This is a genomic window from Streptococcus sp. Marseille-Q6488, assembly GCF_946902925.1.
In the GTDB taxonomy this organism is placed as follows: Bacteria; Bacillota; Bacilli; order Lactobacillales; family Streptococcaceae; genus Streptococcus.
Genome location: NZ_CAMPPZ010000020.1, coordinates 1 through 57,671, shown reverse-complemented (window position 1 = coordinate 57,671; position 57,671 = coordinate 1). Strand labels below are relative to the sequence as shown.

50 protein-coding genes, 1 tRNA gene and 2 pseudogenes (1 of these 53 running past the window's edge) are annotated in these 57,671 nt (G+C 40.7%); 46 read left to right on the top strand and 7 right to left on the bottom strand.

The annotated features are described in order from the left end of the window. The 18 genes and pseudogenes from OVN23_RS10435 to pflA all read left to right on the top strand — a co-directional run. Positions 1–1,195: pseudogene (locus OVN23_RS10435) on the top strand (cell wall surface anchor protein); its annotated part reaches 3,797 nt to the left of the window's first position; the annotation flags it as partial. Between the two features lie 409 nt (positions 1,196–1,604). Further along, positions 1,605–2,375 (top strand): TatD family hydrolase, encoded by a 771-nt coding sequence (locus OVN23_RS09330; protein ID WP_173253235.1) that lies wholly within the window; start codon positions 1,605–1,607, stop codon positions 2,373–2,375. A gap of 13 nt (positions 2,376–2,388) precedes the next feature. Beyond that, positions 2,389–3,741: a PIN-like domain-containing protein gene (locus tag OVN23_RS09325; RefSeq protein WP_173212228.1), complete on the top strand. Its 1,353-nt coding sequence runs from the start codon at positions 2,389–2,391 to the stop codon at positions 3,739–3,741. Beyond that, a complete protein-coding gene (gene rnmV / locus OVN23_RS09320) occupies positions 3,720–4,292 on the top strand; it encodes a ribonuclease M5 (protein ID WP_173212226.1) in 573 nt (190 codons plus the stop codon). The genes OVN23_RS09325 and rnmV overlap by 22 nt, the downstream gene beginning before the upstream one ends. Before the next feature lie 71 nt (positions 4,293–4,363). Further along, on the top strand, positions 4,364–5,275 hold the full coding sequence (locus OVN23_RS09315; protein ID WP_173253234.1) for a helix-turn-helix domain-containing protein: 912 nt from the start codon (positions 4,364–4,366) through the stop codon (positions 5,273–5,275). 340 nt (positions 5,276–5,615) lie between these two features. Then, positions 5,616–6,095 carry a hypothetical protein gene (locus OVN23_RS09310; RefSeq protein WP_173212222.1) on the top strand — a complete coding sequence of 160 codons (480 nt, stop codon included), beginning with the start codon at positions 5,616–5,618 and terminating at the stop codon, positions 6,093–6,095. A 712-nt stretch (positions 6,096–6,807) separates the two neighbouring features. After that, positions 6,808–8,838 (top strand): bacteriocin-associated integral membrane family protein, encoded by a 2,031-nt coding sequence (locus OVN23_RS09305; protein ID WP_173253233.1) that lies wholly within the window; start codon positions 6,808–6,810, stop codon positions 8,836–8,838. A 1-nt stretch (position 8,839) separates the two neighbouring features. Then, a complete protein-coding gene (locus OVN23_RS09300) occupies positions 8,840–9,481 on the top strand; it encodes an ABC transporter ATP-binding protein (protein ID WP_267241014.1) in 642 nt (213 codons plus the stop codon). Beyond that, positions 9,474–9,785 carry a hypothetical protein gene (locus OVN23_RS09295; RefSeq protein ID WP_000333265.1) on the top strand — a complete coding sequence of 104 codons (312 nt, stop codon included), beginning with the start codon at positions 9,474–9,476 and terminating at the stop codon, positions 9,783–9,785. Before OVN23_RS09300 ends, OVN23_RS09295 begins: the two co-directional genes overlap by 8 nt. Positions 9,786–10,017: 232 nt before the next feature. Beyond that, the gene (gene rsmA, locus OVN23_RS09290) at positions 10,018–10,890 is read left to right on the top strand and encodes a 16S rRNA (adenine(1518)-N(6)/adenine(1519)-N(6))-dimethyltransferase RsmA (protein WP_173253231.1); all 873 of its coding nucleotides are present in this window, start codon (positions 10,018–10,020) and stop codon (positions 10,888–10,890) included. 1 nt (position 10,891) lies between these two features. Beyond that, a complete protein-coding gene (gene rsgA / locus OVN23_RS09285) occupies positions 10,892–11,770 on the top strand; it encodes a ribosome small subunit-dependent GTPase A (RefSeq protein WP_173253230.1) in 879 nt (292 codons plus the stop codon). 10 nt (positions 11,771–11,780) lie between these two features. Beyond that, entirely contained in the window at positions 11,781–12,437 is a 657-nt protein-coding gene (gene rpe / locus OVN23_RS09280; protein ID WP_112445146.1) for a ribulose-phosphate 3-epimerase, read from the top strand. After that, positions 12,400–13,062, top strand: a complete 663-nt coding sequence (locus tag OVN23_RS09275; protein WP_267241013.1) for a thiamine diphosphokinase — start codon at positions 12,400–12,402, stop codon at positions 13,060–13,062. Before rpe ends, OVN23_RS09275 begins: the two co-directional genes overlap by 38 nt. 1 nt (position 13,063) lies before the next feature. Beyond that, positions 13,064–14,320 (top strand): DNA recombination protein RmuC, encoded by a 1,257-nt coding sequence (gene rmuC / locus OVN23_RS09270; protein WP_267241012.1) that lies wholly within the window; start codon positions 13,064–13,066, stop codon positions 14,318–14,320. Beyond that, complete coding sequence (locus tag OVN23_RS09265; protein ID WP_267241011.1) at positions 14,310–15,251, top strand: 3'-5' exoribonuclease YhaM family protein; 942 nt, start codon at positions 14,310–14,312, stop codon at positions 15,249–15,251. Before rmuC ends, OVN23_RS09265 begins: the two co-directional genes overlap by 11 nt. 266 nt (positions 15,252–15,517) lie before the next feature. After that, a complete protein-coding gene (purR, locus tag OVN23_RS09260; RefSeq protein ID WP_004238844.1) occupies positions 15,518–16,345 on the top strand; it encodes a pur operon repressor in 828 nt (275 codons plus the stop codon). Between the two features lie 66 nt (positions 16,346–16,411). Next, positions 16,412–17,662 (top strand): diaminopimelate decarboxylase, encoded by a 1,251-nt coding sequence (locus tag OVN23_RS09255; protein ID WP_267241010.1) that lies wholly within the window; start codon positions 16,412–16,414, stop codon positions 17,660–17,662. A 125-nt stretch (positions 17,663–17,787) separates the two neighbouring features. Continuing rightward, positions 17,788–18,582, top strand: coding sequence for a pyruvate formate-lyase-activating protein (gene pflA, locus OVN23_RS09250; protein ID WP_001288289.1), 795 nt, complete (start codon positions 17,788–17,790; stop codon positions 18,580–18,582). A gap of 74 nt (positions 18,583–18,656) precedes the next feature. Here the strand turns inward: pflA and yidC are convergent, their stop codons facing one another. Both yidC and OVN23_RS09240 read right to left on the bottom strand, forming a co-directional pair. Continuing rightward, positions 18,657–19,583, bottom strand: a complete 927-nt coding sequence (yidC, locus tag OVN23_RS09245; RefSeq protein WP_267241009.1) for a membrane protein insertase YidC — start codon at positions 19,581–19,583, stop codon at positions 18,657–18,659. Between the two features lie 77 nt (positions 19,584–19,660). Continuing rightward, complete coding sequence (locus OVN23_RS09240; protein WP_267241008.1) at positions 19,661–19,939, bottom strand: acylphosphatase; 279 nt, start codon at positions 19,937–19,939, stop codon at positions 19,661–19,663. A gap of 33 nt (positions 19,940–19,972) precedes the next feature. Between OVN23_RS09240 and OVN23_RS09235 the strand changes: the two genes are divergently transcribed. The 11 genes from OVN23_RS09235 to OVN23_RS09185 all read left to right on the top strand — a co-directional run bounded on the left by OVN23_RS09235 (position 19,973) and on the right by OVN23_RS09185 (position 28,783). Further along, the gene (locus tag OVN23_RS09235; protein ID WP_267241007.1) at positions 19,973–20,713 is read left to right on the top strand and encodes a TrmH family RNA methyltransferase; all 741 of its coding nucleotides are present in this window, start codon (positions 19,973–19,975) and stop codon (positions 20,711–20,713) included. 55 nt (positions 20,714–20,768) lie between these two features. Further along, the gene (locus OVN23_RS09230; RefSeq protein WP_001016913.1) at positions 20,769–21,452 is read left to right on the top strand and encodes a Bax inhibitor-1 family protein; all 684 of its coding nucleotides are present in this window, start codon (positions 20,769–20,771) and stop codon (positions 21,450–21,452) included. A gap of 110 nt (positions 21,453–21,562) precedes the next feature. Beyond that, complete coding sequence (gene asnA / locus OVN23_RS09225; protein ID WP_000748005.1) at positions 21,563–22,555, top strand: aspartate--ammonia ligase; 993 nt, start codon at positions 21,563–21,565, stop codon at positions 22,553–22,555. Between the two features lie 64 nt (positions 22,556–22,619). Then, positions 22,620–23,159, top strand: a complete 540-nt coding sequence (gene rsmD, locus OVN23_RS09220; RefSeq protein WP_000706954.1) for a 16S rRNA (guanine(966)-N(2))-methyltransferase RsmD — start codon at positions 22,620–22,622, stop codon at positions 23,157–23,159. Next, positions 23,149–23,637 (top strand): pantetheine-phosphate adenylyltransferase, encoded by a 489-nt coding sequence (gene coaD, locus OVN23_RS09215; protein ID WP_261060069.1) that lies wholly within the window; start codon positions 23,149–23,151, stop codon positions 23,635–23,637. Before rsmD ends, coaD begins: the two co-directional genes overlap by 11 nt. Continuing rightward, positions 23,621–24,658, top strand: coding sequence for a SepM family pheromone-processing serine protease (locus OVN23_RS09210; protein ID WP_267241006.1), 1,038 nt, complete (start codon positions 23,621–23,623; stop codon positions 24,656–24,658). Before coaD ends, OVN23_RS09210 begins: the two co-directional genes overlap by 17 nt. Positions 24,659–24,715: 57 nt before the next feature. Then, positions 24,716–24,946 (top strand): DUF1146 family protein, encoded by a 231-nt coding sequence (locus OVN23_RS09205; protein WP_080554170.1) that lies wholly within the window; start codon positions 24,716–24,718, stop codon positions 24,944–24,946. Positions 24,947–24,969: 23 nt separating this feature from the next. After that, a complete protein-coding gene (gene murA, locus OVN23_RS09200) occupies positions 24,970–26,253 on the top strand; it encodes a UDP-N-acetylglucosamine 1-carboxyvinyltransferase (protein WP_267241005.1) in 1,284 nt (427 codons plus the stop codon). Further along, entirely contained in the window at positions 26,246–26,434 is a 189-nt protein-coding gene (locus OVN23_RS09195; protein ID WP_025169706.1) for a DNA-directed RNA polymerase subunit beta, read from the top strand. The genes murA and OVN23_RS09195 overlap by 8 nt, the downstream gene beginning before the upstream one ends. Positions 26,435–26,472: 38 nt before the next feature. After that, the gene (locus OVN23_RS09190) at positions 26,473–27,297 is read left to right on the top strand and encodes a DNA/RNA non-specific endonuclease (protein WP_267241004.1); all 825 of its coding nucleotides are present in this window, start codon (positions 26,473–26,475) and stop codon (positions 27,295–27,297) included. A gap of 154 nt (positions 27,298–27,451) precedes the next feature. Continuing rightward, a complete protein-coding gene (locus OVN23_RS09185; RefSeq protein ID WP_267241003.1) occupies positions 27,452–28,783 on the top strand; it encodes a hemolysin family protein in 1,332 nt (443 codons plus the stop codon). Between the two features lie 188 nt (positions 28,784–28,971). Here OVN23_RS09185 and OVN23_RS09180 read toward each other — a convergent pair. Continuing rightward, positions 28,972–29,042 (bottom strand) — tRNA-Cys (locus OVN23_RS09180). A 414-nt stretch (positions 29,043–29,456) separates the two neighbouring features. Between OVN23_RS09180 and rpoB the strand changes: the two genes are divergently transcribed. The 3 genes from rpoB to ndk all read left to right on the top strand — a co-directional run bounded on the left by rpoB (position 29,457) and on the right by ndk (position 37,452). Beyond that, positions 29,457–33,068, top strand: coding sequence for a DNA-directed RNA polymerase subunit beta (gene rpoB / locus OVN23_RS09175; protein ID WP_267241002.1), 3,612 nt, complete (start codon positions 29,457–29,459; stop codon positions 33,066–33,068). A gap of 32 nt (positions 33,069–33,100) precedes the next feature. Beyond that, on the top strand, positions 33,101–36,778 hold the full coding sequence (gene rpoC, locus OVN23_RS09170) for a DNA-directed RNA polymerase subunit beta' (protein ID WP_000228745.1): 3,678 nt from the start codon (positions 33,101–33,103) through the stop codon (positions 36,776–36,778). Between the two features lie 260 nt (positions 36,779–37,038). Beyond that, positions 37,039–37,452, top strand: coding sequence for a nucleoside-diphosphate kinase (gene ndk / locus OVN23_RS09165; RefSeq protein WP_173253219.1), 414 nt, complete (start codon positions 37,039–37,041; stop codon positions 37,450–37,452). A gap of 718 nt (positions 37,453–38,170) precedes the next feature. On the opposite strand, the gene OVN23_RS09160 is transcribed toward ndk, so the two are convergent. The 4 genes from OVN23_RS09160 to OVN23_RS09145 all read right to left on the bottom strand — a co-directional run bounded on the left by OVN23_RS09160 (position 38,171) and on the right by OVN23_RS09145 (position 41,703). After that, on the bottom strand, positions 38,171–38,803 hold the full coding sequence (locus tag OVN23_RS09160; protein WP_000571433.1) for an ABC transporter ATP-binding protein: 633 nt from the start codon (positions 38,801–38,803) through the stop codon (positions 38,171–38,173). A 1-nt stretch (position 38,804) separates the two neighbouring features. After that, positions 38,805–40,820, bottom strand: a complete 2,016-nt coding sequence (locus OVN23_RS09155; protein ID WP_173212188.1) for a DUF1430 domain-containing protein — start codon at positions 40,818–40,820, stop codon at positions 38,805–38,807. A 95-nt stretch (positions 40,821–40,915) separates the two neighbouring features. Beyond that, the gene (locus tag OVN23_RS09150; RefSeq protein WP_045611574.1) at positions 40,916–41,218 is read right to left on the bottom strand and encodes a lactococcin 972 family bacteriocin; all 303 of its coding nucleotides are present in this window, start codon (positions 41,216–41,218) and stop codon (positions 40,916–40,918) included. Between the two features lie 314 nt (positions 41,219–41,532). Then, positions 41,533–41,703, bottom strand: a complete 171-nt coding sequence (locus OVN23_RS09145) for a PhrA family quorum-sensing system peptide (protein ID WP_267241016.1) — start codon at positions 41,701–41,703, stop codon at positions 41,533–41,535. A 186-nt stretch (positions 41,704–41,889) separates the two neighbouring features. Between OVN23_RS09145 and OVN23_RS09140 the strand changes: the two genes are divergently transcribed. From OVN23_RS09140 to OVN23_RS09075, 14 genes and pseudogenes are all read left to right on the top strand, one after another. Beyond that, a complete protein-coding gene (locus OVN23_RS09140) occupies positions 41,890–42,753 on the top strand; it encodes a helix-turn-helix domain-containing protein (RefSeq protein ID WP_164226804.1) in 864 nt (287 codons plus the stop codon). Between the two features lie 281 nt (positions 42,754–43,034). Then, a complete protein-coding gene (locus tag OVN23_RS09135) occupies positions 43,035–43,655 on the top strand; it encodes a hypothetical protein (RefSeq protein ID WP_049532500.1) in 621 nt (206 codons plus the stop codon). 84 nt (positions 43,656–43,739) lie between these two features. Beyond that, on the top strand, positions 43,740–44,183 hold the full coding sequence (gene tsaE / locus OVN23_RS09130) for a tRNA (adenosine(37)-N6)-threonylcarbamoyltransferase complex ATPase subunit type 1 TsaE (protein WP_267241001.1): 444 nt from the start codon (positions 43,740–43,742) through the stop codon (positions 44,181–44,183). Beyond that, entirely contained in the window at positions 44,173–44,691 is a 519-nt protein-coding gene (locus OVN23_RS09125) for a GNAT family N-acetyltransferase (RefSeq protein WP_173253217.1), read from the top strand. The genes tsaE and OVN23_RS09125 overlap by 11 nt, the downstream gene beginning before the upstream one ends. Before the next feature lie 7 nt (positions 44,692–44,698). Then, positions 44,699–45,715 carry a biofilm formation/cell division transcriptional regulator BrpA gene (brpA, locus tag OVN23_RS09120; RefSeq protein WP_267241000.1) on the top strand — a complete coding sequence of 339 codons (1,017 nt, stop codon included), beginning with the start codon at positions 44,699–44,701 and terminating at the stop codon, positions 45,713–45,715. 83 nt (positions 45,716–45,798) lie between these two features. Continuing rightward, positions 45,799–47,055, top strand: coding sequence for a competence/damage-inducible protein A (locus tag OVN23_RS09115; RefSeq protein WP_267240999.1), 1,257 nt, complete (start codon positions 45,799–45,801; stop codon positions 47,053–47,055). A 54-nt stretch (positions 47,056–47,109) separates the two neighbouring features. Beyond that, positions 47,110–48,276 (top strand): recombinase RecA, encoded by a 1,167-nt coding sequence (gene recA / locus OVN23_RS09110; RefSeq protein WP_267240998.1) that lies wholly within the window; start codon positions 47,110–47,112, stop codon positions 48,274–48,276. 114 nt (positions 48,277–48,390) lie between these two features. Next, positions 48,391–49,755, top strand: coding sequence for an MATE family efflux transporter (locus OVN23_RS09105; RefSeq protein ID WP_267240997.1), 1,365 nt, complete (start codon positions 48,391–48,393; stop codon positions 49,753–49,755). A gap of 373 nt (positions 49,756–50,128) precedes the next feature. After that, complete coding sequence (locus tag OVN23_RS09100) at positions 50,129–51,079, top strand: N-acetylmuramoyl-L-alanine amidase family protein (RefSeq protein WP_267240996.1); 951 nt, start codon at positions 50,129–50,131, stop codon at positions 51,077–51,079. Positions 51,080–51,449: 370 nt separating this feature from the next. Further along, on the top strand, positions 51,450–51,794 hold the full coding sequence (locus tag OVN23_RS09095; RefSeq protein WP_001056000.1) for a helix-turn-helix domain-containing protein: 345 nt from the start codon (positions 51,450–51,452) through the stop codon (positions 51,792–51,794). A 12-nt stretch (positions 51,795–51,806) separates the two neighbouring features. Beyond that, a complete protein-coding gene (locus OVN23_RS09090) occupies positions 51,807–52,553 on the top strand; it encodes an ImmA/IrrE family metallo-endopeptidase (protein ID WP_319946294.1) in 747 nt (248 codons plus the stop codon). Beyond that, positions 52,546–52,968: pseudogene (locus OVN23_RS09085) on the top strand (hypothetical protein); the annotation flags it as partial. The gene OVN23_RS09090 and the pseudogene OVN23_RS09085, both read left to right, overlap by 8 nt. A 765-nt stretch (positions 52,969–53,733) precedes the next feature. Further along, a complete protein-coding gene (locus tag OVN23_RS09080; protein WP_267240995.1) occupies positions 53,734–54,237 on the top strand; it encodes a PBECR4 domain-containing protein in 504 nt (167 codons plus the stop codon). A 784-nt stretch (positions 54,238–55,021) separates the two neighbouring features. Further along, positions 55,022–57,671: Rib/alpha-like domain-containing protein (locus OVN23_RS09075; protein ID WP_267240994.1), on the top strand; the 2,650-nt coding region annotated here is incomplete at its 3' end.

Sequence of the window (57,671 nt, the reverse complement as noted above, 5' to 3'; positions counted from 1 at the left end):
ATACTCAGATGGTTCAGTCAATACAATTCCAGGAACCAGTCTAGTAGTTCAAAAAGAGGAAACTTCAATACAAGAGCAACCAACAATCGCAGAGAAGACAAAAGTAATCATCCCAGCTAACCCTACAAAAGTAGCAGAAGCTACAAGATTAACAGATGCAGAAAAAGAAGCTGTTAAAAAAGCTGTAGTAGATGCAAATGGATTCGGAAGCGATGTTAAAGTTGAAGTAGCTGGAGATGGCACAGCGACAATCGTCTTTAAAGATGGTTCAGCTATTACAATTCCAGGAAATCAATTGGTAGCACAAGATCCAAAAGCACAAGATAGCACTAAACCGACTGCTGAAAAATCAACTGTTAAAGCGCCTGCTCAAAGAGTAGATGTAAAAGATATAACTCATTTAACAGATGAAGAAAAAGAAAAAGTTAAGGTTGCTATTTTACAAGCAAATGGTTCAGCATTAGACGGAGCGACAATCACTGTAGCTGGAGATGGTACAGCAACAATCACATTCCCAGATGGTTCAGTAGTGACGATTCTAGGAAAAGACACAGTTCAACAATCTGCGAAAGGTGAATCTGTAACTCAAGAAGCTACACCAGAGTATAAGCCAGAAACTACACCAGGTGGAGATAATGGAGGCAATACTGGAAGCTCAGATGCTAATGCGAATGCAGGCGGTGGTAGCCAGGCAGGCGGACAAGCTCACACAGGTTCACAAAACCCAGCTCAATCACAAGCTTCTAAGCAATTAGCTACTGAAAAAGAATCAGCTAAAAAGGCCATTGAAAAAGCTGCCAAGGACAAGCAGGATGAAATCAAAGGCGCACTGCTTTCTGATAAAGAAAAAGCAGAACTTTTAGCAAGAGTGGAAGCAGAAAAACAAGCAGCTCTCAAAGAGATTGAAAATGCGAAAACTGTGGAAGATGTGAAGGAAGCAGAAACGATTGGAGTGCAAGCCATTGCCATGGTTACAGTTCCTAAGAGACCAGTGGCTCCTAATGCTGCTCCTCAGGCAACAAGTGCACCGCAAGCAACTGCAGGAACAATGCAAGATGTTACCTACCAGTCACCTGCTGGCAAACAATTACCTAACACAGGTTCAGCATCAAGTGCAGCACTTGCTAGTCTTGGTCTAGTGGCGGCAACCAGTGGTTTTGCTTTGCTAGGAAGAAAGGCTAGACGTAGAAAATAGGACAGCTAGAAAATTCTATTCTCTACTTAAAGTTAGATTATAAGGGGGATTTGGAGAAGTCATCAATCCTAGTGATGGGTGAGAGAAGAGAGAACCCAAGATAATCACATACTTTATACTCAATGAAAATCAAAGAGCAAACTAGGGAACTAGCCGTAGGCTGTACTTGAGTACGGCAAGGCGACGTTGACACGGTTTGAATTTGATTTTCGAAGAGTATTAGATGAATAGGGATGTTCTATCAATCTAGCCAGTCTCTTTCGTCTCTAACTGTGGAATAGAAGATGGGCAATATCGGATAGAAAAGATAGCAGAATAGATCTCTATTGAAGAGAGGAGGGAAACAGAAAAATTGGGTGCCCCTCCTCTTTTTTGCTATAATAGTAGATAGAAAACGAGGTTAGAAGAGATGATTTTTGATACACATACACACTTGAATGTAGAAGAATTTGCAGGTCGTGAGGCAGAAGAAATTACCTTGGCTGCTGAGATGGGTGTGACACAGATGAATATTGTTGGTTTTGATGAACCGACGATTGAGCGTGCTTTGGAGTTGGTAGATGAGTATGACCAGCTCTATGCGACTATCGGTTGGCATCCTACAGAAGCAGGGACTTACACGGAGGAGATTGAAGCCTACTTGCTTGATAAGCTCAAGCATCCCAAGGTTGTTGCTTTAGGTGAAATTGGATTGGACTACCATTGGATGACAGCACCGAAAGAGGTGCAGGAGCAGGTTTTTCGCCGTCAGATTCAGTTATCTAAGGACTTGGATTTGCCTTTTGTAGTTCATACCCGTGATGCGCTGGAAGATACCTATGAGATTATCAAAAGTGAGGGCGTTGGTCCTCGTGGTGGGATTATGCACTCATTTTCAGGGACGCTTGAATGGGCAGAGAAGTTTGCCGAGCTTGGCATGACTATTTCCTTCTCAGGAGTGGTGACTTTTAAGAAGGCAACTGACATCCAAGAAGCAGCTAGAGAACTTCCTTTGGACAAGGTTTTGGTGGAAACGGATGCTCCCTACTTGGCTCCTGTTCCTAAACGGGGTCGTGAAAATAAAACAGCCTACACTCGCTATGTAGTGGACTTTATCGCGGATTTGCGTGGCATGACGACAGAAGAGCTGGCGGCGGCAACGACTGCAAATGCAGAACGAATTTTTGGAATTAAGTATTAAAGGAGAAAATATAATGGTTAATTTTATTAAAGAATATAATAAAGATTTTACAAATGAGATGATTAAAGAATCAATTTTTGTAATTGATAATAATTGCTTACTATTCCCTCTGAAAGATTATGTTTTGGGCGATAAAATAGTAGATTCGTTCAATATAATAAAAAATGATGTTTATATTCCATATGTAACACAAATTGAATATTTAGAAAATGAATCAAACACCATAAATAAGCGGAAGGAACAAGTAAAAAAAGCAAAAAAAATAATTTCGGACATTGAAGAGTCAAATCAACTATTAGATTTTAGAATAAAAAATACCATAAATAATAATCTTTTTAATGAAATTGAAAAATATAAAAAAGATGATGCTATGAGATCTATGTACGAACAAATTTCAAGTTTTAAAAATGAGTATGTAGATAAAATTAAAAATTATGAAGAAAAGTTGAAGTTGATAAATGATGAATTGGCAGAGGAGAAAAATAAGCTATTAAAAAAAGTTGATTGGAAATTATCAACTACGAGTGTCGATGAAATAAAGAGAGTAATTGAGAAATTCCTAGATGAGGTAAAGCTAGGATTAGACTACACTGATGATATCTTGAGTAGATATACTGAGGTAATAAATGAACGTTATAATTCAAACATTTCTCCAGGATATGAAGATATTGATGGAAAATCTAACCGAACAATTTTTTTAGGAGGTAAATCAGTACCTAGACATTATTCGGATGCAATTTTTTGGTTAGATACATTAGATTATATTATATGTAACCCAAATGTAACTAAAGATAAGAAATATTTGATTATTATTTCGAATGAAGGAAAACAAGACTGGGTTGTTGGAGGTAATAAAACAAAAATCAATCTTGACATGTATTCGGAATGCTATAGAAAAACAGGTTTGATTGTTAAAAAAATAGATATTTGGACACTCTTAAACGTAACGGGAGTAGCGGATGGCAGTTCAATTGAAATTTCCCGTAAAAATTATGAAACTGGAAAATATGATTTTAGATTATACGGACAGGATTATATTGGTATAGAACAACAATCTAAAATGATGGAAATTATATTTGAAAAAATTATTTCAAAAATTGATGGATCGACTTTAAACATTCCGTGTGTCGTATCGTTTGAAGATTCACTGGAAGGCGTTAACACAACATTTGATAAATATCTAATGGTTAGAGATAGCCTAGGGAATGAATTTTTAGTAGGGACGTCTTTGAATTTTTCTCAAAAACTTAGATATATTTTTGATTTATTGGATTCTAGAGTTGAGGGTAGTGCCCCGCAATTAAAATTTATGGACAGTAGTGTTCAAAGTGAGTGGGAAAAAATATGTCGTCGAAGAAAAAAATGAAAATTTCCCAAGTCATCGTGGTTGAAGGTCGTGATGATACGGCCAATCTCAAACGCTATTTCGATGTAGAGACCTATGAGACTCGAGGTTCTGCCATCAATGACCAGGACATAGAGCGGATTCAGCGCCTACACCAACGTCATGGAGTCATTGTCTTTACAGACCCAGATTTTAATGGGGAACGGATTCGTCGTATGATTATGACGGCCATTCCAACAGTTCAGCATGCCTTCCTCAAACGAGATGAAGCTGTTCCTAAGTCCAAAACCAAGGGGCGGTCTCTGGGAATTGAGCATGCCAGCTATGAGGATCTGAAAACAGCTCTAGCTCAGGTGACAGAACAATTTGAACATGAGAGCCAGTTTGACATCAGTCGTAGCGACTTGATTCGCCTTGGTTTTCTAGCGGGAGCAGACAGCCGTAAGCGACGAGAATATCTAGGAGAGGCTCTCCGAATTGGCTATTCTAACGGCAAGCAACTCCTCAAGCGCTTAGAGTTGTTTGGAGTCACCTTGGCAGAAGTGGAAGAAGCTATGAAATCTTATGAGTAGGAAAGATGTAGCCGTTACAATTTTTTAAGTTTCACAGTATTTTTCGAAGCAGGTAGAAGAGGAGGCGTCTGATGTTAATTGGTCAAAAAATCAAAGAGATTCGGATAGAGAAAGGAATTAGTCGTCCAGATTTTTGTGGAGATGAGCAAGAACTGACAGTTCGTCAACTGTCGCGAATTGAAAGTGGAGCTTCGCAACCGAGTTTGCCCAAGTTAGACTATATTGCTCGCCGGCTAGGAGTTCCAGCTTATAGTCTTATGCCGGATTTTTCTGCTCTTCCTCCTGCTTATTTGGAATTGAAATACCAGATTTTACGTGAACCAATCTATGGTAAAGAAGAGGAGTATGATAAGAAGGAAGCGTGTTTGGAAGAGATAGAGGATTTATTTTATGAGCAACTTCCTAATGAGGAAAAAATATGGTTTGAAGCTACTAGAGCAACGATAGATGTTATTCGAAGCGGACGACCAGAATATGGGGAAACCGTACTGGACGATTATTTTAAAACAATTTATGATAAGGAATTGTTTTTGATAAATGAATTAGAAGTTATCAACTTATATTTTGCTATAGTGCTTACAAAGATAAAACAAGGTCAAAATCAGATTGAAGAAATTAACAGAATTCATTCGTTTTTAGTTCGTTTGACAAATCATGTAGAATTAATTGCACCAGAATATCTGTTTGCTTTAAGTAGCACTTTGTTTTCGGGTCTAGCCTGTTTGGATAATTTGTCGTCTTATGATTCACTAGAAGCTTATATCTTTAGCCTTAATCATATAATGGAAAAAACACAAGATTTCCAGAAGAAACCAATTATATTAATGTTGGAGTGGAAATTATCTCTAATAATAAACAATGATTATGTTTCTGCCGAACAGTTCTATCAGAAATCGAAGCTATTTGCTGATATAATAGAAAATTCTTATTTAGTTACTATGTTGGAGAAACAATGGCAAGAAGATTTAAAAAAATATTTATAAACATAGTGAATCAGTGACAAAAATGTCCTTGTTCTTGCATCAAAACAGTTCTAAAGTTCGTCTTTAGAGCTGTTTTTTAGATATAAGCTAAAAATGGCACGAAATGGTTATATTTTAAGGACATTGATGTCCTTTGAGTTTATTTAAGAATAATTTATAATTAATTAAAATGTGAAAGGAGATTACAGTATGAACTTTTTTAGTTTATTTTATCTAGTTACTTGGTGGTTTAAATAAAATTTAGTTATGTCTACTTAGTTTCAAAATAGATTCTTTAGGGCAAAGTGTCAGTTTATTAGGATAGTTATGATAAAAATGTATATTTCGAGGAGAAAATAAAATGAAAAATAAGATTTTAACAAAAACAGCAATTGTTTTAAGTTGCTTTTTAACATTAAGTACTGTTGCTCTCCCATCTGCAACTGCTTTTGCTTCTACATATTCAGTTTCGGATAAAGCAACTCAAGTTTCAAAACGTTCTACGGTAACTAATAGTGAAGGAAAACATATCTACGTAGATAACGGACGTATATTAGAATTTGATAAAGATACTGTTTCGCAAGAGGATATCCAAGCTGCTAAAATGGACAGAGGAAAGTGGTCTTTTTCAGTTACAGCTATTCGAAAAGGTTATAGTAAACTCCCTTCGAATGTTAAAAGATGGATAAATCAATATATAGGATTGAATGCCATATTGAGTACACTAGAACACTTTACTGGTTGGATTGAAGATGGAATCTACCAGGCTTGTAAGCGTGCAGGTATGCCAGATTGGATGGCTTGGACAGTAGCTAAAGCTTTGACCTTGATAGCACTATAGTTTATGAAAAAATTAAAAAAATACCTTCCATTCTTTTTCTGTCTACTATACCTAATACACGGAATACTTGATTTATCAACTTTAAATATTTTAGGTGCAATCTTTAAAATTATAATTAGTACTTTGGGTATAATAGTTACATATCCGTTTTATAAAGAAGGAAACGAATAATTTAAAGAAATAATTCTGTACTCAGTCTTATTTAGTTGTTCTCATAGTAGTAGGAATAATCCGTGTTTACCATTTGCGAGTAATAAACAATAATCCTAAAAAAGTCTCTGACAACTAGTGATTGATTTTTCTCGGATTAGTTTCACACAATTGTTTATACGAATGATTGGAGATTATGTTAAATTTACTTTGTGGTATTTTGCAATCAGAGTACATCAAATAGGCACCTTTTTATGTGTCCTTCGTTTTATAATAGGGTAAGAATATTTATAAATATCGTGAAGCAATGACAAAAATGTCCTTGTTCTTACATCAAAACAGTTCTAAAGTTCGTCTTTAGAGCTGTTTTTTTAGATATAAGCTAAAAATAATATAAAATAGTTAGATTTTAAGGACATTGACGTCCTTGATACTTCTTGAAAAAACGGATATAATATATTTGAAGATGTTGCTAGTAGAAAGAATTTAATAAACTTCTTAACATGGCAGTGACTGTGGTCACCTTCTCACTAAGTGACCAAGTAACTTTTTGGAGGAAATGATGAAACGCTTATTTATTTTGATTTCAATGGTATTGGTATCGCTTTATATGGTGATAACTTCTGTTGACCATCGAGAAGAGATTTTATTTGGTAACTATCCTTCTGTTGATGTGACAGGAGTGGTGATAAATCAATCAGTAGCTAGTCACGAAAAGGTGACAGAGGCTTTGAGTCACTTGGCGGTAGAGCACAATAGTCTCATCGCTCGTCGGATTGTTGAGCCAAATGAAGCTGGAGAAACACGCTTTACCTATGCCACTTATGGTCAGGGAGAGCTTCCAGAAGGTCTGACCATTTCCTCCAAGGATAGTGCAGAAACGAGTGATTTATTAGGGTCTTACTTGATTGTATCAGGAAGTTTGGATGGAGTGAGTTTACAGACCACCTTGAAAGAGCTTGGTTATCAAGGCTTTGTTTCGAATGGAGAAGATCCATTTTCGATAGTCTTACTATTGACGGCCACCCCTATGGTGCTACTGAGTTTAGCTATTTTTCTGCTGACCTTTATGAGTTTGACCCTGATTTATCGGATCAAATCCCTTCGTCAAGCAGGGATTCGCTTAATCGCTGGTGAGAGCTTGTTTGGGGTGGCTCTCAGACCAGTGTTAGAAGATGTGAGACAGCTTATCTGCTCAGTGCTGGTATCCAGTCTTGTGGGATTGGGGCTTCTCTGGTATCAAGGTGCCTTGTTTATGGCAACGGTGCAACTTGTCATCATTGCTCTTCTACTTTATGGCTTGACCTTGGCAGGGATTTCTACCTTACTAAGTGTCGTGTATCTACTTGGTTTACAGGGAAATAGTCTGGTGGATCTCTTGAAAGGGAAACTCCCTCTCAAACGTATGATGACATTGATGATGATGGGGCAACTCTTGGCCGTGCTGGTGGTCGGTTCGAGTGCAACTACTCTCCTACCTCACTACCGTGAAATGCAGGAGATGGAGAAGGCAAGCGATAAATGGAGCCAGTCCTCAGACCGTTACCGTCTATCCTTTGGTTGGTCTAGTGCATTTGCCGATGAAGAAGGAATGCGTAAGGATAATCGTGAGTGGCAGACATTTACTGAAGAACGGTTAGCCAATACAGACTCTTTTTATATTATGAGCAATGTTGACAATTTCTCAGATGGAGCAGAAGTGGACCTAGATGGCAATCGTCTCAGTGACTACACACCGTCAGGGAATGTTATCTATGTCTCACCGCGCTATCTGATAGAAGAAAAGATTACCGTTTCTTCAGAGTTTATGGATAAGATGCAAAACTTGTCTGAGGGAGAGTTTGGGCTGATCTTGCCTGAGAGCTTGCGAGAGCAGTCTGCCTACTACCAAGGATTATTTACAGATTACCTGCAAAGATTTTCATCTGAAAGTGTAGAAGTGACGAGTCGGAAACACTACCTTCCACAGCTAAGGCTAGATTTTACAGAAACAGGACAGGAACGTTTCCTCTATAATGATGGGTACAAGACAACACGTCAGTACCTAAAAGATCCGATTATTGTAGTTCTAACGCCGCAAGCGACTGGAACAAGACCTGTTGCAGGGATGTTGTGGGGAACTACGGCTAATAGTGCCTTGAAACTAGATCGATATGGAGACAGCATCACCGCTCTAAAAGAGCAAGGTCTGTATCACAAGGTCTCTTACTTGGTAAAAAGCCAGCTATTTTTTGCCAAGGTACTAAATGACAAACGGGTGGAGTTTTACTCTCTCCTTATTGGGACGATTTTGACCCTGTCTACGGCTATCTTGTTATTTGATTCCATGAGTCTTCTCTATTTTGAGCAGTTCAGACGGGAGCTCATGATTAAACGTCTTTCTGGTATGACAATCTATGAGCTTCATGGCAAGTATTTACTGGCGCAAGGAGGAGTTCTCTTACTTGGGCTAATCCTATCTAGTGTTTTGACAGGAGATAGCTTGATTAGCGCTCTAGTTGTAGCTTTGTTTACGCTTAACGCTCTGTTGATTTTAGTAAGGCAGGACAAAAAAGAAGAAGCTGGTAGCATGGCAGTATTGAAAGGAAAATAAGATGATTGATATTCAAGGATTGGAAAAGAAGTTTAATGACCGCGCGATTTTCTCTGGTTTAAACCTCAAGCTGGAGAAGGGCAAGGTCTATGCCTTAATCGGGAAGAGTGGGAGCGGAAAGACGACGCTGCTGAATATCTTAGGAAAGCTAGAAAAGATAGATGGTGGAAGGGTTCTCTATCAGGGGAAAGATTTAAAAACCATTCCCACTCGTGAGTATTTTCGAGACCAGATGGGCTATCTCTTTCAAAATTTTGGCCTTTTAGAAAACCAATCAATCAAAGAGAATTTGGATTTGGGCTTTGTTGGTCAGAAAATCTCAAAAGTAGAACGTTTGGAAAGGCAAGTGGAGGCTTTAGAAAAGGTTAATCTAGGGTATTTGGATTTGGAACAAAAAATTTATACTTTATCTGGGGGAGAGGCACAACGAGTTGCCCTTGCGAAGACTATTTTGAAAAATCCACCCTTGATTTTGGCATATGAACCAACAGCAGCTCTTGATCCTGAAAATTCAGAGGAGGTTATGAATCTCTTGGTGGGCTTGAAAGATGAAAATCGAATGATCATCATTGCGACTCATAATCCCCTAGTCTGGAATAAGGACGATGAAATCATTGATATGAGGGAGCTTGCTCATGTGTGAAAAAATCCGTATTCGCAGGGTATCTGATTATCCTAGTGCCAGAGGTGGTTTAGAAGATATCCTCATCATGGAAAATATGACCAATCATCTCCTTTTAGTTCAAATCCGAGTGAATGGCTATTTGCTTGATTTTGCTAGCATTGAAGGGCAAAGGCAAAAGCATTATCGTTTGAAAAATTTACCTCAAACGGTTGAATTGACAGTGGACGATGTGGAGGAGGATGTAGATTTGACCCTACCTGAAAATCGAAGTTATCAAGAAGCTGATTTTTTGATACTCAATGAAAATCAAAGAGCAAACTAGGAAGCTAGCCGCAGGCTGTACTTGAGTACGGCAAGGTGAAGCTGACGTGGTTTGAATTTGATTTTCGAAGAGTATGAACGTATGTTTCGAGAGAACCGCTCAGTCCCCCTTTAAAGATTTCCAAAACTATCTTTCTTCATGAGGAAAGATAGTTTTTTGGTATGATTTTCACCCCCAAAATACAAGGGGAATGTGTTACAATAGTAGTAACAGATAATAGAAAAGAGAATAGATGAGAATTGCAGATTATAGCGTGACCAAGGCAGTGCTGGAGCGTCACGGTTTTACCTTTAAAAAGTCTTTCGGGCAAAACTTCTTGACGGATACCAATATTCTACAAAAAATCGTGGATACGGCTGAGATTGATGGCCAGGTTAATGTCATCGAAATCGGGCCAGGGATTGGTGCCTTGACGGAGTTTTTGGCTGAGCGTGCAGCAGAGGTCATGGCCTTTGAAATTGACCATCGTTTGGTGCCAATCCTAGCAGATACCCTGCGTGATTTTGATAATGTGACCGTTGTCAACGAGGATATTCTCAAGGTTGACTTGGCGCAACATATCCAGAATTTTAAAAATCCTAACCTGCCAATCAAGGTAGTGGCTAATTTGCCTTACTACATCACGACGCCTATTCTCATGCACTTGATCGAGAGCGGAATTCCTTTTAGTGAGTTTGTGGTCATGATGCAAAAAGAGGTAGCGGACCGCATTTCCGCTCAACCAAATACCAAGGCATATGGCAGTTTGTCAATCGCTGTGCAGTATTACATGACTGCCAAGGTTGCCTTTATCGTGCCTCGTACGGTCTTTGTGCCAGCGCCAAATGTGGACTCAGCTATTTTGAAAATGGTACGCCGTCCAGAACCAGCTGTAGCAGTGGAAGACGAGAGCTTCTTCTTTAAGGTTTCCAAGGCAAGTTTCACCCATCGTCGCAAGACCTTGTGGAATAACTTGACAGGTTACTTTGGCAAGACTGAGGAAGTCAAGGACAAGCTGATCAAGGCTTTGGACCAAGCAGGCTTGTCACCAAGTGTGCGTGGGGAAGCTCTCAGCTTGGCAGAATTTGCCGGTCTAGCAGATGCACTTAAGGGGCAAGGACTCTAAGATGCAAGGACAAATTATTAAAGCCCTGGCAGGATTCTACTATGTGGAGAGTGAGGGTCAGGTTTATCAGACACGTGCGCGTGGGAATTTTCGTAAAAAAGGTCATACTCCTTACGTTGGGGACTGGGTAGATTTTTCTGCCGAGGAAAATTCAGAAGGCTATATCCTCAAAATTTACGAACGGAAAAACAGTTTGGTTCGTCCGCCTATTGTTAATATTGACCAAGCCGTGGTGATCATGTCCGTCAAGGAACCGGACTTCAACAGCAATTTGCTGGATCGGTTCTTAGTTCTTTTGGAGCACAAGGGTATTCATCCCATCGTCTATATTTCCAAAATGGATTTGCTGGAAGATAGGGAAGAACTGGATTTTTATCAACAGACCTATGGTGACATCGGCTATGACTTTGTGACCAGTAAGGAGGAACTCCTGCCTTTGTTAACAGGTAAGATTACAGTCTTTATGGGGCAGACAGGTGTTGGTAAGTCAACCCTTCTCAATAAAATCGCACCAGACCTCAATCTTGAAACAGGAGAGATCTCAGACAGTTTGGGTCGCGGTCGTCATACCACTCGAGCTGTTAGTTTTTACAACCTCAATGGGGGCAAAATCGCAGATACACCAGGATTTTCATCCTTGGACTACGAAGTATCAACGGCGGAAGACCTCAATCAGGCCTTTCCAGAGATTGCTACTGTCAGTCGAGACTGCAAATTTCGCACTTGTACCCATACCCATGAGCCGTCTTGTGCGGTCAAGCCAGCAGTGGAAGAAGGTGTTATTGCCAGCTTCCGTTTTGACAACTACCTGCAATTCCTCAGCGAAATTGAAAATCGCAGAGAAACATATAAAAAGGTCAGCAAAAAAATTCCAAAATAAGGAGAAACCTATGTCTCAATACAAGATTGCTCCGTCAATTCTGGCAGCAGATTATGCCAACTTTGAACGTGAAATTAAACGCCTAGAAGCAACTGGGGCAGAGTATGCCCATATCGATATTATGGATGGTCATTTTGTACCGCAAATCAGTTTTGGTGCGGGTGTGGTCGAAGCTCTTCGCCCTCATAGCAAGATGGTTTTCGATTGCCACTTGATGGTGTCAAACCCTGAGCATCATTTAGAGGACTTTGCGCGTGCAGGTGCGGATATTATCAGTATCCATGTGGAAGCAACGCCTCATATTCATGGTGCCCTCCAAAAGATTCGTTCACTCGGAGTTAAGCCTTCAGTCGTTATCAATCCTGGCACACCAGTTGAAGCCATTAAGCATGTGCTTCACCTAGTTGACCAAGTCTTAGTCATGACGGTTAACCCAGGCTTTGGTGGACAAGCCTTTCTACCAGAGACCATGGATAAGGTCTGTGAGTTGGTTGCTCTTCGTAAGGAAAAAGGTTTGAACTTTGAAATCGAAGTGGATGGCGGGATTGATGACCAAACTATTGCCCAAGCTAAAGAAGCTGGTGCGACCATTTTTGTAGCAGGTTCCTATGTCTTTAAGGGAGATGTCAATGAGCGAGTACAAACTCTCAGAAAACAACTGGACTAGGGTTGCAGTTTTTGCAGGCGGAGACCGCGGTCACTACCGGACAGACTTTGATTGCTTTGTCGGTGTAGATCGAGGCTCGCTCTGGGTTTTAGAGGAAAAACTTCCACTAGATCTAGCGGTTGGAGATTTTGATTCTGTCACTGCAGAAGAGCGACAGGTGATTCAAAAACGTGCCCAGCATTTTGTCCAAGCCCGACCAGAAAAAGATGATACAGATTTGGAATTGGCTCTCTTGACTATTTTTGAGAAAAATCCTCAGGCTGAGGTTACTATTTTTGGTGCTTTGGGTGGTCGTATTGATCACATGCTGGCCAATGTTTTTCTTCCTAGCAATCCCAAGTTGGCGCCTTATATGCGCCAGATAGAAATTGAGGATGGACAAAATTTGATTGCCTATTGTCCAGAAGGGATCAGTCAGCTTGAACCCCGTTCAGACTACGACTATCTAGCTTTTATGCCAGTTCGAGATAGCCAGCTGACCATTCTTGGTGCCAAGTATGAGTTGACAGAGGAAAATTTTTTCTTTAAAAAAGTGTACGCTTCTAACGAATATATAGATAGGGAAGTTTCGGTGACTTGCCCAGATGGCTATGTGGTCGTGCTGCATAGCAAGGACAGGAGGTAGGATGGAAAGTTTACTTGTTCTATTATTGCTTGCCAACCTAGCTGGACTCTTTCTGATTTGGCAAAGGCAGGATAAGCAAGAAAAACACTTAAGCGAGAGCTTGGAGGATCAGGCAGATCATCTATCAGACCAGTTGGATTATCGCTTTGAGCAAGCCAGACAAGCCAGCCAGCTGGATCAAAAAGACTTGGAAGTGGCTGTCAGTGACCGTTTGCAAGAAGTGCGAATGGAATTGCACCAAGGTCTGACTCAGGTCCGTCAAGAAATGACAGATAATCTCCTCCAAACTAGAGATAAGACTGACCAACGCCTCCAAGCCCTGCAGGAATCAAATGAGCAACGCTTGGAACAAATGCGCCAAACGGTCGAGGAAAAACTAGAAAAGACCTTGCAGACGCGCTTGCAGGCTTCCTTTGAGACAGTTTCCAAACAACTGGAGTCGGTCAATCGTGGTCTGGGAGAAATGCAGACAGTTGCCCGCGATGTTGGTGCTCTCAACAAGGTTCTATCTGGAACCAAGACGCGAGGAATCCTGGGAGAATTGCAACTGGGGCAAATCATCGAAGACATCATGACTCCTGCCCAGTATGAACGAGAATATGCAACGGTTGAAAACTCCAGTGAACGAGTGGAGTACGCTATCAAGTTACCTGGGCAAGGCGACCAGGAATATGTCTACTTACCAGTTGACTCCAAGTTTCCATTGGAAGATTATTACCGCTTGGAAGAAGCCTATGAAGCAGGTGACAAGGACGAAATCGAACGCTGTCGTAAATCGCTTTTAGCAAGCGTCAAGCGCTTTGCTAAGGATATCAAGATCAAGTACATAGCACCACCTCGGACAACCAATTTTGGAGTTTTGTTTGTTCCGACAGAAGGTCTCTACTCAGAAATTGTCCGCAATCCGGTCTTCTTTGATGATTTGAGACGGGAGGAGCAGATTATTGTCGCAGGTCCAAGTACCCTGTCAGCTCTCCTCAATTCCCTATCAGTTGGCTTCAAAACTCTCAATATCCAAAAGAGTGCCGACCATATCAGTAAGACTCTTGCCAGCGTCAAGACCGAGTTTGGCAAGTTTGGTGGTATTCTGGTCAAGGCACAAAAGCATCTCCAACATGCCTCTGGCAATATTGATGAATTATTAAACCGTCGCACCACAGCTATCGAGCGGACGCTCCGTCACATTGAGTTGTCAGAAGGCGAGCCTGCGCTTGATCTACTCCATTTCCAAGAAAATGAGGAAGAATATGAAGATTAGTCACATGAAAAAAGATGAGCTGTTTGAAGGCTTTTACCTAATCAAATCAGCTGACCTGAGGCAAACTCGAGCTGGGAAAAACTACCTAGCCTTTACCTTCCAAGATGATAGTGGCGAGATTGATGGGAAGCTCTGGGATGCCCAACCTCATAACGTTGAGGCCTTTACCGCAGGTAAGGTTGTCCACATGAAAGGGCGCCGAGAAGTTTATAACAACACCCCTCAAGTCAATCAAATTACTCTCCGCCTACCTCAATCTGGCGAACCCAATGATCCAGCTGATTTCAAGGTCAAGTCACCAGTTGATGTTAAGGAAATCCGTGACTATATGTCGCAAATGATTTTTAAAATTGAAAATCCTGTTTGGCAACGGATTGTCCGAAATCTCTACACCAAGTATGATAAGGAATTCTACTCCTATCCAGCTGCCAAGACCAACCACCATGCCTTTGAAACGGGTTTGGCCTATCATACGGCAACCATGGTGCGTTTGGCAGATGCTATTAGCGAAGTCTATCCTCAGCTCAATAAGAGCCTGCTCTATGCGGGGATTATGCTGCATGACTTGGCTAAAGTCATTGAGTTGACGGGACCAGACCAGACTGAGTATACAGTGCGAGGTAATCTTCTTGGGCATATTGCTTTGATTGATAGCGAAATTACCAAGACAGTGATGGAACTTGGCATTGATGATACCAAGGAAGAAGTCGTTCTGCTTCGTCACGTCATCCTTAGTCACCACGGCTTGCTTGAGTATGGAAGCCCGGTCCGTCCACGCATTATGGAAGCAGAGATTATCCATATGATTGACAATCTGGATGCTAGCATGATGATGATGTCAACAGCTCTTGCTTTGGTGGATAAGGGAGAGATGACCAATAAAATCTTCGCTATGGACAATCGTTCCTTCTATAAACCAGATTTAGATTAATAATTTAAGAAAAATGAGCATTTTTTAGGACAAGAATGTTCGTTTTTTTATGTGAATATGGTATAATAAGTAAAAGACAAAAATGAATACTCTTCGAAAATCTCTTCAAACTAGGGTAACATCGCCTTGTCGTATGTATATATGTAGGTATATTACAGACTTTGTCAGTTCTATCGATAACCTCAAAACAGTGTTTTGAATCGTCAGCGACCAGCTTTCTAGTTTGCTTTTTGATTTTTTGAATAAAAATGGAATAGGAAATAGAAATGAAATTAAGAAGAAGTGATCGGATGGTTGTCATTTCCAACTATTTGATTAATAATCCTTATAAACTAACTAGTCTCAATACTTTTGCTGAAAAGTACGAATCTGCTAAATCATCCATCTCAGAAGATATCGTCATTATCAAACGCGCCTTTGAGGAAATTGAAATCGGCCACATCCAGACTGTAACTGGTGCTGGTGGTGGTGTCATTTTCACACCATCAATCTCAAGTCATGATGCCAAGGAAATGGTTGAGGACTTACGTGCCAAGTTGTCAGAAAGTGACCGTATCTTGCCAGGTGGCTATATCTACCTGTCTGATTTGCTTAGTACACCAGCCATCTTGAAAAATATTGGTCGCATTATTGCCAAGAGCTTTATGGACCAAAAGATTGATGCGGTTATGACAGTAGCGACCAAGGGTGTTCCACTTGCAAATGCAGTTGCCAATGTCCTCAATGTTCCTTTTGTTATTGTGCGCCGTGACCTGAAAATTACCGAAGGTTCAACTGTCAGCGTCAACTATGTATCCGGTTCAAGTGGTGACCGTATTGAGAAAATGTTCCTTTCAAAACGCAGTCTCAAGGCAGGCAGTCGTGTCTTGATTGTGGATGACTTCTTGAAAGGCGGAGGAACTGTCAACGGGATGATCAGTCTCTTGCGTGAGTTTGATTCAGAATTGGCAGGTGTAGCGGTCTTTGCGGACAATGCCCAAGAAGAACGCGAAAAGCAGTTTGACTACAAGTCACTCTTGAAGGTAACCAATATTGATGTCAAGAACCAAGCTATCGATGTTGAGGTTGGTAATATCTTTGACGAAGATAAATAAGAAATAGAACTAAAGGTTGGAACGATTGTCCCAGCCTTTCTTTGCAAATAGAATAGAAGGAAACTTATGAAAACACCATTTATCAATAAAAAAGACTTGGAAAAGATTGTTGCCGAGTTCCCAACTCCTTTTCACTTGTATGATGAGAAGGGGATTCGTGAGAAGGCAAGGGCCGTCAACCAAGCCTTTTCGTGGAACAAGGGCTTTAAGGAATATTTTGCAGTTAAGGCTACTCCAACCCCAGCTATTTTGAAAATTCTTCAAGAGGAAGGTTGTGGTGTGGACTGCTCTAGTTATGTGGAGCTTTTGATGAGTCATAAACTGAATTTTCCAGGTTCTGAGATTATGTTCTCTTCAAACAATACGCCAGATAAGGAATATGCCTATGCGCGTGAATTGGGTGCGACCATTAACTTGGATGCCTTTGAAGATATTGAACATCTGGAGCGAGCAGCAGGCATTCCAGAAATTATCTCTTGTCGTTACAATCCTGGTGGCGTTTTTGAGCTAGGAACAGACATTATGGACAATCCTGGAGAAGCCAAGTTTGGCATGACCAAGGACCAGCTCTTTGAAGCCTTTGTCATCTTGAAGGAAAAAGGAGCCAAGACTTTTGGGATTCACTCCTTTCTAGCATCCAATACCGTCACCCAACTCTACTATCCAGAGTTGGCGCGTCAGCTTTTTGAATTGGCTGTTGAAATTAAGGAAAAGTTGGGCATTTCGCTAGACTTTATCAATCTTTCTGGCGGTATTGGTGTCAATTATCGTCCTGACCAGGAGCCGAACGATATTGCCTTGATTGGTGAGGGAGTTCGTAAGGTGTATGAAGAGGTTCTTACGCCAGCAGGTCTTGGTCAGGTTAAGATTTATACCGAATTGGGTCGTTTTATGTTAGCCCCTCACGGTGCTTTGGTCACAAGAGTCACTCATAAGAAGAAAACCTACCGTACCTATCTGGGTGTGGATGCATCAGCAGTCAATCTTATGCGTCCAGCTATGTACGGAGCCTACCATCATATTACTAATGTGACCCATCCAGATGGACCAGCTGAAGTGGTAGATGTGGTTGGTTCACTCTGTGAAAACAATGATAAATTTGCAGTGAATCGCGAACTGCCTCATACAGAAATCGGTGATTTGCTGGTCATTCATGATACAGGTGCCCATGGTTTTTCAATGAGCTACCAGTACAACGCCAAACTTCGCTCTGCGGAAATCCTTTATACTGAAGAAGGAAAAGCCCGTCAAATCCGCCGTGCAGAGCGCCCTGAGGACTATTTTGCAACCTTGTATGGCTTTGATTTTGAAGAATAAAATGATAAGTCATTGAAAATGAAATTGAAAAACAGATTGCTTTCTAAAAAATAGGCAAAAATCTTGTTTTTCCTTCAAGTCGTGATATAATAAAACTATAAAACGTTTTCAAGGAAGGTAACGATATGTCTGAAGAAACAATTGATTATGGACAAGTGACAGGAATGGTGCATTCGACAGAAAGCTTTGGGTCAGTAGATGGGCCTGGTATTCGCTTTATTGTCTTTTTGCAGGGCTGTCACATGCGTTGCCAGTATTGCCACAACCCTGACACTTGGGCTATGGAGTCCAATAAGTCACGTGAACGGACGGTAGATGATGTCTTGACAGAGGCCTTGCGCTACCGCGGTTTCTGGGGAAATAAGGGTGGGATTACAGTCAGTGGAGGAGAAGCCCTCTTGCAGATTGATTTCTTGATTGCCCTCTTTACCAAGGCTAAGGAACAAGGAATCCACTGTACTTTGGACACCTGTGCCCTTCCTTTCCGTAATAAACCACGTTACCTTGAAAAGTTTGACAAACTCATGGCTGTCACTGACTTGGTTCTCTTGGATATCAAGGAAATCAACGAAGAACAGCACAAAATTGTCACTAGCCAAACAAATAAAAATATCTTGGCTTGTGCCCAGTATCTATCAGATATTGGAAAGCCTGTCTGGATTCGCCACGTGCTAGTTCCAGGTTTGACAGATAGAGATGATGACTTGATTGAACTTGGTAAGTTCGTCAAGACCCTCAAAAATGTTGATAAGTTTGAAATTCTACCATATCATACCATGGGTGAGTTTAAATGGCGTGAATTGGGAATTCCATACTCACTTGAAGGAGTCAAACCACCAACAGCAGACCGCGTCAAGAACGCTAAACAACTCATGGATACCGAAAGTTATCAAGATTATATGAAACGTGTACATGGATAAAAAAGAAGCCTGATGGAAACATCGGGCTTTTGACTTGCAAAAAGACTTAGCAAACCAGCTAAGCCTTTTTCTTCTTATCTCGAACGTTGTTTTCCAGCGTTGCGATTTTTGTGTTTTTTCTTGCTTGTGATAGCAGTTGGTTGTTCGGGGGTAACGTCTTTTCGTCCACTTGGTGTAGAGAAAGAACTTGCTTTTGGTGGGTTCTTGGCTAGTTCTTCACGGACTTTTTTGCGAAGTTTTGGACGAACGATATAGTTGACGATAAATTGTTGGAGAATCATCATGAAACCACCGACAACCCAGTAAAGTGTGACACTAGCTGGTGAGAAGAGGGAGAAGACGACAATCATGAGTGGGCTCATGTAAATCATTTTCTTGATTTGTTCTCTTTGCGTTTCGTCTTCTACTCCGTGAAGTGAAAGGAGCGATTGAAGATAGTAAAGGACACCAGCACAGGCAACCAAAATCATACTTGGAGAACCTAGAGGAATTCCTAGGTAGCTTGCTTGAGCAACCCCTTCAGTATGTTGGGCAGCAAAGTAGATAGCGGAGAAGAAAGGCATTTGAAGGAGGATAGGGAAACATCCTACACCGCCAAACATGCTGATACCGTGCTCTTTTTGAGCAGCAAAGAGAGCTTGTTGGGCTTCGAGTTTTTCTTCTTGAGTAGTCGCTTCCTTGAGACGCGTTTGGTGTGGCTCAAGGACGTGCTTGAGGGCGTTCATCTTTTCAGAGTGAAGCGTTGCCTTCCATGATTGGTAGATACCAAGTGGCAAGATAATCAAGCGCACGATAATGGTTACGATGATGATAGCGACACCAAAGCCTAGACCTTGATCAGTAGCGAAGTACTTGATAGCTTCAGCCATAGGCGCTCCGATGGTATTCCAAATAAATCCTGTCGGCTGACCTGTGGTTTTATCGACATTGACACAGCCAGTCAAGACAAGCAACATAGCCACTCCCATAGCTGAGAGTGCAAAACGTTTAATAGATTTCACTGTTTTTATTCCTTCTTTAAAAATTATACCTTTCTATTCTACTGTTTTTTTACAAAATATACAATAGTTCTAGAGACCTAATTTGCGATTTTAAAGTCAGAGTAGGGAGGAAAGTTGCTTAGTTTGATATCTAAGTAGCTGACTTTTGAAAAAGGTGTGGGTCCTTTGCGGATTTTTTGGATAAATTTTGCCATGATAGCAGATGAGTCTGCTTGGGCTAAGATTTCCACTGTGCCATCGTCGTTATTCCATACTCGGCCTGTGATGCCACCAATTTCAAGTGCCAGGCTGTAAACACCCCAACGAAAGCCGACTCCCTGCACCCTACCTTGGGCAATCATTCTAACCTTTTGCATACCAAACCCCTTTGATTGTGTTATAATATTTCTATGACTATTATAACCTCAAAAGCCAATTCTGTGGTAAAAAATGCCAAGAAATTACACCAAAAAAAATACCGCAAGTCTGCTTATTTGATTGAAGGCTGGCACTTGTTTGAAGAAGCTGTTCAAGCTGGAGTAACGATTGAGAAAATCTTTGCCCTAGAAAATTACCGAAATCAGTTAGCCTCGTTTCCGCAAACTGTCTGGGTGTCAGAGGATATTTTGCTAGATTTGGCGGATTCTCAGACTCCACAAGGAATTGTTGCCGTGGTTCAAAAAGAAGAAGTAGGACAAGCTGACTTTAGACAGGGCAAGTTCTTGTTTTTGGAAGATGTGCAAGATCCTGGGAATGTGGGAACGATCATTCGGACTGCGGATGCAGCAGGTTTTACTGGAGTAATTGTTTCAGATAAATCGGCAGATATATACAGTCTCAAGACTCTACGTTCCATGCAAGGCAGTCATTTTCATCTGCCTATTTACCGGATGTCGAGCCAAGCGATTCTCGAGAAAGCTAAAAAGGTAGCTATCCCAGTGCTAGCCACAACCCTATCTAAAGATTCTGTTGATTACAGAGAACTGCCTTCTATAGAAAATTTTGTACTAGTTATGGGAAATGAGGGTCAAGGAATTAGTCCCCTCATGGCTGAAAGTGCAGACCAGTTGGTTCACATTAGTATGAAGGGGCAGGCGGAGAGTTTGAATGTTGCGGTTGCAGCCGGTATTTTAATCTTCCATTTAAGCTAATTTTAACTTTTTTTGTTATAATCAAGGAAAGATGTTCATAGAAAAGGAGAAAAGGATGAATCACACTATTATACATGACCGTGCAGGTCTCAATCAATTTTACGCTAAGGTTTATGCCTTTGTTGGTCTGGGAATCGGACTATCTGCTTTGGTATCAGGCCTTATGTTGACGGTCTTTCAGTCTCAGTTAGTTTACTTTTTGATGCAGGGGCGTCTCTGGTTGACCATTGCTACTTTTGCGGAGTTGGCCTTGGTTTTCGTTGCCAGTAGTATGGCTTCAAGAAATAGTCCAGCTGCTCTTCCAGTATTTTTACTTTACTCCGTTTTAAACGGCTTTACACTTAGTTTTGTGGTGGCTTTCTATACTCCGGGTACAGTTTTATCTGCCTTTGTATCGAGCGCCCTTCTCTTCTTTGTCATGGCGGCAGTCGGTATCTTCACCAAGAAAGACTTGAGTGGGATTGGTCGAGCGATGATGGCAGCTCTCATTGGTTTACTGATTGCTATGGTAGTCAATATTTTCTTGGCTAGTGGTTTCTTTGATTATATGATTAGCGTGGCCATGGTCTTGGTCTTCTCAGGGTTGATTGCTTGGGATAACCAAAAGATTCGCCTTGCTTATGAACAATCACAAGGTCGTGTAGCGACAGGTTGGGTTGTGTCAATGGCTCTCAGCATCTATCTTGATTTTATCAATCTTTTCCTAAGTATTCTACGTATCTTCGGTCGCAATGACTAAAAGGTCTATGAAATCAGTGTTTTGAGTGACACTGATTTTTTTAAATTTTCTCTTTTCTTTTCTTGGAAATAGGTGTATAATGCTTTTAACTAATTTTTGAGGAGTAGTTTATGAAGAAAAGTTTTATCCATCAACAAGAAGAAATTTCCTTTGTCAAAAACACTTTTACCCAGTATTTGAAAGATAAGTTAGAAGTTGTCGAAGTTCAAGGTCCTATCTTGAGCAGGGTCGGCGACGGGATGCAGGACAACTTATCAGGTGTTGAGAATGCCGTATCGGTCAAGGTTCTCCAAATCCCTGATGCTACTTATGAAGTGGTGCATTCGCTTGCAAAATGGAAACGCCATACCTTGGCTCGTTTTGGTTTCGGTGAAGGTGAAGGTCTTTTCGTCCACATGAAGGCCCTTCGTCCGGACGAAGACTCGTTGGATGCGACCCACTCTGTTTATGTTGACCAGTGGGACTGGGAGAAAGTTATCCCAAATGGTAAACGGAATATCGCTTATCTAAAAGAAACAGTTGAGAAGATTTACAAGGCTATTCGCCTGACTGAGCTAGCTGTTGAAGCCCGTTATGACATCGAGTCTATCTTGCCAAAACAAATCACCTTTATCCACACAGAAGAGTTGGTAGAACGCTACCCAGATTTGACACCGAAAGAACGTGAAAATGCTATTTGTAAAGAATTTGGCGCTGTCTTCTTGATTGGTATCGGTGGTGAATTACCAGACGGTAAACCGCACGATGGACGTGCACCAGACTACGATGACTGGACAAGTGAGTCTGAAAATGGCTACAAGGGTCTAAATGGTGATATTCTTGTCTGGAATGAGTCTTTAGGTGGAGCCTTTGAGTTGTCTTCTATGGGGATTCGTGTAGATGAAGAAACCCTTCGCCGTCAGGTAGAAATCACTGGTGATGAGGACCGTTTAGAATTGGAATGGCACAAGGCTTTGTTGAATGGCCTATTCCCATTGACAATCGGTGGAGGAATTGGACAATCTCGGATGGCCATGTTCCTACTTCGCAAGAAACACATCGGAGAAGTGCAAACAAGTGTTTGGCCTCAAGAAGTTCGCGATACTTACGAAAATATTTTGTAGAGAATCGAACCGCAAGGTTCGGTTTTCTTTCTCTTTTTGCCTATAATTTGGTATAATAAACGGTATGAAAATCGTATCAGGAATCTATGGGGGACGTCCCCTCAAGACACTAGAAGGCAAGACGACAAGACCTACTTCGGATAAGGTTAGGGGAGCCATTTTTAACATGATTGGTCCCTACTTTGAGGGGGGACGAGTCTTGGACCTGTATGCAGGTAGTGGTGGTTTATCTATCGAGGCAGTATCGCGTGGTATGTCCAGCGCTGTTTTGGTGGAGCGAGACCGTAAGGCTCAGGCTATCGTGGCTGAAAATATTCAGATGACCAAGGAAGTTGGAAAATTTCAACTCCTCAAGATGGATGCAGAAAGGGCATTGGAACAGGTATCTGGGGAATTTGACCTCATTTTCTTAGACCCTCCTTATGCCAAGGAACAAATCGTAGCAGATATTGAAAAAATGGCTGAGAGGGAGCTTTTTTCTGAAGATGTCATGGTCGTGTGTGAGACGGATAAGGCCGTTGAACTTCCAGAAGAAATTGCCTGCCTGGGCATCTGGAAGGAAAAGATTTATGGAATTAGTAAGGTGACAGTCTATGTCAGATAAGATTGGCTTATTCACAGGCTCATTTGATCCGATGACAAATGGGCATCTGGATATGATTGAACGGGCTAGCAAACTCTTTGATAAGCTCTATGTCGGTATTTTTTTTAATCCCCACAAACAGGGATTTCTCCCTATCGAAAATCGTAAACGGGGGTTAGAAAAGGCTGTGAAACATTTGGAAAATGTTGAAGTTGTGTCTTCTCATGATGAATTGGTGGTTGATGTCGCAAAAAGACTGGGAGCTACTTGCCTGGTGCGGGGTTTGAGGAATGCGGTGGATTTGCAATATGAAGCCAGTTTTGATTACTACAACCATCAGCTGTCTCCTGATATGGAGACTATTTATTTACATAGCCGACCTGAACATCTCTATATCAGTTCATCCGGTGTTAGAGAGCTTTTGAAGTTTGGTCAGGATGTTGCTTGCTATGTTCCTGAGAGTATTTTGGAGGAAATAAGAAATGAAAAAAAAGATTAGATGGCCCTTATATGTCATTGCGGCCTTGATTGTGACCTTCTTGGCATTTGTAGTGCCCTTGCCATACTATATAGAGGTTCCAGGTGGTTCGGAAGATATTCGCCAAGTCCTCAAAATCAATGACACAGAAGATCAGGCGGCTGGTGCCTATCACTTTGTTACGGTTGGTGTCCAGCATGCCACATTAGCTCATATGGTTTATGCTTGGTTGACGCCTTTTACAGATATTCGTAGTGCCCAGGAGACCACAGGTGGTTCTTCCGATGTTGAATTTATGCGGATCAATCAATTCTACATGCAGACATCGCAAAATATGGCCAAGTATCAAGGGCTAAAAACAGCTGGTAAGGATATTGAACTTAAATACCTTGGGGTTTATGTCTTGACTGTGACGGATAATTCGACCTTTAAAGGGATTCTCAACATCTCCGATACGGTCACAGCAGTCAATGATCAAACCTTTGACAGTTCCAAAGACTTGATTGATTACGTCAATTCTCAAAAACTAGGGGACTCCGTCAAGGTCACCTATGAAGAGGATGGGCAAACCAAGTCCGCAGAAGGTAAGATTATCACCTTGGAAAATGGCAAAAATGGAATTGGAATCGGCTTGATTGACCGTACAGAAGTAACCAGTGATGTCCCAATTCGCTTTTCAACAGCTGGTATCGGCGGACCAAGTGCTGGTCTCATGTTTAGTCTAGCTATCTATACTCAAATAGCTCACCCAGGTCTTCGTAATGGTCGTATTGTTGCCGGTACAGGAACCATTGACCGTGATGGGAATGTGGGGGACATTGGTGGTATTGATAAGAAAGTTGTAGCTTCGGCTAGAGAAGGTGCCGCTATTTTCTTTGCCCCTGATAATCCTGTTAGCGAAGAAGAACAAAAAGCACACCCGGACGCGAAAAACAACTACCAAACAGCCCTAGAAGCAGCTAAAACAATCAAGACAGATATGAAAATTGTGCCAGTTAAAACCCTACAGGATGCAATTGATTACTTGAAAAACAATCCCTAATTTCTAAGGGAAGTTTCCAAACTAGCGCACAAACAGAGAAGATGGTATAATAGTCAAATGGTTCAATTATTATTCACTCTAAGCAGTCACATGCTCTTTATTTATGTGAGTTTTTACCTTTTAAAGGATCTTGTTAGATGGGAAAAGGTTTTAAAAGTGACAACTGAGAATACAGGAAAAGTTCGTTTACTAGTAGCCTTTTTCAGCATTGTCATGGGCTACATCCTGAGTTCTTTCTTTATCAGCCTGTATCAGTTGTGGCAAGAAGCGCTTAGAAGATTATTATAAAATCAAGAGTAAAGGAAACGAGTATGGACAAAATTGTGGTTCAAGGTGGCGATAATCGTCTGGTAGGAAGTGTAAGCATCGAAGGAGCAAAGAATGCAGTCTTGCCCTTGTTGGCAGCGACTATTCTAGCAAGTGAAGGAAAGACAGTCTTACAGAATGTACCGATCTTGTCGGATGTCTTTATTATGAATCAGGTGGTTCGTGGTTTGAATGCCAAGGTTGACTTTGATGAGGAAGCCCATCTTGTTGAGGTGGATGCTACTGGCGACATCACTGAGGAAGCCCCTTATAAGTATGTCAGCAAGATGCGCGCCTCCATTGTTGTATTAGGGCCAATCCTTGCCCGTGTGGCTCATGCCAAGGTATCCATGCCAGGTGGTTGTACGATTGGTAGTCGCCCTATTGATCTTCATTTGAAAGGTCTAGAAGCTATGGGGGCTAAGATTAGTCAGACAGCTGGTTATATCGAAGCCAAGGCTGATCGCTTACATGGTGCCCATATCTATATGGATTTTCCAAGTGTTGGTGCTACGCAGAACTTGATGATGGCAGCGACTCTGGCTGATGGGGTCACAGTGATTGAAAATGCTGCGCGTGAGCCTGAGATTGTTGACTTAGCCATTCTCCTTAATGAGATGGGAGCCAAGGTCAAAGGTGCTGGTACAGAGACTATTACCATTACTGGTGTTGAGAAACTTCATGGTACGACTCACAATGTAGTCCAAGACCGTATCGAAGCAGGAACCTTTATGGTAGCTGCTGCTATGACTGGTGGTGATGTCTTGATTAAAGACGCTGTTTGGGAGCACAACCGTCCCTTGATTGCCAAATTGCTTGAAATGGGAGTGGAAGTGACGGAGGAGACGGAAGGAATTCGCGTTCGCTCACAACTAGAAAATCTAAAAGCTGTTCATGTAAAAACCTTGCCCCACCCAGGATTTCCAACAGATATGCAGGCCCAATTTACAGCCTTGATGACCGTCGCAAAAGGGGAATCAACTATGGTGGAGACAGTCTTCGAAAATCGTTTCCAACATCTAGAAGAAATGCGTCGCATGGGCTTGCACTCGGAGATTATCCGTGATACAGCTCGTATTGTTGGTGGGCAACCTTTGCAGGGAGCGGAAGTTCTTTCTACTGACCTTCGTGCCAGTGCAGCCTTGATTTTGACAGGTTTGGTAGCACAAGGAGAAACTGTAGTTGGTAAATTGGTTCACTTGGATAGAGGTTATTACCGTTTTCATGAGAAGTTAGCGCAGTTGGGCGCTAAGATTCAGCGGATTGAGGCAAGTGATGAAGATGAATAAGAAATCAAGCTACGTAGTCAAGCGTTTACTTTTAGTCATCATAGTACTGATTTTAGGTGTTTTAGCCCTAGGAATCGGTCTAATGGTAGGTTATGGAATCTTGGGCAAGGGTCAAGATCCATGGGCCATCCTGTCTCCAGCAAAATGGCAGGAATTGATTCATAAATTTACAGGAAATTAGGCTGGGAGACCAGTCTTTTTCTAAAGATGAGGAGAAATATGAACAAAAAAACAAGACAGACACTGATTGGTTTGCTAGTGTTATTGCTCTTATCTGCGGGGAGCTATTATATTAAGCAGACTGAACTAGGAAATCAGGCTGCTAAGACAAAAATGAGTCAGAAAAGTCAATCACCAGACGCGCCTGGTCAAGCATTGGCAGAAAGCGTCTTAACAGATGCAGTCAAAAGCCAAATAAAAGGGAGTCTTGAGTGGAACGGATCAGGTGCTTTTATCGTCAATGGTAATAAAACAAACCTAAATGCCAAGGTTTCAAGTAAGCCCTACGCTGATAATAAAACAAAGACAGTGGGCAAGGAGACCGTACCAACCGTAGCTAATGCCCTCTTGTCTAAGGCCACTCGCCAGTACAAGAATCGTGAAGAAACTGGGAATGGTTCGACTTCTTGGACTCCTCCAGGTTGGCATCAGGTCAAGAATCTAAAGGGCTCTTATACCCATGCAGTTGATAGAGGTCATTTGTTAGGCTATGCCTTAATCGGTGGTTTGGATGGTTTTGATGCCTCGACAAGCAATCCTAAAAACATTGCTGTTCAGACAGCCTGGGCAAATCAGGCACAAGCCGAGGATTCGACTGGTCAAAACTACTATGAAAGCAAGGTGCGTAAAGCCTTGGACCAAAACAAGCGTGTCCGTTACCGTGTAACCCTTTACTACGCTTCGAATGAGGATTTAGTTCCCTCAGCTTCACAGATTGAAGCCAAGTCTTCAGACGGAGAATTGGAATTCAATGTTCTAGTTCCCAATGTTCAAAAGGGACTTCAACTGGATTACCGAACTGGAGAAGTAACTGTAACTCAGTAAAAGATAAGATAAACTCCTATGTCACTTGTGGATGTAGGGGTTCTTTTTTGGACAATTTAAGTAGAACTAGAATAGACACTGAGAAAAAATAATATGTACTGAGCTAATTTTTGTGATATAATAAGTGACAAGATACTATTTTAGGAGAAGAACTATGGAAGACCCAAGTAGTCAGAATTTGTTGCTACAATTTGTTTTATTGTTTATCTTGACGGTATTAAATGCCTTTTTCTCAGCCACAGAAATGGCCATGGTTTCTCTTAATCGTGCGCGGGTTGAACAAAAGGCGGAAGAAGGAGACAGACGCTACATCCGCCTGCTGAAGGTACTAGAAAATCCTAACCACTTTTTATCAACCATTCAGGTGGGAATCACCCTGATTACAATCTTATCAGGGGCGAGTTTAGCTGATACTCTAGGACGTGTGATTGCCTCTTGGCTTGGGAATGGCGAAACAGCACAAGCCGTGGCAACTTTTCTATCCTTGGCATTTTTGACCTATATTTCCATCGTTTTTGGGGAATTATATCCTAAGAGAATCGCTCTTAATCTAAAGGATGCCTTGGCCATTCGTACAGCGCCGGTTATCATTGGGATCGGAAAACTAGTCAGTCCTTTTGTTTGGCTTTTAGCTGCTTCGACCAATTTCTTGAGCCATTTGACTCCTATGTCATTCGATGATGCGGATGAAAAGATGACCCGTGATGAAATTGCCTATATGCTGACAAATAGTGAAGAAACATTGGATGCTGATGAGATTGAGATGCTACAAGGTGTCTTTTCGCTCGATGAACTGATGGCGCGAGAGGTTATGGTTCCTCGAACGGATGCCTTTATGGTGGATATTCAGGATGATAGTCAAGCCATTATCCAAAGTATTTTAAAACAAAATTATTCTCGTATCCCGGTTTACGATGGGGATAAGGACAATGTGATTGGAATCATTCATACCAAGAGTCTCCTTAAGGCTGGTTTTGTGGACGGTTTTGATAATATTGTTTGGAAGAGAATTTTACAAGATCCACTTTTTGTACCTGAAACTATTTTTGTGGATGACTTGCTAAAAGAATTGCGAAATACCCAAAGACAAATGGCAATCTTGCTAGATGAATACGGTGGTATGGCTGGTTTGGTGACCTTGGAAGACCTTTTAGAGGAAATTGTTGGGGAAATTGATGATGAAACGGACAAGGCAGCAATAGATGTTCATCAGATTGGTGAGGATACCTACATTGTTCAAGGAACTATGACCCTCAATGATTTCAATAATTACTTTGATGTTGAACTGGAAAGTGATGACGTTGATACCATCGCTGGTTATTATTTGACAGGAATTGGAACCATTCCAACGACTGAGAAACTCAGCTATGAATTGGTCAGCCAAAACAAACAGCTTATCTTAACCAATGATAAAGTGAAAAATGGACGTGTTACCAAGGTAAAAGTTCAAATTACCGAAGTCGAAATAGAAGAAGAAACAGAGTAAACTAGAGGCTTTTGTCACCAGGCGTGACGAAGCTTTTTTCAGTTGATTTCATGAGGGAATTATGTCATGGAAAGAACTTTGTCCCAAAAGTTTTTTAAAGTTATCCTTTTTTATCATGAGATAAAAATAAAAAAGCCCTATTTTACGGGCTTTTTGTCTTGATAAATTCCGATAAATTCGGTATTGAAAGGCGGTAGACGGATTTGAACCGACGATCAAGCTTTTGCAGAGCCGTGCCTTACCACTTGGCTATACCGCCTTAACGTTTATTATTATACCTTGAAAATCATTCTCAGTCAATAGTTTTTTCAGTTTTTTGTACCATAGTGTGATTCGAATGTGATGCCAAGTTTTCTATGGGAAAAAATTACCAAAAAACTACTGAATCCCCTTGAAAAATCTAGCTAATTAGGGTATAATATAAATAATCATTTGTCGTAGGTTTTGTCTGAAATATTGTCCAGACAAGGCTCACAGCAGTTAAATCTTCTGAAAAAGTCAGATTTAGCTGCTCTTTTTGTGCTTTTTTTCAGTATTTTGAGTATTTGTAACAAAGGCTTAAAGATTCTGAAAATTCATCAAGAGGACACGGTGATAGGGGTTTTACAACCATATGACGATTAGAAAAGCCTGATTGACAAGGCTTGGAACTTATTTACAAAGGAGAATCATCTTGGCAGGACATGACGTTCAATACGGGAAACATCGTACCCGTCGTAGTTTTTCAAGAATCAAAGAAGTTCTTGACTTACCAAATTTGATTGAAATTCAAACTGACTCATTCAAAGATTTCCTAGACCACGGTCTTAAGGAAGTGTTTGAAGATGTATTGCCAATTTCAAACTTCACAGACACAATGGAGTTGGAATTTGTTGGATATGAAATCAAGGAACCAAAATACACGCTAGAAGAAGCTCGTATCCACGATGCTAGCTACTCAGCACCAATTTTTGTAACCTTCCGCTTGATCAATAAAGAAACAGGCGAAATCAAAACCCAAGAAGTTTTCTTTGGTGATTTCCCAATCATGACTGAAATGGGTACCTTCATCATCAATGGTGGTGAACGTATCATCGTATCTCAGTTGGTCCGCTCACCAGGTGTTTACTTTAACGATAAAGTTGATAAAAATGGTAAAGTGGGCTACGGTTCAACTGTTATCCCTAACCGTGGAGCTTGGTTGGAACTTGAAAGCGACTCTAAAGACATCGCCTACACTCGTATCGACCGTACTCGTAAGATTCCATTTACAACCTTGGTTCGTGCCCTTGGTTTCTCAGGTGATGATGAAATCTTTGATATCTTTGGTGACAGCGAATTGGTTCGCAACACTGTTGAAAAAGATATCCACAAGAACCCAATGGACTCTCGTACCGACGAAGCCTTGAAAGAAATTTACGAACGCCTTCGTCCAGGTGAGCCTAAGACTGCTGAAAGCTCACGTAGCTTACTTGTAGCTCGTTTCTTTGACCCACGTCGCTATGACTTAGCAGCAGTTGGTCGTTACAAGATCAATAAAAAACTCAATGTTAAAACACGTTTGCTTAATCAAACCATTGCAGAGCCATTGGTAGACCCTGAAACTGGAGAAATCTTGGTAGAAGCTGGTACAATCATGACTCGTAGTGTGATTGAAAGCATTGAAAGCCATTTGGATGGCGACTTGAACAAGATTGTCTACATTCCAAATGATGCAGCGGTTGTGACTGAGCCAGTTGTTCTTCAAAAGTTCAAGGTTGTTGCACCAACGGATCCAGACCGTGTCGTAACAATCATCGGTAATGCTAATCCAGATGACAAGGTTCGTACGGTGACTCCTGCAGATATCCTTGCTGAGATGAGCTACTTCCTCAACTTGGCTGAAGGACTTGGCCGTGTAGATGATATCGACCACCTTGGAAACCGTCGTATCCGTGCGGTTGGTGAATTGCTTGCCAACCAAGTACGCCTTGGACTTTCTCGTATGGAACGTAATGTCCGTGAACGTATGTCTGTTCAGGATAATGAAGTCTTGACACCACAACAAATTATCAATATCCGTCCTGTAACAGCTGCGGTTAAAGAATTCTTTGGTTCATCACAGTTGTCACAGTTCATGGACCAACACAACCCACTTTCTGAGTTGTCTCACAAACGCCGTTTGTCAGCCTTAGGGCCTGGTGGTTTGACACGTGACCGTGCTGGATATGAAGTACGTGACGTGCACTACACTCACTACGGTCGTATGTGTCCAATCGAGACACCTGAAGGACCTAACATCGGTTTGATTAACAACTTGTCATCTTACGGACATTTGAACAAGTATGGTTTTGTTCAAACACCATACCGTAAAGTTGACCGTGAAACAGGTGTTGTTACCAACGAAATCGTTTGGTTGACAGCCGATGAAGAAGATGAATTTACTGTAGCACAGGCTAATTCTCGTCTGAATGAAGATGGAACATTTGCTGAGAAGATTGTCATGGGACGTCACCAAGGGGTTAACCAAGAGTATCCAGCTAATATTGTTGACTACATGGACGTTTCACCAAAACAGGTAGTTGCCGTTGCGACAGCATGTATTCCTTTCTTGGAAAACGATGACTCCAACCGTGCCCTCATGGGAGCCAACATGCAACGTCAGGCTGTGCCATTGATCAATCCTCAAGCACCTTACGTTGGTACTGGTATGGAATACCAAGCAGCCCACGATTCAGGAGCTGCTGTGATTGCTCAGTATGATGGTAAAGTTACTTACGCAGATGCTGACAAGGTAGAAGTTCGTCGTGAAGATGGTTCATTGGACGTTTACCACATCCAAAAATTCCGTCGTTCAAACTCAGGTACTGCTTACAACCAACGCACGCTTGTTAAAGTTGGCGATGTCGTTGAAAAAGGCGATTTCATCGCTGATGGACCTTCTATGGAAAATGGAGAAATGGCGCTTGGACAGAACCCAATCGTTGCCTACATGACTTGGGAAGGTTACAACTTCGAGGATGCCGTTATCATGAGCGAACGCTTGGTGAAAGACGATGTTTATACATCTGTCCACCTTGAAGAATACGAATCAGAAACGCGCGATACAAAGCTTGGGCCTGAAGAAATCACTCGCGAAATTCCAAACGTTGGTGAAGATGCCCTTAAAGACCTTGACGAGATGGGGATTATCCGTATCGGTGCTGAGGTTAAAGAAGGTGATATCCTTGTAGGTAAAGTAACACCTAAGGGTGAGAAAGACCTTTCAGCTGAAGAACGTCTCTTGCACGCTATCTTCGGAGATAAATCTCGTGAAGTGCGTGATACTTCTCTTCGTGTACCACACGGTGCCGATGGTGTCGTTCGTGATGTTAAGATCTTTACACGTGCAAATGGAGATGAATTGCAATCAGGTGTTAATATGCTGGTTCGCGTCTACATCGCTCAAAAACGTAAGATCAAGGTCGGAGATAAGATGGCCGGACGTCACGGAAATAAAGGGGTTGTCTCTCGTATCGTTCCTGTAGAAGACATGCCTTATCTTCCAGATGGAACTCCAGTCGACATCATGTTGAACCCACTTGGGGTGCCATCACGTATGAATATCGGTCAGGTTATGGAGCTTCACCTTGGTATGGCAGCTCGTACTCTTGGTATTCACATCGCAACACCAGTCTTTGACGGAGCAAGTTCTGAAGACCTTTGGTCAACTGTTAAAGAAGCAGGTATGGATAGTGATGCTAAAACAATCCTTTACGATGGACGTACTGGTGAACCGTTTGATAACCGTGTGTCAGTTGGTGTCATGTACATGATCAAACTCCACCACATGGTCGATGATAAATTGCACGCTCGTTCAGTCGGACCTTACTCAACCGTTACTCAACAACCACTCGGAGGTAAAGCTCAGTTTGGTGGACAACGTTTCGGTGAGATGGAGGTTTGGGCTCTTGAAGCCTACGGTGCCTCAAATGTCCTTCAAGAAATCTTGACTTACAAGTCTGACGATATCAACGGACGTTTGAAAGCTTATGAAGCCATTACAAAAGGAAAACCAATTCCAAAACCAGGTGTTCCAGAATCCTTCCGAGTTCTTGTCAAAGAATTGCAATCTCTTGGTCTTGACATGCGTGTCCTAGACGAAGATGACCAAGAAGTGGAACTTCGTGACTTGGATGAAGGAATGGACGAAGATGTCATCCACGTAGATGACCTTGAAAAAGCCCGCGAAAAAGCAGCACAAGAGGCTAAAGCAGCCTTTGAAGCTGAAGAAGCTGAAAAAGCAACAAAAGCGGAAGCAACAGAAGAAGCTGCTGAACAAGAATAAGCAGTTCACTTAGAATAGAAAGGGAAGAAATAGTGGTTGATGTAAATCGTTTTAAAAGTATGCAAATAACCCTAGCTTCTCCAAGTAAAGTCCGTTCATGGTCTTATGGAGAAGTCAAAAAACCTGAAACAATCAATTACCGTACTTTGAAACCAGAACGTGAAGGACTCTTCGATGAAGTCATCTTTGGTCCTACAAAAGACTGGGAATGTGCTTGTGGTAAGTACAAACGCATTCGTTACAGAGGGATTGTTTGTGACCGCTGTGGGGTTGAAGTAACGCGTACAAAAGTTCGTCGTGAGCGTATGGGGCATATCGAATTGAAAGCTCCTGTATCTCACATCTGGTACTTCAAGGGGATTCCAAGTCGTATGGGCTTGACCCTTGATATGAGCCCTCGTGCCCTCGAGGAAGTTATCTACTTTGCGGCTTATGTGGTGATTGATCCTAAGGATACACCACTGGAGCACAAGTCTATCATGACAGAGCGCGAATACCGTGAGCGCTTGCGTGAATATGGTTATGGATCATTCGTTGCCAAGATGGGTGCCGAAGCCATCCAAGACCTTTTGAAACAAGTAGATCTTGAAAAAGAAATTGCTGAACTCAAAGAAGAGTTGAAAACAGCTACTGGACAAAAACGTGTCAAAGCTATCCGTCGTTTGGATGTTTTGGATGCCTTTTACAAGTCTGGAAACAAACCTGAATGGATGATTCTCAACATCCTTCCAGTTATTCCACCAGATCTTCGTCCAATGTTGCAGTTGGATGGTGGCCGTTTTGCCTCATCTGACTTGAATGACCTTTACCGTCGTGTTATCAACCGTAACAACCGTTTGGCTCGTTTGCTTGAGTTGAATGCACCAGGTATCATCGTTCAAAATGAGAAGCGTATGCTTCAAGAAGCGGTTGACGCTTTGATTGACAATGGTCGTCGTGGTCGTCCAATCACAGGACCAGGTAGCCGTCCGCTGAAATCATTGAGCCACATGCTTAAAGGTAAACAAGGACGTTTCCGTCAAAACTTGCTCGGTAAACGTGTTGACTTCTCAGGACGTTCCGTTATCGCCGTTGGTCCAACACTTAAGATGTACCAATGTGGTGTGCCACGTGAAATGGCGATCGAGCTCTTTAAACCATTCGTCATGCGTGAAATTGTCGCTCGTGACATCGTGCAAAACGTGAAAGCAGCTAAACGCTTGGTCGAACGTGGAGATGAGCGTATCTGGGATATTCTTGAAGAAGTGATCAAAGAACACCCAGTACTTTTGAACCGCGCACCGACCCTTCACCGTTTGGGTATCCAAGCCTTCGAGCCAGTCTTGATTGATGGTAAGGCCCTTCGCTTGCACCCGCTTGTCTGTGAAGCCTACAATGCCGACTTTGACGGGGACCAAATGGCCATCCACGTACCGCTTTCAGAAGAAGCCCAAGCAGAAGCTCGTATCTTGATGCTCGCTGCTGAGCACATCTTGAACCCGAAAGATGGTAAACCAGTTGTTACTCCATCTCAGGACATGGTTTTGGGTAACTACTACTTGACCATGGAAGAAGCTGGTCGTGAAGGTGAAGGAATGGTCTTCAAAGACCGTGACGAAGCGGTTATGGCTTACCGTAATGGTTATGTTCACCTTCACTCACGTGTTGGTATCGCAACAGACAGCCTCAACAAGCCTTGGACAGAAGAGCAAAAACACAAGGTATTGCTTACAACAGTTGGTAAAATCCTCTTCAACGACATCATGCCAGAGGGTCTACCATACTTGCAAGAACCAAACAATGCCAACTTGACAGAAGGCGTTCCAGCTAAATACTTCTTGCCACTTGGTGGAGATATCAAGGAAGCAATCAGCAATCTTGAACTTAACCCTCCATTCAAGAAGAAAAACCTTGGAAATATCATCGCTGAAATCTTCAAACGTTTCCGTACGACAGAAACTTCTGCCCTACTTGACCGCATGAAGAACCTCGGTTACCATCACTCAACTCTTGCAGGATTGACAGTGGGTATTGCCGATATCCCAGTCGTTGATGACAAGGCTGAAATCATTGAAGAATCACACAAACGTGTAGAACAAATCACAAAACAATTCCGTCGTGGTATGATTACAGACGACGAGCGTTACAATGCTGTTACAGCTGAATGGCGTGCTGCCCGTGAAAAACTTGAGAAACGCTTGATTGCCAACCAAGATCCTAAGAACCCAATCGTTATGATGATGGACTCTGGAGCCCGTGGTAACATCTCAAACTTCTCACAGCTTGCCGGTATGCGTGGTCTGATGGCTGCTCCGAACGGACGTATCATGGAATTGCCAATCCTTTCAAACTTCCGCGAAGGTTTGTCGGTATTGGAAATGTTCTTCTCAACTCACGGTGCGCGTAAAGGTATGACCGATACGGCCCTTAAGACAGCCGACTCAGGTTACTTGACTCGTCGTTTGGTTGACGTTGCCCAAGATGTTATCATCCGTGAGGACGACTGTGGAACTGACCGTGGTCTCTTGATCCGCTCTATCGCAGAAGGAAAAGAGATGATCGAGTCTCTCGAAGAGCGTCTCAATGGTCGTTACACTAAGAAAACTGTTAAACATCCAGAAACTGGTGCAGTTATTATCGGTCCAAATGAGTTGATTACAGAAGACAAGGCGCGTGAAATTGTCAATGCTGGTGTAGAAGAAGTAACTATCCGTTCCGTATTTACATGTAACACTCGTCACGGTGTCTGCCGTCACTGTTACGGTATCAACTTGGCGACTGGTGATGCGGTTGAAGTTGGTGAAGCAGTTGGTACAATCGCTGCCCAATCTATCGGGGAACCTGGTACACAGCTTACAATGCGTACCTTCCACACGGGTGGGGTTGCCTCAAATACCGACATCACTCAGGGTCTTCCTCGTGTCCAAGAAATCTTTGAAGCTCGCAATCCTAAAGGGGAAGCGGTTATCACAGAGGTTAAAGGACAGGTTACAGCTATCGAAGAAGATGCATCAACTCGTACTAAGAAAGTCTTTGTTAAGGGTGAAACTGGCGAAGGTGAATACGTCGTTCCATTTACAGCTCGTATGCGTGTTGAAGTTGGAGACCAAGTAGCGCGTGGTGCTGCTCTTACAGAAGGTTCTATCCAACCCAAACGTCTCCTTGCAGTTCGCGATGTCTTGTCAGTTGAAACTTACCTTCTCGGTGAAGTACAAAAAGTTTACCGTAGCCAAGGGGTAGAAATCGGTGACAAACACATCGAGGTAATGGTTCGTCAAATGATCCGTAAAGTCCGTGTCATGGATCCAGGTGACACAGATCTTCTCATGGGTACCCTCATGGATATCAATGACTTTACAGATGCCAACAAAGATGTCCTTATCGCAGGTGGAGTTCCAGCGACAGGTCGCCCAGTTCTTATGGGAATTACCAAAGCATCACTTGAAACCAACAGTTTCTTGTCAGCGGCTTCCTTTCAGGAAACAACTCGTGTCCTTACTGACGCAGCTATCCGCGGTAAGAAAGACCATCTCCTTGGACTTAAAGAAAATGTTATCATCGGTAAGATCATCCCAGCAGGTACTGGTATGGCCCGTTACCGTAACCTTGAACCACATGCTATCAACGAAGAAGAATACCTTAACCCTCCAGTAGAGGAAGAAGGAAATGAAGAAACAACAGAAGTAGTTGTGGATGCTGCCGTTGAAACTGTGGAAGAAACAGTAGAATAAAAGAGAATGAGAGAGCCTTCGGGTTCTCTTTCTCTTTTCTGAAAACTTTCTCCATTTTTCCATGAAATGTGGTAAAATAGTACTCAATGAAAATCAAAGAGCAAACTAGGAAACTAGCCGCAGGTTGCTCAAAACACTGCTTTGAGGTTGTGGATAGAACTGACGAAGTCAGTAACCATACCTACGACAAGGCGACGTTGACGTGGTTTGAAGAGATTTTCGAAGAGTATAAAAAAAAGAAGCTGACAAAGGAGACGGGGATGGAACAAACATTTTTTATCATTAAACCAGACGGTGTAAAAAGAGGGCTAGTTGGTGAAGTGTTGAAACGTATCGAACAACGTGGTTTTACAATCGAAAAATTGGAGTTGCGTTCACAGGTTTCAGAAGAGTTAATTGACCAGCACTATCAGGACTTGGTTGGTCAAAGTTTTTACCCACCGATTCGTGAATTTATGACTTCAGGATCAATCCTTGTAGGTATCATTTCTGGTCCCAAAGTAATCGAAACTTGGCGGACTATGATGGGGGCAACTCGTCCAGAAGAAGCTTTACCAGGAACTATTCGAGGTGATTTTGCAAAAGCTGCTGGAGAAAACCAAGCTATCCAAAATGTTGTACATGGATCAGATTCAGAAGAGTCAGCTAAGCGAGAAATTGCTCTTTGGTTTTAAGAGTGGATTGGCTCAATCAATTGGTTAAAAGCTCATTTGAATAGAAAGTATAGTCAATTAGTTTAAGACATGACGCATAATATCAAATTTTTAGTTTTTGATATGGTGCGTTTTTTGATTAAGTGACTATTAGTTCGTCTCGCTCCGTTAGGTGCGAGACGAAAAAAACACCCGCTATGCGGGTGCGCGTCGAAGGTTATACCAAAAAAACTCCAAATGCGATACAATAAAGGTGTTCAAGCCAATTGTAAAGCGAAAGGAGAAAAATATGGCACAAAAGGTTCTTTTGTCCAGTTCTTGTTTCAATTGACTATATTTTTATACTTTTTCTTCCTTTCTCTGTGAAAATCGCAAGTTTTTCCCACTTTTTCTCAATACTGAAACAACATCTTTCCAGAACTTCAATAATTTCTTTTTGTGTTAAATCATTATTTAACTCAATCTTTGGAGGCAATACGTTTTCAAAGCTACTTTTTTACCATAGGTTTTGAGCCTTCAACACAGATTACTAAGCCAAAAATGCTCTAAATTTTTGAAATTCTAACAAATTCCACTCAACTTTATCATCATCTTTGACTTTCACAATATCTTCCTCAAAATAACATGGAATAAAGATAGTTTTCTTTTGAAACGGTTGTAGGAGGAAAATCTCTCCTACACTATTATTGATTCATGATAATATTTCAGTAACTCATCGTGCAATTAAAAACAAGGATTTTTATTTCAGACGATCCATCGTGAACACTTCATCAGCCATCTCCCAAATTGCCGGATTATGTGTTGCGATAATGATTAGCCTATTATCATCTCGAAGAGATAGCAAAATCTCCATAATCAACTGAGAGGTTGCTGGGTCTATTGAAGCTGTTGGCTCATCTGCCAGAATAAAGGGTGGATTCTTTAAGATAATTTTTGCCAAGGCAACCCGTTGCGATTCTCCGCCCGATAACTCAAAGATGCGCTTATCTAGGTCAAGATAAGCCAGGCCGACCTGTTCTAAAGCCTGCTTCTGCCTCAACCGCTGTTCCGACCGACTCAACTTTTGACCAATGAGACCTAGCTTAAGGTTTTCTTCAATACTTTGGTTTTCAATTAAGCCAAAGTTCTGGAAGAGGTAGCCCAATTCGTGACGGAAAAAATCACTCGATTTATAATTGGCCAAGTCTTTACCTCGGTAAAAAATCGTCCCATCATAAGATTCTAATTTCCCAATCATGTTCATCAAGGTTGTTTTTCCGCTACCACTTGAACCAATTAAGGCATAGACTTTTCCAGCCTCAAATGTCATTGAAAGATTCGAAAATAACTCTCGTTCTCCAAAAGATTTACTCACCTGTTTAAGTTCAATCATATTAACCTCCCTTCAAAACAAGCATGGACATCTTGTTTTCTTTCTGCATTTGGACATGTAACTGTAAAAGAGATAGACCAGTAAAGAGTAACGAGACTAAGAAAGCAACTACTATCTCTACCATAAGAAATACACTCGCAACAAATCCCAGTAAAAACACACCCAGTTGAGCAAAGAGATAAGTGCGATGGATTTCTAAGAACCTGAGACCTGCAATGCGTTTGATAAAAATGGCACGTCTAAATTCTTCAAAGTAGAGCCTATTCATAGTGTTAAACAACAAGATTGAAGTTGTAATCCCAAGCACAGCTCCTGCTAGCATTACCCAACGTTCCCTCTGGATATTATCCGATAATGTGATGTAGTTGTGGTAACCTGTTTGCATTTCTGAGACCCAATTTTCAATGCCTTGTCTCTGGATAAGCTCCTGGGCATCAGACAATTGATTAAAGAGAACGTAATTCTGTACTGCGTCTACCCAAAAGAAAATGGACTGTGGACCAGTTGATTGGGGTGTTATAACAATGATGATTGGATCTTTCAAAAACTGCTGGTAAGAAATAGGGGTCGTATTATACACAAAACGATCCTGACCTGATTCCAAATAACCTACCGTAGCAGTCATTTGCTGTCGTTCATCTTTACTAGACATGCGACTGGTTAAGTCGTCTTCAAAAACAGATTTATAATGTTCTTCCTCTGAACGGAGGTGTTCAGGCAGCAATAAGACAAACTCCCCTACATCAAGGTGATTCATCTTTTGCTCAATAGTTGTATCTACAGGAATGTTTTGACGCTCCAAGTATTGCGGTGTGACGATAAGGACATTGCCATTCGGGTTGTAATCGTGCCATTCTGTAGAGGTTATAAAGTTTTTGGAGGAAGCCATGCCATTTTGCAAAGAACGGTCAATTAACTGGTGTCTAGATAAGAAAGCCTTTTTTTCTGAAACAGCCAGATCCATCAATTGATACCAAGTTCTGAGTTTCCTTTGAGCTTGTTCATCAAAACCAGGACTCGTTCCTTCACGGCTGAATGATAGGGTAATCAGTTGCCTTTCCTGGCTCCAAGCCTCTTGTCCAATCCGATGCTGTTGCCAGGCTTGGGAATACTTTAAGCTACTCCCTATTCCCAGCGTTACAATAATAATCGCTAATAGTTGACCGATTAAAATCAAACTAATGATTCCTCTGACAGGCACTTGCCCTTTTATAATCTGCATCAGGTGTATCTTTTTTATCCCAACTGCGAAGAGTTGAGCGAAAAACAGGGAGATCAACAACAAGATGAGATTATAACTGAGCAAGCCTTCTCCTATGGTCATTAGGGATTGCGTTGGAAGCGACAGAATTTTTTGCATAAGAATGGCGAGCACGCCAGCTAAACTGAAACCAACAGCTATCCCTTTCAAATCCTCACCAACTGGTCTAAGGAAAATGGACCACCGTTTCTCTCCTGAAATGAGGCGAATGCCCGACGACCGTAATTGGCTAATTTGACTAATTAAAGTCAGTGCTCCAAAGGTTAAGATGAAAATCAATAAACCGATTAACTGAAATCCGTTACTAAAGATAGCCATTAACGTAGATAGTTTAGATGGAATTATCAGGTGCATGTTAGTCAAGCCAAGTTGACTTAGCTCCTCTCTTAGCAAGTGAATATCTAGGTTTCCATCGAATACAAAATAGTTTGTTTCAACACTACTACTTTGGGCATCTTCTAGATTTTTTTCCTGTAGCCCATCAGGCAACTTTCCGTCCCCAAAGGTCGTATAAGAAAAAACTGGAGTACCTTCTGAGTTGGGATCTTGGTGTTGAATCGCAATAAAGCTATCCGTTTCTTCTGCTAGTTTTTCCAAGCGTGTAGCAACATGCTGAAAAGTTGTTTCAGGGGAAGAATCACGTACAACAACGTTGGGGTAATAATGGGAAACATATGTATCAGTCCAAATGGTAAATACCCAAACAAAGAACAAACTAGCAAGCAGGTTGGATATGAGTATAAATAATTTTTTCATAGTGCATTCCTTATTCTAAAATAGAGGGCAGAAATACCCCTGCCCTCTATAAACTAACAAGCTTACTAAACTATTGATAAAAGAATCTTCTTCAATTATTCTTGCAATCCCGCATCAAATGTAACTTGCTCCCCAAAATTTGTATTAACAAACGCATAGGCCGCACTATGTGCTCCTGCATAAGCTGTTTTTTGATTGTCACGTCCATTACTTCCAACATAGGCCCAGTGATCCTCTGAACCATGATAATAATTCGAAAATGCTCCCCAATTATTTGGATCATGATAGCCTCCATAGGTCCACTCGCCACCATGGAGAGAAACTGCCAAAACAGGAAGAGCCAAACTACATGCCAAAACGGCAAGGGATGATGCAACTACTTTTCTAAATTTTAACATATTATTACTCCTCTGAATGAAATATTATGAAAATGAGCGAAATGCAACTACATATTTTAATTAGAAATCTCAGTCTGAATTATAGTATCCTATTTTTTCCTCCTTTCTAACTGCACGTTCCTTTCTACAGGCAGAGACCTAATTTTATAAACCAATCTTAAATACTTTAGATTTTGTAACTCATAATTTTCAACAGTTGGTTAGCTATGAAAGCATTTTATCAAACATCTCCATTCTTATATCTATCTGGTATTGTTACAAGCTCTCATAAGAATACCTTTCTCTAAATAGTTGAATTTTAAAGTAATACGAAATCAATCTGCCTTCCCAACATCAAGACCATTGGAATTCTTTTGTAATTGCACTCGAATCTCCAATCGTTTATTCTTCTGAACAAACTGTTGGTAAGGAATTGTGTTACTAAACGTAAAAACACCTAGTAATACTAATATAGCTAATTTTTGAATTCCACGATTTTTCTTTATTCGTGAAACCCCTTTCTGTTTCCTTGTTTTTATTTTAACATATGTATATTATTCAGTCAAGTATTTTTATTATATTTTGAACTTTTTTTATTATTTCTATTTGTAATTTTATCGAGCAAATATTTGCCGTCTTTAACTAAATGATATATAATTGACAAATATAAATTAGGAAGGTTTTTTGTTTTTATGACTACATTAGCTGAAAAATTCAGATTGAAAAGAAAAGAGTTGAGACTCTCCCAACAAACTCTTGCAGAAGGAATTTGTGAACAAAGCCAGATTAGTAAAATTGAGAGAGGGCATTTCATTCCCTCCGCAGACCTTTTGTTCAAACTCTCACAACGACTTGAAGTCCCTTTGGATTACTTTTTCAATGAACAAATTGAAATTAAATCTAACCTCTCTAATTTCAAGCAATTATCTGCTCGACTATTAGATGACAGAAATTATGACGATTTGGAATATATTTATAGAATAGAGATTGAACGAAGTACTTTTCTAACACTAGAAGACCGAACTTACCTTGAATGGATTAAAGCTATTATTGACTTCTATCAATATGACAGTAAGTGTGAGGCTATTTCTTCATTGGAAAATATATTATTAAAAGTCTCCTCAAATACTCTGATTTATTTAAAGGCATTGAATACTCTATCTAATTTCTATTCCTTAGTGGGTCGTGAACAAGAATATGAGGCAAACTACTCTCATTTGATGGAGTTATATCAGACAAAAAATTTTGAGCATCAAGAGTTTTTATTTGGCTACATCAGAGTTCGTTACAACTACGCTCACTACCTAGTATCAAAGGAAAAATATAACGAAGCCATCCAAGAAGCTCTTGAGACGATTGAACTCTGTAAACAAAGACAGACAAGCTACCAACTGGCTCCTCTACTTATTCTTGTAGGAAATGCTGGAGCCAAATTTCTAGACAAAGAACAAGTCAAAAATTATTATATAGAAGCAAAAGAGTTATGTAAGATTTATAACAATCCTTTAATGTTGATGAAGATAGAAAATTATTTGAAGGAATTAGATACTGTTTAGTTAATCTTGACATTATAGTTTTTCTGAAACGTTAAATAACCTGTAAGGCTGATAGTGAAATGAATACTATCAGCCTTATTTCAAATTTATATTCTTCCAAAATCTCTTCAAACCACATCAGTTCTATCTGCAACCTCAAAACAGTGTTTCGAGCAATTCCTAGTTTTCATTGAGTATTAGTCTCTGGTGTTTGTTTAGCGTCTAAAAGAGTCATTTGAGAAGATTGAAAACAGTTCTCTCTTTTCTCCTAGTATAATGATTGGTAGGAAGGGAGAGAAAAGATGAAATCAATGAGAATCTTATTTTTGTTAGCTTTAATTCAAATCAGTTTGAGTAGCTGTTTCCTATGGAAAGAATGCATCTTGTCCTTTAAACAAAGTACAGCTTTTTTCATCGGAAGTATGGTCTTTGTTTCAGGAATCTGTGCTGGAGTAAATTATCTTTATACCCGTAAGCAAGAAGTCCATAGTGTCCTAGCCAGTAAGCAGTCAGTGAAGCTTTTTTACAGTATCCTGCTCTTAATTAATTTGTTAGGAGCTGTTCTTGTCCTGTCAGATAACTTGTTCATCAAAAATACGTTGCAGCAAGAATTAGTTGACTTTTTATTGCCATCCTTCTTTTTCCTATTTGGACTAGATTTGCTGATTTTTTTACCCTTGAAAAAATACATGCGCGATTTGCTTGCTATGCTAGACAGAAAAAAGACAGTGTTGGTGACTATTTTAGCAACACTTCTCTTCTTAAGAAATCCAATGACCATTGTCTCTCTTCTGATTTATATTGGACTGGGTTTGTTTTTTGCAGCCTATCTTGTCCCAAATTCGGTTAAGAAGGAAGTTTCCTTTTATGGTCATATTTTCCGAGATCTTGTATTGGTCATTGCTACGCTCATTTTCTTTTAGAGAAAGCTTGTTTTTATGGATGTTATGATGGTAAGTTTAGCAGGAAAATAGACACAAAAGAAAAGTTTTTGGTATAATAAGAGTATGTACACAAAAAATGAAGAAGAGTTGCAAGCCTTAGGGGAGCGTTTGGGTCATCTATTAGAAAAGAATGATGTTTTAATCTTAACTGGAGAACTGGGTGCAGGTAAAACGACCTTTACTAAAGGACTTGCAAAAGGATTGCAGATTTCTCAAATGATTAAAAGTCCCACCTATACTATCGTAAGAGAGTATGAAGGTCGTCTTCCGCTTTTCCATTTAGATGTTTATCGTATTGAAGGAGATGCGGATTCTATTGATTTGGATGAATTTCTCTTTGGTGGCGGAGTGACTGTTATTGAGTGGGGTAATCTCTTAGGAGATGCCTTGCCAGATACTTATTTAGAGTTGGAAATTCTAAAAGAAGAAGACGGTCGCCGTTTAAATTTTCAGGCAAAGGGTTTGCGTGCTGAGAAATTGTTAGAGGAGCTTCAATATGGAGTATGAATTGCTCATTAGGGAAGCAGAGCCCAAAGATGCAGCTGAATTAGTGGCCTTTTTAAATCGTGTGAGTTTGGAGACAGATTTTACCAGCCTAGACGGAGATGGTATTCTCTTGACCAGTGAGGAGATGGAAATATTCCTCAACAAGCAAGCTAGTTCGGACAATCAGATAACCTTACTTGCATTCTTAAATGATAAAATTGCTGGTATTGTAAATATTACAGCTGACCAGCGAAAGAGAGTCCGTCATATTGGAGATCTCTTCATTGTGATTGGTAAGAAATATTGGAATAATGTATTGGGAAGTTTGTTGCTAGAAGAAGCGATAGAGTGGGCACAAGCAAGTGGCATTCTGCGTCGTCTCCAACTGACTGTCCAAACTCGTAATCAAGCTGCAGTTCATCTTTATCAAAAGCATGGCTTTGTCATTGAAGGTCGCCAAGAGCGTGGAGCATATATAGAAGAAGGGAAATTTATCGATGTTTACTTGATGGGTAAACTGATCGATTAGTAGAAATATGGTTAAAAAAATTATTGGAATGGTGCTAGCTTTACTTTCTGTAACTGTAGTAGGAGCAGGTGTTTTTGCTTATACTATTTATCAACAAGGGACAGAAACCTTAGCTAAAACCTATAAAAAAATCGGCGAAGAAACCAAGGTTATTGAAGCGACTGAACCTCTAACCATTCTGTTAATGGGAGTGGACACCGGAAATGCTGAACGAACTGAAACTTGGGTCGGTAGAAGTGATAGCATGATCTTGATGACAGTGAATCCTAAAACGAAAAAAACAACGATGATGAGTTTAGAGCGGGATATTCTGACCCGCATTGAATCAGGGAATGGTCAGGCTCATGAAGCGAAACTGAATTCAGCATATGCAGATGGTGGAGCAGAGCTTGCTATAGAAACCATTCAAAAAATGATGAATATCCATATTGATCGCTATGTGATGGTCAATATGAAAGGGTTGCAAAAACTAGTGGATGCAGTAGGTGGTATTACAGTCAATAATACCCTAGGTTTCCCAATTTCTATCAGTGACCAAGAAGAATTTAATACCATTTCTATCGGTGTTGGGGAGCAACATATTGGGGGAGAAGAAGCCCTAGTCTATGCACGAATGCGTTACCAAGATCCTGAGGGAGATTATGGTCGTCAAAAACGTCAACGTGAAGTTATTCAAAAAGTCATGGAAAAAGCTCTCAGTTTAAATAGCGTTGGTCATTATCAAGAGATTCTAAAAGCTTTGAGTGACAATATGCAGACCAATATTGATTTGTCTGCAAAAAGTATCCCTAACTTGCTAGGCTATAAAGATTCATTTAAAACCATTGAAACTCAGCAGTTGCAGGGTGAAGGAGAGATGCTTCAAGGTGTTTCTTACCAGATTGTTTCGAGAGCCCATATGTTGGAAATGCAAAATCTACTCCGACGTTCTTTGGGACAAGAAGAAGTCACTCAGCTTGAAACCAATGCGGTCTTATTTGAGGATTTATTTGGCAGAGCACCTGTTGGTGATGAAGATAATTAACTTTTGATACAAATAAAAAATCAATCGTAGGAAATTTCCTGCGATTTTTTCAAAAAAATACGAATAGATAGGTAGGAGGAAACATGAAAGCAGAAATCATTGCTGTTGGAACAGAGATTTTGACAGGACAGATTGTCAACACCAATGCTCAGTTTTTGTCGGAAAAACTAGCTGAGATTGGAGTAGACGTATATTTTCAGACGGCTGTAGGAGACAATGAAGCTCGTCTCTTGTCTTTACTTGAGATTGCCAGTCAACGTAGCGGTCTGGTGATTTTGACAGGTGGTTTGGGGCCAACTGAGGACGATTTGACCAAACAAACTCTGGCTAAATTTTTAGGGAAAGAATTAGTCTTCGATCCTCAGGCGCAGGAGAAGTTGGATGTCTTTTTTACCCAGAGACCAGACTATGCCCGAACACCGAATAACGAAAGACAAGCTCAAATTGTAGAAGGAGCGACTCCACTGCCAAACGAAACAGGACTGGCTGTGGGAGGAATATTGGAAGTCGATGGAGTGACCTACGTTGTCCTTCCAGGTCCACCAAGTGAATTGAAGCCTATGGTTTTAAACCAACTTCTACCTAAGTTGATGACAGGGAGCAAGTTGTATTCCCGAGTTCTTCGTTTCTTTGGGGTTGGCGAGAGCCAGCTGGTGACGATTTTGGCTGATTTAATTGCTAATCAAACAGATCCTACCTTGGCACCTTATGCCAAGACAGGAGAAGTCACTCTGCGTCTGTCAACAAAGGCTAGCAGTCAAGAAGAGGCGAATCAAGCGCTGGATATTTTGGAACATCAAATCTTGGATCGCCAGACCTTTGAAGGACTTTCTTTACGAGACCTTTGTTATGGTTATGGGGAAGAGTCTAGTTTAGCTAGCATTGTGGTAGAAGAACTGAAAAAGCAAGGGAAAACCATCACGGCTGCAGAGAGTTTGACGGCAGGTCTTTTCCAAGCTACCGTGGTGGATTTTTCAGGAGCTTCAAGTATATTTAAGGGTGGTTTTGTGACCTATAGCTTGGAGGAAAAATCAAAGATGTTGGCTATTCCTGCCAAGGATTTGGAAGAACATGGTGTAGTGTCTGAATTTACAGCCCAGAAGATGGCTGAGCAGTCACGAATCAAGACCCGGTCTGATTTTGGTCTTAGTTTGACTGGAGTGGCAGGTCCAGATAGCCTAGAAGGGCACCCGGCTGGGACAGTCTTCATAGGCTTGGCCCAAGAGCATGGAACTGAGGTCGTCAAGGTTAATATTGGAGGCAGAAGTCGAGCAGATGTACGTCACATTGCGGTTATGCATGCCTTTAACCTAGTTCGCAAGGCTTTATTAAGTGACTAACTTTTGATATAATAGTAGATAGGTCTAAGGACCATTAGAATGTAGGAGAATAGAATGGCGAAAAAACCAAAAAAATTAGATGAAATTTCAAAAAAATTTGGGGCAGAACGTGAAAAGGCCTTGAATGACGCTCTTAAATTGATTGAGAAAGACTTTGGTAGAGGGTCAATCATGCGTTTGGGTGAACGTGCGGAGCAAAAGGTGCAAGTGATGAGCTCAGGTTCTTTGGCTCTTGACATTGCCCTTGGTTCAGGTGGTTATCCTAAGGGACGTATCATCGAAATCTATGGACCAGAGTCATCTGGTAAGACAACAGTTGCCCTTCATGCAGTTGCGCAAGCGCAAAAAGAAGGTGGGATTGCTGCCTTTATCGATGCGGAACATGCCCTCGATCCAGCTTATGCTGCGGCTCTTGGTGTCAATATTGACGAATTGCTCTTGTCACAACCAGACTCAGGAGAGCAAGGTCTTGAGATTGCAGGAAAATTGATTGACTCAGGTGCTGTAGACCTTGTCGTAGTTGACTCAGTTGCGGCCCTTGTACCTCGTGCGGAAATTGATGGAGATATCGGAGATAGCCACGTTGGTTTGCAGGCTCGTATGATGAGCCAGGCCATGCGTAAGCTCGGTGCTTCTATCAATAAGACAAAAACTATTGCCATCTTTATCAACCAATTGCGTGAAAAAGTTGGAGTCATGTTTGGAAATCCAGAAACAACTCCTGGTGGACGTGCTCTGAAATTCTACGCATCAGTCCGTTTGGATGTTCGTGGTAATACACAAATTAAGGGAACTGGTGACCAAAAAGAAACCAATGTCGGTAAAGAAACTAAGATTAAGGTTGTAAAAAATAAGGTAGCTCCACCATTTAAGGAAGCCGTAGTTGAAATTATGTATGGAGAAGGAATTTCTAAGACTGGTGAACTCCTGAAGATTGCAAGCGACTTGGATATTATCAAAAAAGCAGGTGCTTGGTACTCATACAAGGATGAAAAAATCGGGCAAGGTTCTGAGAATGCTAAGAAATACTTGGCAGATCACCCAGAAATCTTTGATGAAATTGATAAGCAAGTCCGTTCTAAATTTGGCTTGATTGATGGAGAAGAAGCTTCAGAACAAGATACTGAAAACAAAAAAGATGAGCCAAAGAAAGAAGAAGCAGTGAATGAAGAAGTAACTCTTGACCTAGGCGATGAACTTGAAATCGAAATTGAAGAATAAGCTGTCAAAGTAGTGGAGAAATCCACTGCTTTTTCAGTTTGTTGTTCAAGTTTTCAGATTGCCTACAGTTTGCTGTTTCTTGTCGCTCCTCTAGAAAGCTGATATAATAGCCTTATGAATAAAAAACGAACAGTGGACTTGATACATGGTCCGATTCTTCCCTCGCTCTTAAGCTTCGCCTTCCCAATCTTGCTATCAAATATTTTTCAGCAGCTCTATAACACTGCTGATGTCTTGATTGTTGGGCGTTTTCTTGGTCAAGATTCCTTGGCTGCAGTAGGAGCGACGACAGCGATTTTTGACCTGATTGTAGGTTTTACTCTTGGTGTTGGCAATGGCATGGGAATTGTCATTGCCCGTTATTATGGAGCTCGGAATTTTACAAAAATCAAGGAAGCAGTAGCAGCCACCTGGATTTTAGGTGCTCTTTTGAGTGTTGTAGTTATGCTGCTGGGCTTTCTTGGTTTGTATCCTCTCTTGCAATACCTAGATACCCCTGCAGAAATTCTTCCCCAGTCCTATCAATATATTTCTATGATTGTGACCTGTGTTGGTGTCAGCTTTGCCTATAATCTCTTTGCAGGTTTGTTGCGATCCATTGGTGATAGTCTGGCAGCTCTGGGATTTTTGATTTTTTCTGCCTTGGTCAATGTGGTTTTGGATCTCTATTTTATTACGCAACTGCAACTGGGGGTTCAATCTGCGGGCCTTGCTACCATCATTTCGCAAGGCTTATCAGCGGTTCTCTGCTTTTATTATATCCGTAAGAGTGTGCCAGAACTTTTGCCTCAGCGCAAGCATTTCAAATGGGATAAGTCCTTGTACGCAGATCTCTTGGAGCAGGGTTTGGCTATGGGATTGATGAGTTCGATTGTGTCCATCGGCAGTGTGATTTTACAGTCTTCTGTTAATACCTTTGGTGCTGTAATTATTAGTGCCCAGACGGCGGCTCGCCGCATTATGGCTTTCGCCCTTCTTCCTATGACCGCTATTTCTGCTTCGATGACGACCTTTGCTTCTCAGAATCTAGGAGCTAAGCGACCTGACCGCATTGTTCAAGGCCTTCGAATCGGCAGTCGTTTGAGTATGTTCTGGGCAGTGTTTGTTTGTGTCTTCCTCTTTTTTGCCAGTCCTGCCTTAGTTTCCTTCTTGGCTAGTTCGACGGATGGATACCTGGTAGAAAATGGTAGTCTTTATCTGCAAATCAGTTCAGCCTTTTATCCTATTTTGAGTCTCTTACTGATTTATCGCAATTGTTTGCAGGGCTTGGGGCAAAAAGTCCTTCCTCTGGTTTCTAGCTTTATCGAACTAATCGGGAAAATCGCTTTTGTGGTCTTGATTATCCCTTGGGCGGGCTATAAGGGAGTTATCCTTTGCGAACCCCTCATCTGGGTTGCCATGACCATTCAGCTGTACTTCTCACTGTTCCGTCACCCCTTGATAAAAGAAGGCAAGGCAATCTTGGTAACCAAAGTGTAATCCTAGCTGTATTTGCTAAATAAAATCCATTTCCTCTAGTGAAAATCGAAAAAACTTGTGCTGTCATCTTTAGTTTGGTCTTGAAAATAGTTTAATATACTTTTGACTTCTTTTATATGATATAATGTATTTATTAAAGGGACATATAGAGACTGTAAAAATATACTTTTGAAAAGCTTTTTAGTCTGGGGTGTTATTGTAGATAGGATACAGACCCTGTCAGTCCTATTTACAGTATCAAAATAGTGCGTTTTAAAGTTCTATCTACAAGCCTAATCGTGACTAAGATTGTCTTCTTTGTAAGGTAGAAATAAAGGAGTTTCTGGTTCTGGATTGTAAAAAATAAGTTGTTTTAATTGATAAGGAGTAGAATATGGAAATTGATGTGAGTAAATTAAGAACAGATTTGCCTCAAGTCGGCGTGCAACCATATAGGCAAGTCCATGCCCATTCCACAGGCAACCGTAACTCAACGGTGCAAAATGAGGCTGACTACCATTACAGAAAAGATCCTGAATTGGGCTTCTTTTCTCACGTAGTCGGTAATGGTCGTGTTATGCAGGTAGGACCTGTTGATAATGGTGCCTGGGACGTTGGGGGTGGTTGGAATGCAGAAGGTTATGCACAAGTTGAACTGATTGAAAGCCATGAATCAAAAGAAGAGTTTCTGATTGACTATCGTCTCTATATCGAACTCTTGCGTAATCTAGCAGACGAGGCTGGGATACCTAAAACGCTTGATACTGCTGATTTAGCAGGTATCAAGACACACGAATATTGCACCAATAACCAACCCGATAATAATTCAGATCACATTGACCCCTATCCTTATCTTGCCAAATGGGGTATTAGCCGTGAGCAGTTCAAGCAGGATATTGAAAACGGCTTGACGATTGAAGCAGGATGGCAACAGAACGATGCTGGCACCTGGTATGTACACTCAGATGGTTCTTATCCAAAAGATAAGTTTGAGAAAATCAATGGTACCTGGTATTACTTTGACGGTTCAGGATATATGCTTGCAGACAGCTGGAAGAAGCACATAGACGGCAACTGGTACTGGTTTGACCAGTCAGGCGAAATGGCTACAGGCTGGAAGAAAATCGCTGAGAAGTGGTACTATTTCGATGGAGAAGGTGCTATGAAAACAGGCTGGATCAAATACAAGGAGACTTGGTACTATCTTGATAGTCAAAATGGGGACATGGTTTCTAATGCCTTTGTCAAATCAAATGATGGCTGGTATTACCTTAAAGAAGATGGCACGATAGCAGAGAAACCAGAATTTACAGTCGAGCCTGAAGGCTTGATAACAGTAAAATAATAATGGAATGTCTTTCAAATCAGAACAGCGCATATTATTAGGTCTTGAAAAAGCTTAATAGTATGCGTTTTCTTGTGGAGATATTTCCTTCAATTTGTGCTACTATATTAAATAAAAATCAAAAAGCAAACTAGAAAGTTATGCTCAAATAAAATCTAAATTTGACAATGTAAACCGAGTCGGATAGCTTTAAGTACTGTTTTGAGGTTGAAGATACGATTTTTGATAGGAACTCATCAAATAGGTTTAATATCATCAATTTTGGATTTTTAAGTAACATCAATAAATTGCTTTCTTGTTTTGTCATAATTTTTTTATTTAAAAAATTGACTTTATGACAAGAGTGTGCTATTCTTTTTATGAGAGGTGTATGAATATGATAAATGTATGTGATGTTGGAAAAAGAATAAAAGAACTTAGAATATCTTCAAATCTTACTCAAGATAAGATTGCTGAATATTTGTCTTTGAATCAAAGTATGATTGCCAAAATGGAAAAAGGTGAAAGGAATATCACGTCGGATGTTATTGAGAAACTATCTGCTCTATTTTGCTGTACGGTTGAATATCTTTTGTTTGGCGAACAAGCTGAACAACAGTGTGTCATATCGTTTAGAAAAAATAAAATAGTAGACCAAGATCTTAAAGTTTTAGCGAAAATCAATAAAATTGTATTGAATCAATTTGAGATAGATCAGCTATTGGAGACAAAATAAATGATTGATAAAATGGATTTAAGTAATAAAGCTTCAAATCTTAGAAAAAAGTTGGGAGCTGATGGTGAAGCGCCGATAGATATTTTTAAATTGGTACAAAAGATAGAAAATTTGACGCTGGTATTTTATGGACTCGGAAAGAATATTAGCGGAGTCTGTTATAAAGGAACTCGGTCCAGTCTCATTGTAATCAATTCAGACATGTCATTAGGAAGGCAAAGATTTTCTTTAGCACATGAACTGTATCATCTTTATTATGATGAGGTGAAGAAGAGTTCAGTCAGTTTTATTTTGATTGGTGAAGGAGATGAAACTGAAAGAAAAGCGGATCAGTTTGCTTCTTATTTTTTAATTTCCCCATCTTCACTGTATAGGATGGTTGAGGAAATAAGAGAAAATGCCAATAGAACTCATCTTGAAGTAGAAGATATTATAAAATTAGGTCAGTTTTATGGTATCAGTCATAAAGCTATGTTATATAGATTGCGGAATGATGGATACCTTGACGCAGAAGAAATTAAAAATATGGATATTAGTGTTATAGAGACAGCTTCAAGATTAGGCTATGATACAAGTTTATATCGTCCTTTGTCAGAAAGTAAAAAGGAAATGGTATTAGGACACTATATTAAATCGACTGAACAACTTTTAGAAAATAACAGAATTTCGCAAGGGAAGTATGAGGAACTGCTACTAGATGCTTTCAGATATGATATTGTATATGGGCTAGATGAAGAGGGGGAGTTGTCGTTTGACTAGTCGTGTATTTATTGATACAGATTGTATTTCAGCATTTTTATGGATTGGCACTGAATATCTTTTAGAAAAGCTCTATTCGGGTAAAATTGTTATTCCACAAGAGGTGTATGATGAAATCAATATACCTACAATCCCCCATTTAAAATCTAGGATAGACCAGTTGGTAGCTAAGGGTTCGGCTGAGATTGTGAGCATAGACATTGGAACTGAAGAATACGAATTATATAGAAATTTAACAAGAAATCATGATAGTAACAAGGTTATTGGTAAGGGAGAAGCGGCTTCTATTTCCTTAGCGAAAAAGCATAATGGGATATTAGGAAGTAATAACCTAAGAGATGTTAAACCATATGTAGAAGAATTTTCTTTAGAACATATGACAACAGGAGATATACTGGTTGAAGCGTTTAAAGCGCAATTTATTACTGAACAAGAGGGCAATCATATCTGGAATAATATGCTTAAAAAGAGAAGGAAAATTGGGGCAAATTCATTTTCAGACTATCTTCGTGGAAGTGTTCATCAAAATAGACAAAAATAAATTTGGATAAATCGAACTCACTATTCAGGAGGCATATGAGCACTTCGAAGAAGAAAAGTGTTAAATTGAGCCTATAAGAGTAGAAATGACCTGCATAGGGGATGAGAGAAAAGTTCTCCTTAAAGTTTCCCTGAACTATCAGTCGCATATTAAATGGATATGTAGGGTGATGTGAGAGGGGATAGCGAGTAGTTTTTGGTTATTTTATCAAAAAACTTGTATTTTATCATACTGAATGATAAAATACAAGAAAAATAGTAGAATAAAGGAAAGCTTTTCTAAAATGTGTATCTCCCCACAGGATTCGTTCTTGTGGGATTTTTTTCGTTAAAGAAAGCGATAAATATTGACTTTTTTAAAGAAAGATGTCATAATTAAGTTGGAAAAAACGTAAAAGTATCACTTTTCTCGTTATCCCGACTCCCAAAACGTCGTTAAACCGCTCGGCAATCCATGGAGACATGGACACATAGTAGTAAGCACGCTATGTGGCTTGGCAGAGCTAAAAACTGTTCCCTTGCGATAAGCCTAATAAGCACAACATAGGGAGTTAGAGAAGCCGACTCTAATCATCCACTTTGGGCAGTAGTGAGAACTGCCCCGTGCTTTTTTTATTTTGAGAAAATATGGAGTTTGTCGTTGAACTTACTTGATTGTATTTTAGATTATCAAGAGAAATTCGATGGAAAAACATGTCAAGTATCAACGAATTATAAGCATTTAGAGACTTTCGAAGTAGATTTTTGCTTGACTGATTTACATCACTTATTTGGCTTGCACAAAATCACACGAGATTATGCTAGTCAAACAATACCTGCTATTCAAGCTGGTGTTTTTATTTTGGAAGAATATAAAAATAATCCCATGTACAACGATGTTATAGAAAGGATATCTTTGTATAGTTTTATCGGTGATATCTTCTATTCTAAGATAACAAGTTGTTGTATCCTAGCCAAAGATTTATCTAAAAACACTATGAAGTTGGACGTCATATTTTTTGAAGATAGAAACAAAAGATCCGCAATTTTAGGTTTACGAAGAGATAAAAGTGGAGTGTTTAAACCGGTTACTCTACATTTTACAAGCGCTAAGAAATATGCTAAAGTTCGTAAAACAGATGTGAAAGAAATTAAATGGTTATAAAAAAACTTTTCGCAGGCTTCGGCTTGCGTTTTTTTGTTTGATAAAATTAAAAAAATGTACAAAAATAAGTAGAATTGAAAACAGGAAAAAACACCTCCTTTCGATTCGCCAAGCCTCTTCGCAAGGCAATGAGGGGGCGGAGAGACGCGCTCGTCAACAGAAGTATCTCATTGGAAATGTTGCTCACTTTTTTAGTGAGCTTTTTATTTAAGGAATAGGAATGAAAAGTAAGAAGTTAAAATTATACTCAATGAAAATCTCTTCAAACCCGTCAGCGTCGCCTTGCAGTCTGTATCTTACTGACCAAGCTAGTGATGGACTTAGAATAGGTGGTTTAGAGCGTCCTAGCAGCTAGGAAATGGTGGCAATAGTCCTTGGCTGAGGATAGGGTGTCACACTCAACTGGTTGACCTAGTTTATAGAGAGGGAATTACTATAAAATACTCAGGCTTCTATCATATATTTTGAAATGTTTGTGTAATCAAAATGTAACAATAATGTAATATTGGCGCAGAGGATGTTGTGCATATATAAATGTAGTATAACTCTTGTATCTTTGTTAAAAAATAGGCTGTATCAAAAGGTTTTATATGTCTATGCATATATATATATATATATATATATAACATCACTTTTTTCTTGCATTTCCTGACTCTATACTATCAACGATGGTGTTGATTTGTATGTCAGAAGTGTTATTATATAACTGATATATTATCGTCTGTCGGCTTTTTGCGCGCTTTCTAAGCTTGAGGAAGCTCTCAGATGAGGAAAGGATTCACTTATGTTCAAGAAAAAGAATGATGGTAATGGAGAGAAAATTTTCCGTTATTCCATTCGTAAATACCATTTTGGGGCTGCTAGCGTTGCGGTTGCGGCTCTGATGTTCTTTGCAAATGGGGTGCAAGCGCAGGCACCTGCGGTATCTTCGGCAACAGCCAGTGATGTAGTTGCTGGATCTGCTGGAACACCAGATAAGGATAAGCAGGAGTCAGATGGGGAAGAGCCAGAGAAGGTCTCTCAGACTGAACCGTCGGCTGAGCTCCAGTCTACAGGGGAGTCAAACTCTCCAGAGACTAAAGCCGAGGACGCTAGTAAGGGACAGGAAACAGCTGGCCTTGTTCCTACCAAACCAGAGACGAAGCCAGCTGCTCAAGAAACTTCTCAAGGAGGAGCAGTAAAAGAGCAAGACCAGCCCACATCTGCCACTAAAACGACAGAAGCTAAATCACTCCAAGGCAATCTGCAAGCTTTGTTGGAAAAACTAACTCTTAGCTCCATGAAAGCGCTCCACGATGAAGTGGAAGCAGGTCTAGCAGCAGCTAAGGCAGTTTTGGACGACCCAAATGCGACGCAAGCGCAGGTTGATGAGCAAGTCAAACTCATGGAAGACCTGACTCGTCGGGTCAAGGAAGCTTTGTCGCCTCAAGTTTCAACTCCTACAGTCTTAGAAAAAGCAGGTCTGACAAATCATGGACTTGCTGCTCCAGAGGGGGCTATTTTAACTCCAAAGATAGCTGTTACAAAAGCCCTAGAGGAGAGTCATGTATCATCAACTAATGGAGAAGTCAGAACTCCATCAACTGAACTTTCAAAGCCAGAAGTTAGTGATAATCAGAATAAAGATAAATTAAAAACGCTCTCAAAAGATTTATCTGCCTATCTGATACAGGCAAATGAAATCACACGTCCTGAGACTAAGAAACTTTTAGAAGGAGTAGAAGAAGTTGTTAAATCAATTGAAGCTAGTGTATTACAACCTCAGCTAACACCAGCTGAAATTGAAGAACTCCTTAAAAAAGGAAAACAAGCGGAGAGAAAACTTGCCTTAGCACTTACTCGTGAAAACTCTGGTAAACGTGACCTGTTAAATGGTAAACCAATGAAACAAGGATCCGACCTGAGAGCTACACCGACGGCGCTAACTACAAAAAGGGCGTATATTGTTCGAAAAGGTGATGGTTCAGACTTACCTGCTGAAACTTATTTGTATGCATTGAGACGGAGACTGACCGATAAACCTAAGCAAGATAATTTACGAGAAGTGAGTGAGGCTCGGGATGAAGCTAAGGTTACTGTTACAAACTTAGGTAATGGTGATTTTAAATGGGATTTTACTTTTAATGATAAACAAAAAGGACACCAAAATGCTTTTTATTGGTTTACTTTACCGGAAGGGCATACTATTACAGAGACTCTGGCAGCTACTAGAACAGATGGGGGACATTCCAAGTCATTCGTTGCCGGAAGAGGTTCTTTTAATCAAGAATGGGGTGGAAAAACAAAAGATGCTATAACATCAGGAATTGCAACTTATGGTCCTGCTAGTGGGAAAGACGGGGGGTTTAATCGTAACTTTGGTAGTATTGATGATGTGACAAATACTAATTTTATTGCGAGAGCTGGTTCGAATCAGAGGACAGATGCTATTCCTACAGATAGTAGGAGTTCTGAGGGATATTATTACTTAGGACCTACTCAGGGTAAATTTTATCGATGGGAGGCCGGAACAGGATTTTCCGACGAATTTTACAAAAAATCAGAGAAAATTATAGATGGATTAAAACAGCATGCAAATTTATTATACCATTTCACTTTAAGCACAGGGAAAGTACAACTTTCTTATATAACCCATACAGACACACCGTATGCCCCAATCTATTATGGAACGGGTATGAGGTCGATTGAGAATAGTGAAGCTCTTATGTACTTCACGGTGAGAGGTTTACAAGAAAAGCCGAATGCTCCGACAGTTACATCTAGTGATGAAGGAACAGTAACAGTAACTCCTTATCAGAATTCTGATTCTGATCAAAATAAAAATGTAGATAAGGTAGAACTTTCTTATACGAATGCTAGAGGGGAAAGTAAAACTGCAACCTTAAAACGTGATGCTGGGAATGGAACATGGTCAAGTAATGATACTGGAATTAAAGTTTCAGGGAATTCGTTTATTGTTAAACAAGGAACTGCCAAGGTTGGAACACCAGTAAAAGCTAAATCATACTATGGGAATAGTGATCCTAGTGATGAGCGTCAAGTACCTGTGCCAACGGTAACCCCACAAAATAAGAAGTACCAACCAACACCAAAAGAACAAACGGTAGACAATGGGGGAACCCCAAGAGCCGAAGATAGCATTGGCAATGTAGGGCAACTTCCAGCGAAGACAAGGTTCGAATGGAAAGGCGGAACGCCAAGTACGACTGAAAAAGGCGATCATAACGCAACGGTAGTCGTCCACTACCCAGATGGCACGAGTGAAGAAGTGTCCGTCGTTGTGAAAGTAAGAGAACAACAAGAGACTTACCAACCAACACCAAAAGAACAAACGGTAGACAATGGGGGAACCCCAAGAGCCGAAGATAGCATTGGCAATGTAGGGCAACTTCCAGCGAAGACAAGGTTCGAATGGAAAGGCGGAACGCCAAGTA

What these genes read in the sequence shown, in the direction of transcription:
- rmuC (WP_267241012.1), top strand. Translation starts at nt 13,064, where the DNA reads ATGGAAAGTTTACTTGTTCTATTATTGCTTGCCAACCTAGCTGGACTC.
- OVN23_RS09265 (WP_267241011.1), top strand. Translation starts at nt 14,310, where the DNA reads ATGAAGATTAGTCACATGAAAAAAGATGAGCTGTTTGAAGGCTTTTAC.
- OVN23_RS09125 (WP_173253217.1), top strand. Translation starts at nt 44,173, where the DNA reads ATGGAGTATGAATTGCTCATTAGGGAAGCAGAGCCCAAAGATGCAGCT.
- ndk (WP_173253219.1), top strand. Translation starts at nt 37,039, where the DNA reads ATGGAACAAACATTTTTTATCATTAAACCAGACGGTGTAAAAAGAGGG.
- OVN23_RS09205 (WP_080554170.1), top strand. Translation starts at nt 24,716, where the DNA reads ATGGTTCAATTATTATTCACTCTAAGCAGTCACATGCTCTTTATTTAT.
- rpe (WP_112445146.1), top strand. Translation starts at nt 11,781, where the DNA reads ATGTCTCAATACAAGATTGCTCCGTCAATTCTGGCAGCAGATTATGCC.
- OVN23_RS09235 (WP_267241007.1), top strand. Translation starts at nt 19,973, where the DNA reads ATGACTATTATAACCTCAAAAGCCAATTCTGTGGTAAAAAATGCCAAG.
- OVN23_RS09195 (WP_025169706.1), top strand. Translation starts at nt 26,246, where the DNA reads ATGAATAAGAAATCAAGCTACGTAGTCAAGCGTTTACTTTTAGTCATC.
- OVN23_RS09150 (WP_045611574.1), bottom strand. Translation starts at nt 41,218, where the DNA reads ATGTTAAAATTTAGAAAAGTAGTTGCATCATCCCTTGCCGTTTTGGCA.
- tsaE (WP_267241001.1), top strand. Translation starts at nt 43,740, where the DNA reads ATGTACACAAAAAATGAAGAAGAGTTGCAAGCCTTAGGGGAGCGTTTG.
- OVN23_RS09115 (WP_267240999.1), top strand. Translation starts at nt 45,799, where the DNA reads ATGAAAGCAGAAATCATTGCTGTTGGAACAGAGATTTTGACAGGACAG.
- murA (WP_267241005.1), top strand. Translation starts at nt 24,970, where the DNA reads ATGGACAAAATTGTGGTTCAAGGTGGCGATAATCGTCTGGTAGGAAGT.
- purR (WP_004238844.1), top strand. Translation starts at nt 15,518, where the DNA reads ATGAAATTAAGAAGAAGTGATCGGATGGTTGTCATTTCCAACTATTTG.
- OVN23_RS09255 (WP_267241010.1), top strand. Translation starts at nt 16,412, where the DNA reads ATGAAAACACCATTTATCAATAAAAAAGACTTGGAAAAGATTGTTGCC.
- OVN23_RS09310 (WP_173212222.1), top strand. Translation starts at nt 5,616, where the DNA reads ATGAAAAATAAGATTTTAACAAAAACAGCAATTGTTTTAAGTTGCTTT.
- OVN23_RS09315 (WP_173253234.1), top strand. Translation starts at nt 4,364, where the DNA reads ATGTTAATTGGTCAAAAAATCAAAGAGATTCGGATAGAGAAAGGAATT.
- pflA (WP_001288289.1), top strand. Translation starts at nt 17,788, where the DNA reads ATGTCTGAAGAAACAATTGATTATGGACAAGTGACAGGAATGGTGCAT.
- OVN23_RS09190 (WP_267241004.1), top strand. Translation starts at nt 26,473, where the DNA reads ATGAACAAAAAAACAAGACAGACACTGATTGGTTTGCTAGTGTTATTG.
- rnmV (WP_173212226.1), top strand. Translation starts at nt 3,720, where the DNA reads ATGTCGTCGAAGAAAAAAATGAAAATTTCCCAAGTCATCGTGGTTGAA.
- OVN23_RS09300 (WP_267241014.1), top strand. Translation starts at nt 8,840, where the DNA reads ATGATTGATATTCAAGGATTGGAAAAGAAGTTTAATGACCGCGCGATT.
- OVN23_RS09095 (WP_001056000.1), top strand. Translation starts at nt 51,450, where the DNA reads ATGAATATGATAAATGTATGTGATGTTGGAAAAAGAATAAAAGAACTT.
- OVN23_RS09135 (WP_049532500.1), top strand. Translation starts at nt 43,035, where the DNA reads ATGAAATCAATGAGAATCTTATTTTTGTTAGCTTTAATTCAAATCAGT.
- OVN23_RS09090 (WP_319946294.1), top strand. Translation starts at nt 51,807, where the DNA reads ATGGATTTAAGTAATAAAGCTTCAAATCTTAGAAAAAAGTTGGGAGCT.
- OVN23_RS09330 (WP_173253235.1), top strand. Translation starts at nt 1,605, where the DNA reads ATGATTTTTGATACACATACACACTTGAATGTAGAAGAATTTGCAGGT.
- recA (WP_267240998.1), top strand. Translation starts at nt 47,110, where the DNA reads ATGGCGAAAAAACCAAAAAAATTAGATGAAATTTCAAAAAAATTTGGG.
- rsmD (WP_000706954.1), top strand. Translation starts at nt 22,620, where the DNA reads ATGAAAATCGTATCAGGAATCTATGGGGGACGTCCCCTCAAGACACTA.
- OVN23_RS09155 (WP_173212188.1), bottom strand. Translation starts at nt 40,820, where the DNA reads ATGAAAAAATTATTTATACTCATATCCAACCTGCTTGCTAGTTTGTTC.
- OVN23_RS09105 (WP_267240997.1), top strand. Translation starts at nt 48,391, where the DNA reads ATGAATAAAAAACGAACAGTGGACTTGATACATGGTCCGATTCTTCCC.
- OVN23_RS09325 (WP_173212228.1), top strand. Translation starts at nt 2,389, where the DNA reads ATGGTTAATTTTATTAAAGAATATAATAAAGATTTTACAAATGAGATG.
- rsmA (WP_173253231.1), top strand. Translation starts at nt 10,018, where the DNA reads ATGAGAATTGCAGATTATAGCGTGACCAAGGCAGTGCTGGAGCGTCAC.
- OVN23_RS09210 (WP_267241006.1), top strand. Translation starts at nt 23,621, where the DNA reads ATGAAAAAAAAGATTAGATGGCCCTTATATGTCATTGCGGCCTTGATT.
- OVN23_RS09275 (WP_267241013.1), top strand. Translation starts at nt 12,400, where the DNA reads ATGAGCGAGTACAAACTCTCAGAAAACAACTGGACTAGGGTTGCAGTT.
- OVN23_RS09305 (WP_173253233.1), top strand. Translation starts at nt 6,808, where the DNA reads ATGAAACGCTTATTTATTTTGATTTCAATGGTATTGGTATCGCTTTAT.
- brpA (WP_267241000.1), top strand. Translation starts at nt 44,699, where the DNA reads ATGGTTAAAAAAATTATTGGAATGGTGCTAGCTTTACTTTCTGTAACT.
- rsgA (WP_173253230.1), top strand. Translation starts at nt 10,892, where the DNA reads ATGCAAGGACAAATTATTAAAGCCCTGGCAGGATTCTACTATGTGGAG.
- OVN23_RS09230 (WP_001016913.1), top strand. Translation starts at nt 20,769, where the DNA reads ATGAATCACACTATTATACATGACCGTGCAGGTCTCAATCAATTTTAC.
- OVN23_RS09185 (WP_267241003.1), top strand. Translation starts at nt 27,452, where the DNA reads ATGGAAGACCCAAGTAGTCAGAATTTGTTGCTACAATTTGTTTTATTG.
- OVN23_RS09140 (WP_164226804.1), top strand. Translation starts at nt 41,890, where the DNA reads ATGACTACATTAGCTGAAAAATTCAGATTGAAAAGAAAAGAGTTGAGA.
- OVN23_RS09100 (WP_267240996.1), top strand. Translation starts at nt 50,129, where the DNA reads ATGGAAATTGATGTGAGTAAATTAAGAACAGATTTGCCTCAAGTCGGC.
- OVN23_RS09295 (WP_000333265.1), top strand. Translation starts at nt 9,474, where the DNA reads ATGTGTGAAAAAATCCGTATTCGCAGGGTATCTGATTATCCTAGTGCC.
- coaD (WP_261060069.1), top strand. Translation starts at nt 23,149, where the DNA reads ATGTCAGATAAGATTGGCTTATTCACAGGCTCATTTGATCCGATGACA.
- OVN23_RS09160 (WP_000571433.1), bottom strand. Translation starts at nt 38,803, where the DNA reads ATGATTGAACTTAAACAGGTGAGTAAATCTTTTGGAGAACGAGAGTTA.
- asnA (WP_000748005.1), top strand. Translation starts at nt 21,563, where the DNA reads ATGAAGAAAAGTTTTATCCATCAACAAGAAGAAATTTCCTTTGTCAAA.
- OVN23_RS09240 (WP_267241008.1), bottom strand. Translation starts at nt 19,939, where the DNA reads ATGCAAAAGGTTAGAATGATTGCCCAAGGTAGGGTGCAGGGAGTCGGC.